Below are 55,026 nucleotides of genomic sequence, written 5' to 3' on the forward strand. Positions count from 1 at the left end.
TCCTTCTGCTCCCCTACGACCGTCGCTAGGCCAGAAAAGAATCGCGGCGCGACCCCCCCCCCCCCCCCCCCCCCCCCCCCCCCCCCCCCCCCCCCCCCCCCCCCCCCGGCGCACTCACCGGTCGGCCCGGCGGACGCGCACGGCCGCCCGCCGGCCTTCGCCGGACCCTACCCGGCCGGTGCCGGGCCGCCGCTCAGCTGCACCAGCCCGGTCCCTTGCCCCACCAGTCACCGGAGTTGTAGTCCCGGCCGCCGTAGTAGATGCACTGTCCGGGGGCGGACAGGTAGGCCGCGGCGTAGTAGCTGTAGTTCCCCAGGTCCTGCTGCCTGCCGCTGCCGTCGCCGAAGGTCAGGTAGGCGCCGGTCAGCGTCGGGGTTCCGGTCCTGGTGTTCTTGATGGTGGCGACGCAGTTCTTGCCGGTCGTCCTGCTGTAGGTCAGGTAGACGGTCGAGGTGCCGCCCGGCAGGTTGAAGGAATCGATCGTGGCGTAGCTGGACCCGCAGGCCGTCTGCGGGGTGTAGGCGGTGGTGGTCGCGTCGGCGGTGGCGGGCACCGCGAGCAGAATCGAGCCGGCCATCACGGCGAGGGCCGTCGTACGAGCGGAATTCCTGCGGAACATCCTGGCTCCTTCATGCGACTCGCACTCCTGGCGATTGACGTGCCGGACAAGGACACACGAACGCCCGGCAACGGTGGGGTGTCGTCCGTAACGGTTGTCCGGATCGGCGCCAGGACGGTCCGATTCCGCGCCGGGACGGTCCGATCCCGTGCCGGGGGCGCACGGTCGGGGCCGAGGGCGCAACCGTTCGGCCCCGGCCGGTCAGTAGTCGGAGCTGGGGGCCGCCGTGACCGGGCCGAGGTCCGGTTCGTCGCGCAACTCCACCGCGGTGCCGTGCCGTTCGAGTTCCAGCACGACCAGGTCATTGGTGCCGGCCCGCCACAGGGGGGCGGGGGCGTAGAGGGTGCGCTGGGGGCCGGCGGCGCAGTGGCGGCCGAGGAGGAAGCCGTTGAGCCACAGCAGGCCGCGGCCCCAGTCCGGCAGGGCGACGAACGCGTCGGCGGGGGAGGGGAGTTCGGCGGTGAAGTGGTGGAAGGCCGGCTCCCCGTCGCCTGCCTCCCCGGCCTGGGTGCCGTCGGCGCCGTCGGTGAAACCCAGTGCGGACAGGTCGGTCAGTGGCAGCGGGCGGATCTCCCAGCTGAAGAGCCGTTGGTGGCCGTGCGAGACGCCGCGGGTGATGCCCTTGCGGTCGTCCATCTGCGGGCCGTAGTTCACCCGGCCCAGCGCCTCGACCAGGATGTCCAGCACGACCCCGTCGGGCCCGGTGGCCAGCGGCAGCGTCGCGCCGGGGGAGTTGCGCTCCAGCACCCCGAGCGGGCGGCCGTCCGCGAAGACCTGCGCCCGGTCGGCCAACCCGTCGATGCGCAACGGCAGTTCGGGGCGCGGACCGGGCACCCGGGTGCGGTAGTGGATCAGGCCGCGGTCCTGCCCGACCTGCTCCATCGGCAGCGGCGCCGCATGCCGCCGCGGCCGCGACAGCGCGTCCAGGGCCCGCGCCAGGACCGCCCGCCCCCGCGCGCGCTCCAGCCGCTGCGGCGCCACCCGGGCTACGGGGCCGGGCAGTTCGCCGTCCGGCAGGGGAAGGTAGCGGCCGATGACCTCGCGCAGGGCGTGGAACTTCTCGGTCAGCTCGCCGGCCTCGCCGATCGGCGCGTCGTAGTCGTAGCTGGTGACGGTCGGCTCGTAGCCGGCGTCCAGCGGGTGGGCGCCGGAGTGGTTGGCGCCCGCCCACAGGCCGAAGCTGGTGCCGCCGTGCGCCATGTAGAGGCTGACGGAGGCGCCGGTGGCGAGCAGTTCGTCCAGCGAGGCGGCGGTCTCCTTCGGGTCGCGGACGTGGTGCGGCAGACCCCACTGGTCGAACCAGCCGATCCAGAACTCCATGGCGGTCAGCGGCCCTTCGCCCTGGTGGCGGCGCAGCACCGCCAGCCGTTCGGGGGCGCGCGAGCCGAACGTGGCCGTGGCGAGGTGGCCGGGGATGGCGCCGCCCTGCTGCATGGTGTCGTGGGCGCCGTCGGCGGTGAACAGCAGGCAGTCCACGCCGCGCCGCACCAGGCCGTCGCGCAGATGGGCGAGATAGGCGGCGTCGTCGCCGTAACTGCCGTACTCGTTCTCCACCTGCACCGCCACCACCGGCCCGCCCCGGCTCGCCAGCAGCGGCAGCAACTCGGGCACCAGCGCGTCGAACCAGCCGTCGACCTCGGCCAGGTACGCCGGGTCCGCGCAGCGCAGCCGCAGCCCGTCCACCGCCAGCAGCCGGGCCGGCAGCCCGCCGAACTCCCACTCCGCGCAGATGTACGGGCCCGGGCGCAGGATCACGTCCAGCCCGAGGCCGCCGGCCAGCCGCACGAAGTGCGCCACGTCCCGCCAGCCGGTGAAGTCCACCGTGCCGCCGGGCAGTTCGTGGAAGTTCCACGGGACGTAGGTGTCCACCGTGTTCACCCCCAGCGCCCGCACCCGCCGCAGCCGGTCCTCCCACAACTGCGGGTGCACCCGGAAGTAGTGCACCGCCCCGGCCACCACCCGGTGCGGTGCCCCGTCCCGGACGAACCCGTCCGCGTCGTACCCGAGCACGCGCGCACCCGCCTTCCCACAGGAGACCCCGGAGGCCCCGGAGGCCCCGGCACCGCCGAGCCTAGCGAGGAACGGGCCGCGCGCCCCGCTTGTACTCAGGTGTCGCAGCAGCCGTCCCACGGGGCGCAGAAGCCCAGACCGCCAGGATGGAACTCCATCCACACACCGTCCCCCTCGTCCTCGCCCCCCTCCGGGACCAAGCCGAACAGGGCACCCCCGAACCGCACCTCGAACGGCGCGACGGCGATGTCCTGGTAGTGCCGGCCGCCCCGGCAGGGCGTCCAGCCACTCCTCCGGCAGCAGCCGCGCCGCGGCGACCGCCCGCTCCTCGCCGTCCGCCGTCGTGCCGGTGGACCGCATGCGCGAGCCCAGGTGCCTGCCGGCCTCGTCGAACCGGTGCAGCACGGCGCACCAGCGCTTCCGCGGCTGCCAGTCGTCGCCGCTCCAATCCTCGGGGAAGGCAGCCACGACCCACGCGAAGAACCGGCCGCCATCGCACCGCCCGATGGTGCGGCTGTCGTGGTCGGGATCGTGTCGGATCGGGATGGCCTCGGGAACGTTCACGGGCGAACCCTGGGCCCCACCTGCGACAACGCGCCGCGGCCGCCCCGGGTCAGCCCGTCGGCCGCACCACCGGAGGGAGCGTGATGACCGGGCCGATCGACCGGCAGCCGTCGTAGGTCATGGCCTGCAGCGGCGGGCAGTGGGCATTGGTCGGAACCGACGCGGGCGGGGCCGGCAGCTCCGGCCGCGGCGGGATCGTCCAGTACGGGGACGCCTTGGCGGCCGGCGCCTGCGAGCGGCCCGGCGCCTGCGCCCCGGCCGACTGCGCCCCGCTCGTCCCGGCGGCCGGGGCGGTGGGCGCGGCCTGGGACCGGGGGCGGGAGGTCGCCGGCCGGGCGGACGGCTCGCCGGCCTCGGCGCCCTCGGCGTCCTGCGTCGCCGCGACCGCCGCCTCGGGCGGGACGGCAGCGGGGTCGGGCGTGGGGTCGGTGTTCGCCGGAGCCGTCGCCTCCGGGGCGGCCGCAGGCGCGGCCTGCACCGGGGCGCCGGGCGAGGGGTCGGCCGAAGGGCTCGCCGACGCGGCCGGGCTCGCTGCGCCGCCCGGCCCGGCCGAGGCGCCGCCCGGGGAGGAGGCCAGGAGCGCCGCGCCGATCCCGGCCGCCCCGAGGACGCACACCCCCGCCGCGACGCCGAGGGACCGTCGCCGACGGCGTGTCACCTCGCCGTCCTGCGCCGCCGCGTCCTGCGCCGCCGCAACGCCATGAGCCGCCGTGTCCTGCGTCGCCGCAACGCCATGAGCCGCCGCTGCGCGGTGCGGCTGCTCGCCGGTTCCGTCCTGCATCCGGACCCCCCTGCTATTCCCGTGATCATGCCGCTGAACTGCGCGGATGCTAGCAGGCACCGCGATGCGCGGACACCGGCGGGGCGCGGGCACAGGGGTTCGGCCCGGTGGCCGGAGAAGGGCGGGCCGGAGAAGGATGGGCCGGAGAAGGGCGGGCCGGAGAAGGATGGGCCGGAGAAGGGCGGGCCGGAGAAGGGGGGCCGCAGGGGCACTACTGCGGCGGCAGGCCGAGGGTGGGGAGGTGGTCGGCCATCAGCAGGGCGACGAGTTCGCGGCGGCTGCCCACACCGGTCTTGTGGAGGATCGCGGTGACGTGCTGCTGGACGGTGGGCACGGTCAGGTGCAGGAGGGCCGCGATGTCCTTGGTGCTGGCGCCGCGCACCGCGTGCAGGGCGACCTGCTGTTCGCGCGGGGACAGGCCGTGGGCGAGGATCGCCAGCGGCAGGCGCTGGACGGGGGAGGCCGGGGAGGCGACGACGGCGATGCCGCCGCGGCGGCCGTCCAGCGGGGAGGCGTGCAGGGTCAGCCACTGGCCGTCGGGGGTGCACACCCGCATCTCGGTGGGCCCGCCGCGGCGGGCGGCCAGGCGGGCGACGGTGAGGAAGCCGCTGGGCACCCCGCCGGTGTGGGCGGTGGGTTCGGCCATCTGCCCGATCAGTTCGCGGGCCGCCGCGTCCGCCGAGCGCAGCCGCCCGTACCCGTCCAGGATCGCGACGGCCGGGGTGTGCGGGGGCTGCGGCGGGCCGGCGCTACGCAGGGCGGCGAGGTGGGTGTCGCGCAGGGCGGCGCCGATGGGCGCGGCGACGCGTTCGGCCAGGCGCAGGTGGGGCAGGTCGTAGCGGCCGCGGGCGCGTTCGCGCATGAACGCCGCGGAGGCCCAGCGGCCGCCGCCGAGGTCGAAGTTGATCCGCAGTTCGTCGCCGTAGCCGCAGGGGTGGAGCAACTCCCGGTAGCGGACGCTGCGTTCGGGGCGGCCGTCGGTGGCCCGGTCGATGGTCTGCACCCGGTGGCCGGCGGTGCGGATCGCGGTGAAGGTGGTGGTGTCCTGGCCCTGGAGCTCCAGTTGCACGGCCTGCTCGAACTGGGCGAAATCGAGGCCGTCGGCGACGGTGGAGGTGGGGAACCCGGTGACCGGGTCGTTGCCGTGCCAGCAGCCGCCGTCGAAGCCGAGCGGTTCCAGGAGCAGGGTGTGCAGCTCGCGGAACAGCTCGGCGGCCGGTAACCCGGATGACGCCAACTCGCCGATGGATGCCAGGACTTCCCGCTCAACGTCACGTCGTTTGGCCACGGACGGAATACTACGGAAGCCGGGGCCCGGCGTCCGGTGAACGGACGAGGAGGAAGGTACGGACAAGAGGGACGGGTACGGACGAGGAAGGGGCGGGGGCGGACCGCGGACGCGGACCTACGGCCGCTCGCGCCACCAGGCGACCGTCGCCCGCACCTGCTCCTCCAACGGCGTCGCCCGCACCGCGAACGCCGCCTCGTACGCGGAGCTGTCCACCACGAACGGCCGGTCGAACTGGTAGCGCACCTCCCACAGTTCGCGCAGCAGCGGGGAGACCAGCCCCGCCGCGGCCAGCACCGCCGCCGGCAGGCGGCGCACCGCGACCGGCCCGACACCCGCCTCGGCGGCCAGCCGGTCGACCATCGCCCGCACCGGCAGGGCGGGGACGGTGGGCACGTGCCAGGCCCGGCCCCAGGCCCGCTCCTCGCCGGCGAGTTCGACCATCGCCCGGGCCACGTCCGGCAGGTAGGTCCAGCTGTGCGCGGCGTCCGGGGCGCCGACGACGCCGAGCGGGCGGCCCTTCAGCAGATTGGGCATCACCCGCGCGGCCAGGTGGCCGCCGTCGGTGACGCCGGGGCCGAAGAAGTCCGAGGCCCGCACCTCCACCGCCCGGATCCGCCCGGCCTCGTGCAGTGCCCGCGCGCGCTCCCAGGCCGCCGCCCGCACCCGCCCCTTGCGGCCGGTCGCGGCGAGCGGCAGGTCCTCGGTCATCGGGGCGGCCACCGGCCCGTAGCCGTACAGGTTGCCGAGCATGACCAGCACCGCGCCGCTCTCCTCGGCCGCCGCGCACAGCGAGTCGGCCAGCGCCGGCCACAGCCGCGTCCACTGTGGCAGCGGCGGCGCGGCGCAGCCGTGGAGGGCGACGGCGCCGCGGGCGGCCTTCGCCAGCCGTACGGGGTCGCTCGCGTCCAGGGCGAGGTGCTCGACGCCGGGGACGGCCGGCCCGGCGGGGGCCCCGGTGCGGGTGACGACCCGCACCTCGTGGCCCTGTTCGGCGAGCAGGCGGGCGGTGGCGGCCCCGGCGGGCCCGTGTCCGACGACCAGGTGGAAGCTCATCCGCCACACCCTAGCGGCGCCCCCGGACAGGGCCGTGACACTAATCGGTATGGCGATCGGAAAAGTGGATCTATGCTGTCGGGCGTTCATAAGCCTTTCACACGAAGCAGGTTTGCCCTCGATGAAGCTGCCCCGGGTGTCCGCCGTCGTCGCGGCCGCCGTCCTGGCCCCCGCCGTCCTCTTCCCCACCGCGGCCTCGGCCTCCGACGCCCCCAAGCCGACCGGCATCTCCGGCCCCGACACCGGCTCGGACTCCGCCAAGGACACCGCACCCGAGCAGGGCGACCCGCAGGAGCAGCGCGACCGCGCCGAGGTCGAGCGCATCCTCGCCGAGTCGCCGGCGGAATCCTGGAGCAGGGTGCACGAGGGCGCCGAGAAGGCCCTCAAGGGCGGCGCCGCCGAACTGCGCCACTTCCTGGAGGTCGAGCTCGACGATCTGCGGAAGTCGGACAACCGCCTCCTGACCGCCCGGATTCACAGCGTCGGCGGCCCGGCCGTCAAGGCGGCCGCCCGTGCCGCCCTCAACGGCGGCGACGACGCCATCGCCGAGTTCCTGAAGACCGGCCAGTACACCGCCCGCGCCGAGGACGAGGACCGCGCCCGGGTCGAGGCCATCCTCGCCGACCCGAAGACCGGCCCCGGCGTGCGCGTGGGCGCTGAGAAGGCCCTCAAGGGCGGCGCCGCCGAGCTGCGCCACTTCCTGACCGCCGAGCTGCCCAAGCTGCGCGGCGACGACAACCGGGTCAAGCTCTCGCAGCTCATGGCCACCGGCGGCCGGGCCGTGCGTGAGGCGGCGGGCAGGGCGCTGGACGCCGGTACGGACGAGGCCGTCGAGGCGTTCCTCAACGAGGGCTTCGCCAAGGCCCAGTTCGAGGACGACCGGGTCGACATCCTGCGCGTCATCGCCGACAAGGAGAGCAGCTCGTACACCGTCGAGGCCGCCCAGAAGGCCATGGACGGCAACGCCGAGGCCGCGCGGCACTTCATGACCGTCGAGCTGCCGCGCCTGCGCGCCGACGACAACCGGGTGAAGCTCTCCCGGCTCATGGACGCAGGCGGCCCGGCGGTGCGCGCGGCGGCCAGCAAGGCGCTGGACGCCGGTACGAACGAGGCCGTCGAGGCCTTCCTCAAGGAGGGCTGGGCCAAGGCCCGCGCCGAGGACGAGGCCGCAGCCGCGGCCGCCAAGCCCGGCAACGGAACCGGCACCGGCAGTGGTACGGGCACCGGCACGGGCACGGGCGCCGACGGTTCCGGGCAGCAGCCGCAGGCTGTCCAGCCCGCCGGCCTCACCGAGACCACCACGGGCACCGGCACCGGCACCGCCGCCCGTACGGGCACCACCGGTACGGGCACCGGCACCGGCACGCTCGCCGCCACCGGCACCGACGGGCTCGGCTGGGAGGCCGGCGGCGCCGCCGCCGCCCTCGCCGCGGGCGCGGCGATGGTCGTGGCCGCCCGCCGCCGCTCCACCGGCTCCACCGAGAGCTGACCCTCCCTCGCGTCCCCGGCCGCCGCCGACCACCACCCCGGCGGCCGGGGACGCGCCACGTCCGGCGCCGCCGAGGCCCGGCGGCTCAGCCGCCGTCCCCGTCGCCCCCGCCGCCGCCCACCCGGCGGGACCGGTTGCGCTGGTAGCCGCGCACCGCCCGCCCGGCGCCGAGGGTGAGCGCCGCGACCACCCGGGCCCAGCGCGGCCCGCCCCGGTCGGCCCACACCACGCAGCCGCACCCCGCGACGACCAGGGCCAGCACCCCCCACCAGAACCGCGCCGACCACCACGACCACCTGCTCTCTCCCGCGAAGCCCTTCGTACGTGTGACGGGCGGATCGTCCCACCCGGTTCGGACGCGCGGGCGCACGCTGTGCCAGGATGCGGTAGCCGAACGGCCCAGGTCACCGCATCGGCCGTCCGCCGCAACGCCCGTACTGCCCCGCACCGCCCGTACCAGCCGCACCCGAGGAGTCACCCGTGGCCACTGCCCGGTTCGCCACCCTGCACACCACGGCGGGCCCGATCCGCCTGGAGCTGTTCCCGTTCCACGCGCCGAAGACGGTCCGCAACTTCACCGAACTCGCCGAGGGCACCCGGGAGTACACCGACCCGCGCACCGGCGAGCCGGGCCAGGGCCCGTACTACGACGGCACGCTCTTCCACCGGGTGATCGCGGGCTTCATGATCCAGGGCGGCGACCCGACCGGCACCGGCACCGGCGGCCCCGGCTACTCCTTCGCGGACGAGTTCCACCCGGAGCTGTTCTTCACCAAGCCCTACCTGCTCGCGATGGCCAACGCCGGCCCGGGCACCAACGGCTCCCAGTTCTTCATCACGGTCGGTACCCCCACCCACCTCAACCGCCGCCACACCATCTTCGGCCAGGTCGCCGACGCCGCCTCCAAGGCCGTCGTCGACGCGATCGCCACCACCCCCACCGCGGACGAGCGCCCGCTCGAGGACGTGGTGATCACCTCGGTCGAGATCGAGCACTCCTGACCCCGGTGGCCCCCGCCCGGCCCTTCTTCCCGCCCCGCCCGGTCCGCGGCGTACGGGCCCGCTACGTCCGCCAGGCCGGCTGCCCGGGCGACGTCGCGATCGTCACCGTGGACTTCGAGCCCTGGGAGGAGGGCCTGCACCTGGAGTCCGCCCCGGACGCCACCGTCGACGGCGGCCCGGACCCCGAGGACCTGGAGCGCTTCCACGCCGCTCTGGCCGAGGGCGTGAGCGCCGAGCTGGCCGAGCAACTGCCCGGCGTCCCCCTGGCGTTGGCGCTGGTGCTGCACCACACCGTCGTCCACCTAGTGGACTCGCGCGAGCACTCCTTCCGCACCGCCGGACGCCTGGCGGTGCGGGAGGCGCTGGCCCGCCTGGACGGCGGAGCCGCACGGGACGCACGGTCCGCGCACGGTCCGGGCATGGCCGTCGGCCGGTGACACGGACACACCCCGCCGCACCCGCCCCCGGCTGGGCCGCGCTGGCCTCGGTCGGCGAAGTCGACGAGGAGACAGGCACCGCCTGGCTGACCGGACTCGGCTTCAATCGCGCCGCGCCCACCGACCTGCTCCTACGGCTCCTGGACGCCGGTCGGCCCTGGTTCCTGTACCGCGAGGACCTGCCCGAAGCCGTCCTGGACGCCGCCGTCGTCCACCCGGACCGGCAGGTCCGCCTCACCGTCGCCGAGGCCGGCCACCTGTCACCGGCCCAGTGGGAGCGCCTCATCGCCGCCAAGCCCGGGGCGCCCCGGTGCGGGCTGTTCGCGGAGCTCGCCGAGCAGCACCTGAACGCCCGCACGCGCCCGGGCGGCGGCCGCGGCATCGCCCGCGCCCCGCACCCCGACGCCGTGCCGCCCGCCACCCCCGAGGAGATCGAGGCGATGGCCGCCGAGGTCCCCGACATCGAGCCCGACGGATTCTCCTCGGCCCTGTGGTGGGTCGGCGCCCTGCACCAGGACGCCGCGGCCATGCGCCGCCTCGCCGCCTCCCCGAAACCCCTGATCCGCCGCAGCGTCGCCAGGGCACCGCACCTGCCCGCCGACGTGGCGGCCCTGCTCGCCCGGGACGAGGACCGCGTGGTGCGGCTCTTCCTGGCCGAGTCCTGCGACGACGCCCCGCCCGCGATGCTGCTGGAGGTGGCGGCCTGGTGGGACGGAAGCCTCTCCTTCCCCGGCCGCCCCCGCAACCACCCCAACTTCCCCCGCGACGGCCTGCTGCGCCTCGCGGCGGACCCGAACCCGCGCCTGCGGGTGCTCGCGCTCGACGACCCGGCCTCCACCGCAGCCCACGTCGACCGGCTCGCCCGGGACCCCGACCCGGGCGTGCGCCGCGGCGCCGCCGGCGACCCGCGGATCGCCCCCGAGGCCCTGGTCCGGCTGGCCGCCGACCCCGACCGGGGCGTGCGGCGGCACGCGCTGGCCAACCCGGTGCTGCCGGCGGCCGAGCTGGCGACGCGCCTGCTCGACCCGTGCAGCGCCGAAGCCGCCGCCCGCAACCCCGGCGTCCCCGCCGAGGTCATGCACCGCATGGTCACCCTCGCGACCGCGTGCCCGGGAGACCCGTCGGCCCAGGGGAGCGGCTGAACTCCCCTGGGCCGACAGGCTGTGTCGTCGGGCTACTCGAGCGGTCGGGTCACTTCGGCGGGAGCGGGCAGGCGATCCAGTTCACGCCGATGCCGTTGTCGCTGGCGAAGTCCGGTGCCAGCGCGGCCTGGTCGCTGCGGCGGACGCCGGCCTTGAAGCCGGTACGGTCGGCGCCGTAGATCCCGGGGGCGCACAGCTCGGCGGCCTTGAACCCGCCCACGACGGTGGCGACGAACGCGGGGCTGTCCGGCAGGTCCGACCGCTGCGTGTCGGCGCGGGCGAACAGGATCCTCGCGTCGCCGCCCTGGTACCAGGCCTCGGAGGCGGTGTGGCCGCTCGCGAGGGTCGTGGTGTTCTCGGGGCAGGCGATCCAGTTGATCCGCAGTCCTCTGCTCTTCGCCGTTCCCGGGCTGAGGTCGCTCTGGTTGCTGAGGCGGACGCCGACGGTGAAGCGGTCGCGGAGCGGGTCGATGACCGAGACCGTGCTGAGGTCGGCCGTCAGCTGGTCGCCCACGACGGAGGCGACGATCACGGGCGTGGTGGTGAAGTTTTTGTGGCTGATGTCCACGTCGACCAGGATGGTCCGGGGCTCGTCCTTCTCCTGCCGCCAGGCGTCGGGGCTGGTCTGGCCGCAGGCGACGCCTTCGGCGTCCTGGGGGCAGGCGATCCAGTCCAGCCGGAAGCCGTCCTTCTCCGCTTCCGCGACGTCCAGGTCGGACTGGTCGACCCAGCGCAGTCCGACCTCGAACCCGTCCTTGGACACCTTGTGGATGCCGGGGGCGCCGAGGTTCGCCACGTACTGGTGGCCGGCGACGGAGACGACGTGGACGGGGGTCTGCTCGTACTTCGCCTGGCTGGTGTCCACCGTGACGATCAGGGTGTTCGGGTCGTCGCCCTGGGCCCAGCCGGTCTGGCCCTGGTGGGCGACGACCTGGCCGCCGACCGGGACGGGTACGGCCGGCACCTGGGTGTCCACCGCGCCGGAGGAGTGGATGGAGGTGTTCGCGCGGGTCGGCGAGGCGATCTTGGCGGTGGCCTTGAGGGTGCTGTTCGCGGCGGCGTGGGTGACGGTGCCGGTGACGGTGATCTTCGCGCTGCCGCCCTTGGGGAGGGTCACCGGCTGGCGCAGCCCGTTCCCGGTGGAACCGATCCCGCACACGGCCGCGCCGTGCGGTTCGCACGCCACGGAGACGTCGGACAGGCCGGCGGGGATCGTGCCGGTGACCTCCGCGTCGGGGGCGTCGTTCGGGCCGTTGTTCTCCACCGTGATCGTGTAGGAGACCTTCTCGCCGACCTTGGCCTTCGCCGGGCCCGTCATGGTGAGCGGCAGGTCGGCGGGCAGCGCGACGTACAGGTGCCTGATCGAGTGGGCCGCCCTGGCCCCGCCGGTGCCGGCCGAGAGGCCGAGCTTGAAGGTGGCGGGCATGGAGACCTGCCCCGGGGCCGTGGTGAGGTCGTAGTCGTCGATGAGGGTCTTGGTGTCGGAGTCCTTGGTGTGACGTACCGTCAACTTTCCCTCGATGATGCTGATCCGGATGCGGGCGTGATTCTGCCAGTTCGCCCGGAAGCCGCCGGGCACCTTCACGCCGGTGAGCCAGCGGAAGTTGTCCCGGAGGTTGCCGGAGCCGCGCAGGCCGAGCATGTCGGGCGTGCGCCCCGGTGCGTTGGGGCCGGCCAGGGAGGAGGCGTAGTTCCCGTAGTTGTCGAAGCCGATGCCGACGTATCCGGCGGTGACCCCGGGCTTCGCGGTGGCGGTGGTCTCGCCCATGCGGGAGTACCCGAGCGCGGCGCCGTAGGCGCCGGTGTCCGTGGTCTTGCTCCCGTCGATCAGGTAGAGGCAGAAGCCGTCGCCGAAGTCCTCGCCGGTGGCGGTGCCCTCGCAGGCGTAGTCGAACTCGATGCTGACGCCGAGCCGGGAGGAGAACGGCTGGTCGAGGTAGGCGGTGCCGGCCTGGTTCTTTTCGTCGGGGGTCAGTTGCAGACTGCCGTTGTTGTTCGGTTCCGTGGTCAGTGTCGCGTTGCCGTGCAGGACCCAGTGCTGGTTCGCCGTCTTTCCGGACATGAACGATTCGTCGATCGGGAACGTGGCCTCGGTGCCGGTCGGGGCGGGGCGTACGGGGGCGGCCATGGGAACTCCCGGGGGATCGCGGTGATGGGGGTGTCGGTGATGCGGGGGTGCGGGGGATGCGGGGGTGCGGGGGATGCCGAGGGGGCGTTCACGCACACGGCCCTACCCGACCGGGGGTCGGGCAGGGCCGCGGGGTGGGCCGACGTGCCATGGGGCGGGCGCTCGTCCAGGGATCAGCGCCCCGGGGGCACCGCGGCCCAGTGCTGGGCGAAGGTCGAGGTGTGGGTCCTGACGGTGACCTCGGTGCCGATGGTCGCGCCCCCGGTGAGGTAGAGGGCGGGGCGGGCCGTGAGCGAGACCGTGAACCTGCCCTCCGACCAGTAGCGCACGTTCCACTGCTGGTTCACGTTGTTCTTGTCGCAGGTCTGGAGCGTGACGGGGCTCCCGGCGCCGCTGGTCGGCGCGGTCAGGCACGTGCCCGTCGCCCTGTTCTCGATGAGCTGCTTGCCGGTGGAGCCGCTCATGCTCCAGAACTGGCGGTTGTTGTTCGGCTCGCGGTCGGCCATGACGACCGTGCCGCTGCGGTTGACCTCCATCGTCTTCACGACGCTGGGCTGGGTCGGTGGCAGGACTTCGAGCCGGAACCGGGCCCCGGTCTGCAGGGTCGGCGGGGCGGTCGGTGGGGTGGCTGCCGCGGCCAGGCCGGGCGTGCCGGCCAGCAGGGCCGCGGCGATGGCCGTGGTCGCGATGCGCTTGGCAGGAGACATGGTTGTCACTCTCATGTGGGTTGTCCCTTGTGGGGTGTCCGAGAGGTGTACGGGCTCCTCGGCGGATGGTGTCGCGAGCCCTGTGGGCCACGGGGCCGCGCCGGGGTTCGCCTGAGGGGGCCGGATCGCTCACCGCCCCGGCTGCCGGGCCTCCGGGGCCCGGGGGCGCGGCGGTGCTTCGTGCCCGCCCGACCGGGCCGGCCAGATGTCCGGCGGCCCGCAGATCGGCGGGAAAGCGCAGGTCACGGGCATGCCGTGGGCGTCGAATGGGTTTGCCGGGGGCGGGGGACCGTTACTTCACGGAGCGGATGAACCACTGCTGGTCGTCCTCCGCCACGTAGGGCCGCAGGACGGCCTTGCTGCCGGCTTGCGCGCTCCCGGTGAGAGCGAGAGCGAGGTGGTCCCGGGGCGAGATCTCGACCTGACCGGACGTCACATGGTGTACGTCCCATCGCTGGTGCGGGTTGTTCCTGTCGCAGGCCTGGAGGGTGACGGGGTCCTGCGTGTCACTCGGCGCGGTCAGGCATGTGCCCGTCGCCCGGTTCTTGACGAGCGGCAGCCCGCCGGTGGCGCTCAGGCTCCACTGCTGGCGTTCGCTCTCGGGGTTGGGAACGGCCACGACGGCCCTGCCGCCGCTGTCGACGTCCAGGTGCCTGGCCGGGGTACCGGACTGCGGGTAGATCCTGAACTGGTACCAGGTCGTGGTCTGCCGGGGCGCCGGGGCGGTCGGCGGGGTGGCTGCCGCGGCCAGGCCGGGCGTGCCGGCCAGCAGCACGGCGGTGACGACCGCGGTCGCGACGCGCTTGGCGGGAGACAGGGTGATCGCTCTCATGTGGGTTGTCCCTTGTGGGGTGTCCGAGAGGTCGGCGGGCTCGTCCGCGGATGGCGTCGGAAGCCCTGGCGGATCACGGGGCGGTTTACCACACGTGCCCGAAGGGGGGCGGATCGCTCACCGCCCAGCTGTCGGGCCTCCACAGGCCCAGCGGGCACGACGATGCCTCGTACCCACCCGATGACCAGGCTAGCCAGATGCCCGGCCGTCCGCAGCTCAGCGGGAAAGCACAGGTCACGGGCGTACGGGCGGGAGGGGCCGCAGGCAGCGGGCCGTCAGCAGGTGGGGCAGCCGGGAACGGCCGGAATCTCCGGGGCGGTGTCGTCGCCGCGGAGCCAGTCGGTGAGCCACTGCGCGAGGGTGAGGTCCTGCGGTGCCAGCCAGTGGCGGTCGCAGGCGTTCTCGTCCCCGCCCCACATGCGGCCTTCTTGGGTGCTGAGGTCGATGCACCACCAGATGACGCCGCCGAGGGTCGCCAGTGGCAGCACGTTGCGTGGATGGAACTCGTCCTCCCCGGACGGCTGGGAGAGCCACTTCCGGTAGAGGGTCATCAGGGACGTCTCGTTGCTGAACCGCTGCTTGGTGTCGGTCAGCGACACCACGCCGCACGGGACGCTGCCGCGACGGCGCAGGGCGCCGCCGTAGGGGCCGAAGCCCCCGTCGGCCGCCTCGCAGTAGACCCTCCGCAGCAGCGGCTGCATCGGAAACCCGGTGAGCGCCTCGAACTCGTCCGCGGCCTGTACCGGTGCGGGGCGGGGGAGGCCGCGGGCCTCGGCGAAGTCGCGGATCCTCGCGACGATCTCGTCGTCGGTCCAGGCAGGTGAGGTCACGGAGGAACCGTAGCGGCAGCCGTCTTGCACCGCTGACGGCGCCGGCGACCGCGACCACACGTCGGGGCTCCGGCCGGCCGGAGCCCCGACGCTCATGCGACGCCCCGGCTCAGGTCAGCACTCGTACACGCTGCCGCCGTCCGGGAGCAGGGCGTCCTTCACCCAGCCCTCCAGCGAAGTGCCGCTCTTGCGCAGGTGCGTCCACGTCCCCTCGCTCTGCGTCGTCGTGTAGCAGTGGTAGAAGACCTGGTCGCCCGGGTTGAGGACGCCCACGACGCCGCACTGCGTACCGGCCGCCGCGTGCGGGCCCGAGCGGATGTTCACGCCGCTGCGCGTGATGGTCTTCGGGTTGCTGCCGTCGGGATCCAGGTTCGACCACGCGTGAGAACAGCTGAGGAGACCGGCCTCCCCGGGGGTCCCGGCCGTGGCCACCGTCGGGGCCAGCCCCAATGCCGTGCCGGCGACCAGGGCGGCGGCCAGCAGGGCCGCGCTCTTCCTCATCGACATGTGCTCCCTCTCTCTCGCTCTCGGAACCGTGGCCGTCTGCGGTGCGTGGACGGCCACGGCTCGCGGTGGGGGCGGACGCGGGGCCGTCAGGTGCGCTGCGAACCCCCGGCGCCCGGCATCCGTGTTCAGGCTGCACGCCGGCGCGGCCGCTCCCCAACGCGATTCGGTCTGGCCCGAACACCGGTTGGCCCGAACACCGGTGGTCCGAACACCGGTGGTCCGGGCGACCGCGCGGTCCGTGGCAGCGCGGACGTGCGGAACCTGCGGAGTGCTCGGCGGCGGCCCGGGAGCGTCGACGGGCGCTGTTGCGGGACCGGGGCCGGTCAGGGTCGTGCGGAGGGCGCGTTGAGCAGCGCGATGCCGGTGGGGGTGGCGACATGGGCGGTCGACTGGCGGTCCCGGTGGGTGTCGATCAGGCCCGCGTTGCGCAGTGTCGTGGCGTGCTCGCTGGCGCTGGCCTTGGCGATGCCGACGAGCGCGGCGAGTTGCTGGGTAGAGCAGCCCGGGTGACGGGCGATGGTGCCGAGCACCGCGGCCCGGGTGTGGCCCAGCACGGACCCGACGGCGTCGACCGCCGGCGCCGCCCGGCCGTCGCCGGACGGGAGGGCCGCGAACAGCGGTGTGGCAGCGCCCTCCTGGAGCTGGGCCACCGGATAGCTGAGGACGGGTTGCGGCACCGCGTCGAAGTCGACGACCGGCGCCTCGACGCCGAACACCGACGGCTGGAGCAGCAACCCCTGTCCGCCCAGCTGCACGTCGGCGTCCAGACCGGAGGCCATCGCGATCTCCAGTACGGGGGCCCGCCAGCGGATCCGTCGCGGGTTGATGCGCGCGAGGACGGCTTCGACGCCGCCGCCGAGCAACTGGCGGGAACGCACCGCGGCGTCGGCCGCGGCCATGGCCTGGACCTCCTGCCAGTGGGGGAGGAGGGCGTGGTCGGCCACGTGTTCCACGCTGTCGCACAACTGCCGCAGCAGCAGCGGGTCGTCGGGCAGCCGGTGGGCCCAGGAGGGCAGGGGCTGGTGCTGGGCGGTGTTCTCCAGGCTGGTCCGCAGGCGGCTGCGGGGAGTGGAACGGATCTGTTCGATCAGTTCGGCGGGTGTCGCGGCGTTCGTGCCGCTCAGGAAGTCGGTGATCCGCCCGCGCGGGGGCATCAGCGCGAAGGCCATGCGCGAGGCGGGATGCAGGGCGGACAGCGTGCGGTGGCGCCAGGCCCCGAGCCGTACCGGGTGGGTGCGTTCCTGGAGTTGCCGTGCCGCGGTGCCCAGTTCGATGCAGGGGGCCGGTCTGTCGGCGATGCGGGTGCGCGCGAGGTCCTCCACGGTGAAGTGCATGCGTAACGGCACGTCGTCGCCCTCTCCCGCTCGCTCGAAGCCTGGCCGGTCCCTGCCGGGGTGCTGCCCGCGCTGCTGCTCCTGACGGCCATCCTCGCCGAGAGCGGGCACGCGGGCCAGAGGGGGGACGGGGCGGTGGCGGGTCGTTCAGCGGGCGTCAGTTGGCCCAGGTGATGCGGATTTCGCGTTCGCCGAGGGGGAGGGTGAGGACGGGGGTGTCGTCGAGGTCGCGGATGATGTCGCGCTGGGCGCAGGGGCCGGTGAGGCGGCGCTCCAGGAGGTAGTGCTGGAAGCGGGACATCGGCAGGCGGTGGAGGGAGTTCCAGATCCGTTCGAGGCCGTCGGCGTTGCAGGTGTGGACGGTGGGCGGGCGCAGGCCCGGGATCTCCACGCGGATGTCGTGGTCGCCCCTCACGCGGCGGTCACCTCGGACCAGACGATTTTGCCGATCGGCCGGCGCGGGGAACAACCGGTCTCCTTGGAGAGGGACTTGACGAGGTGCAGGCCGCGTCCGGCCTCGCCGTCGAGGGTGAGGGCGCGCAGGACGGGCTCGCGGTCCCGGCGGGCGTCGTGGACTTCGATGCGCAGGCAGGTGGGGGCGGGGTCGAAGTCCGGGTCGTAGTCGAGGGAGAGGGAGAGGTGGATGCGGTGGCCCGGCGGGGTGCCGTGGAGGAGGGCGTTGGTGACGAGCTCCGAGACGATCACGAGCCCCGGGTCGAGGAACTGGTCGCCGTTCGGGGCGGAGTCGAGGAGCGAGGCGAGGAGGGCGCGCCCCTCGCCGGGGGCGCGCCGGCTGCGCGGCAGCCAGATGGCGGAGCAGGGGGCGGGGCTGGAGGACATGGCGAAGGCACCTTCCAGGGACGGAGTTTGAAGCCATGTGGGGGCCGGGCGGAAGCATGGGAATGCCCGGCGGTAGGCGGTCATGGTCACTCAGGCGACCCGAAGGACTACTGCCTGTAGCGTGCTCCGCGATAGCTTCGTTTTGCAAGCGCACTCCCGCGCAATTGCGCGACATCGCAAGATTCTTGTGACCACCGAGGAGGTGGCAGACTGTGACCCGACGTCAACCAAGAGGGAGCGACGAGCGTGGACAGTCCAACCGTGCTGCGCCGTAGGCTCGGCTCCGAGCTGCGACGACTGCGCGAACGGACCGGGCGTCAGGCCAAGTCCGTCGCGGACCAGCTCGGCTTCAGCGCAACCAAGGTGTCGCGGATCGAGTCGGGCCAGACGACCCTGAAGGAATCCGACATCCGTGCGATGCTCGAACTGTACGGCGTCAGCGACGAGGCCGAGTTGCGGCAGTTCATCTCGCTGACCCGCCGCAGCACGCAGCGCGGCTGGTGGCACGACTATGCGGACACGCTGCCGGACTGGTTCCAGACGTACGTGGGTCTGGAGGCCGACGCCGCGCGGATTCGCTCGTACGAGACGGAGTTGATTCCGGGGCTCTTTCAGATCCCCGGATACTCGCGCGCGGTCTTCCGGGCCTCCCTGGTGGGGCAGGGTGGCGACATAGAGGGCACTATCGATCGACGGTCGCAACTCAGAACGCAACGGCAGGAAGTCCTCCGACGAACTGACCCGCCTGTCATCCACGCGGTTCTCAACGAAGCGGCGCTGAGCCGGCCCATCGGCGGCACCAGGGTGATGCGTGAGCAGATCCTGCATCTCCTGAAGCTCGTCGAGCGCCCGAATCTCTCCGTCCGGGTGCTGCCGCTCAGCGCTGGCGCGCACGCCGCGATGAGCATGCCGTTCCATATCCTCTCGTTCTCGGACGTGCCCGGTCAGCTCGTCTACGTCGAAGCGCTGACCAGCAGCCTCTATCTGGAGAGGGAAGCTGATATCGCGCGGCACGAATTCGTCTTCGACCGGCTGACCGAGATGGCGATGAGCCCGCAGGAGTCCGCTACCTGGATGACTCGGCTACTGAAGGAGAACTATCGCAATGACAACTGACCTGGAATGGCGCAAGAGCAGTTACAGCGGCGGCGAGGGCGGCAACTGCATCGAGGTCGCCAGTGGGCTTCTGGACTCCATCCCCGTCCGCGACAGCAAGGACCCTCACGGCCCGGCCCTCGCTTTCGCCCCTGAGGCGTGGCGGTCCTTCGTTACGGGCGTTCGGGCGGGCGATTTCCCGGCCGGTTCCTGAAGCGTTTCCTTCCGGGCGGCCCCGCGGAGCACGCGGGGCCGCCCGGCCCGTGCTGGTCGGTCCAGCCAGGGGAAGGCACCCCCTGGTTGGGGAACGTCGCAGAGGAGTAGGGAACATGAGAGATCGATCCCGCGAGACCGTCTGGCGCAAGAGCACCTACAGCAACGGCCAAGGCGACTGCATCGAGGTTTCCTCGGAACTCCACATCGCCTGGCGTAAGTCGAGCGCCAGCAACGGCGACGGCGACTGCGTCGAAGTCGCCGAGGGCATCGTCGGCTTCGTTCCGGTTCGGGACAGTAAAGATCCTGACGGCCCGGTCCTCCACTTCGCCCCTGCGGCGTGGCGGTCCTTCGTCGCGGGTGTTCGGGTGGGTGACTTCCCGGTCGGTTCCTGATTACGTCGAAGCGCTGACGGGCCTTGGCGAACTCGTGCTGAGCGACCCCAGGCACTTCTTCCGGTCCTACACCACAACCGCATTGGAAGACCTGATGAGTACCCGCCGGCCCGCCACGCACGACTCCCAGGCCAAGCGCCCCCGCACCATGCCGATCTACCGGCAGTACTTCGACCTGATCGCCAAGGGCGAGAAGACCGTCGAGGTCCGCGTCGCCTACGAGTCCATGAAGCGGATCAGGGTCGGAGACCTGGTCAACTTCACCTGCCGCGACTCGAGTTGCCTGACCAGGGTCACACGGATCGGGAAGTACCGCACCTTCAGGGAGATGTTCGGCACCGAGCGGGTGGAAGCCGTCAACCCCCACGCCACCGAGGCCGAACAGCTCGAGGCGATCCACGCCATTTTCCCGCCCCACAAGGAGGCGCTGGGCGTACTCACCTTCGAGATCGAACGGGTGGAACCCCGGTGAGTTCCCCGCGCCGCCGCAACGTCCTGGTGATCTGCAAGGGCAACCACTGCCGGTCCCCGATCGCCGCGCTGGTCATCGCCCAGCAGGCCGGTGGCACCCTCCACGTGCGCTCGGCCGGCACCAGGGACTGGCATATCGGCAAGCCCGCCCATCCGCTGATGATCCAGGCCGCCGCCGGGTTCGGCTACGACCTGACCGCGCACCGCGGCGTCCTCCTCGACCGGCAGCAGCTCGACTGGGCGGACGACCTGCTCGCCGTGGACGACGAGACCGCCGACACCGTCCGGGCCCTCGCCGGACCCGACCGGCCCGTGCGCGTCCTCGGCACCGGCATCACCGACCCGTGGGGCGGCGAACTGGAGGACTACGTCCGGGCCGTCGCGGAGATCCACGACGCGGCCCGGCTGTTCCACACCGCCTGATCGGCACGACACGTCCTTCCTGCCGGGCGGGCCCGCGGGGCGCGCGGGGCCGCCCGGCCGCTGCTCGGTGTGCTCGGCTCGGACTTGTTCGTCCAGGGTCCTTCCGTCTGGGGGAGTATGGCGGCTGGGCGCTTCCAACTCGGCTGAACCGACGCTGACTTGACCTCTTCTCGCCTACCATCGAGGCGTGCTGACGCGATGGGGGAGCCGGGTGCGCCGGAACCCGGTGCTGGGGGCGGTCGGGGTTGCGGTCCTCTGGCAGGCGACGATCGTGGTGGTGGCGAAGTCGCTGCCGCCGATGGAGCCCGGATGGTTCCCGCAGTTGGGGCCGACCGTGGTCAACCTGGCGGGTGCGGTGGTGGTGCTGGTGCTGCTCCGAGCCTGGGGGATGTCGGCAGCCGGCGGGGTGACGAGCCTTGGCGTCATGGCGCGTTGGCCGGCTCTGCTGCCGGTGGCGGTGCTGGCGGGCCTGGCGGCGCTGCCCGGGATCGAGGGCAGTACGGCGACCCTGGTGGGCGGGGTGGTGCTGATGCTCAGCATCGGGGTCAGCGAGGAACTGGGCAGCCGGGCACTGGTGCTGGAGGTCGCGCGGCCACTCGGCCCGGTGCGTGCGGCGGGGCTGACGGCGGTGCTGTTCGGGGTCGGGCACCTCGACAACTGGCTGTTCTTCGACGCCCCCCTGGGCAACACGCTGTGGCAGGTGGTGGAGGCCGGTGCGTTCGGCTTCTGCCTGTGCGGCGCGCGCCTGTACATCGGGAGCATCTGGCCGCTGGTCCTGGTGCACGGGCTGTCCGACTACCTGCAGATCCACTCGCCCGGGAAGACGCCCGACTGGCTGCAGGCACTGGGCGTCGTCGTCGACCTGGCGCTGGGACTGGTACTGCTGCTCCGAGCTCCGACGGTTCCGGTTCCTGGCCCTCCGGGAGCAGTGCGCCCCCCGGCCCAATCCTGAAGTGCTCCCTCGGGCGGCCCCGCGGAGTGCTCGGCGCCGCCCGAGAGCGCGAGCGAATCGTTCAAGACTCCGCCCCAACCACCCGCCCACACTGGCCGGATGACCACGACCGACACCTTCACCCCCGCCGCCGGGCGCCTCGCCCTCGGGCTGTACGACCCGATCGTCTCGCTCACCCGCGAACGCCTCTGGCGCAGCCTGCTCGCCATGCACGCCGCCCCCCGGCCCGGCGACCTGATCGTCGACGTCGGCTGCGGCACCGGCTCCCTCGCGCTCCTGCTGAACCGGGCCGAACCCCAGGCCACCGTCATCGGCGTCGACCCCGATCCCGCCGTGCTGCGCCTGGCCCGCCGCAAGGCCGCCGCGGCGGGCGGCACCGCCGACTTCCGCCACGGCATGGGCGACGCGGTGGACGGCCTGGTCGGCCCCGAGACGGCCGACACCGTCGTCTCCAGCCTCGTCCTGCACCAGTGCCCGCTCCCCATGAAGCAGGCGATCCTCACCGCCATGCACCGAACCCTGCGCCCCGGCGGCAAGTTGGTGATCGCCGACTACGGCAAGCAGCGCACACCGGCGATGCGCCTGGCCTTCCGGATCGTCCAACTCGTCGACGGGAAGCAGGACACCCAGCCCAACGCCGACGGCATCCTGCCCCGGCTGATCGCCGAGGCGGGCTTCGAGAACGTGCGCGAGGTGGAGACCGTCGCGACGGTGACCGGGTCGATGTCCTTCTACACCGCGCGGCGGGCCGGCGGCTGAACGCCCGCGCACCCGACCTCCGCCCCGCGCAGGGCGGGTAGCACCTGCGCGGGTGTCAATCCGGTCAACTCCCGCATCCAGCGGGTGAAATGGGCCTGGTCGGCGAACCCGCCCGCGGCCGCCGCCTGCGCCGGCGAGCACCCGTCGCCGAGGGCCAGCGCCGCCCGGGACAGCCGCTGCCAGCTGCGCCAGCGTGCCAGCGGCACCCCCAACTGCCGCTGCGCCAGGGCCCGCAGGCGCTGCGGGGACAGCCCCACCCGCGCGGCGAGACCCTCCAGCGGCACCTGGTCGTCGGCCAGCGCCGCCATCGCCGTGCGCAGCCTCGGGTCCAGCCCGGTGGCGGGCCGCCCGCCACCGGGCCGGACCTCCCGCTCGGTCAGGCCGTGCCACTGCGGGGCCACGGTGACGCCCTCGCCGCAGTCCTGGCGCAGCCGGTCGGCGAAGGCGCAGTGCGGGTCGACGAAGAAGACCAGCACCTCCCGGACCGGGCGCATCCGGTGGCGCACCATCGGCGGCACCACGATCGCGGGGCCGCGGTGGCGCTGTCCGGCCGCGTCGTCGATCGCCACCCGTGCGGCACGCTCGCCGGCGGCCCCGCCCGCCTGCCCGCCCGCGACGGCGACCTGGAAGGCGGCGTGCCGGTGGAAGGCGCTGTCCGCCAGCGGCCCCCGGTACAGCGCGTACCCGGGGCCGACGGCGAACCGCGGCCCGGCCCCGGGGGCCGCCGCCCTCACAGGCCCGCCTCCCGGGCCCGCCCGGCCAGGCGGACGGCGAAGTACGGCGCGGCGGCCAGCCCGAGCAGGGCCGGCACGCTCCAGAACGGGACCCCCAGCGGGCTCGGCCGGCCGGTGACCATCCGCCCGCCGTCCTCCAGCCGGACCCGGGTCTCGTGGCCGTCCGGGTACGGCTCGTCGACCGGGCGCTCCTCGTCGAACTGCTGTCCGTCCACGCTCCAACGGTAGGTGCAGCCGTACGTCCTGGCGCCCAGGCCGCCGCCCTCCACCGGCAGTCGGCCCGTCACCCGGCAGTGCGTCACCACCGCCGGCACGCTGCGCGGCTCGTGCGCCCGCACCCGGACGGTGTGGACGGCCTGGGCCGCCGCGAACGCCGTACCCCAGACAGCGGTCAGCAGCAGCACCGCCCACAGGCAGATCGCCGTGTACGCGCCGCGGCCGGCCCGGCGGCGCAGCGGGACCGACGCGGCCACGCCCACCGCCAGTGCGGCGGCGCACAGCCACGCCGGCCGCCCGTCCACCGGTTCGTCCTGCGACCACGCCCACACCGCCGGCACCCCGGCGGCGGCCGACACCGCGAGCGCCGCCGCGGCCGTCCGCGCCCACCGGCGGTCGCGTTCCTTGCCCGCCACGGCTCGTCCCCCTTCCTCCCCGGTTCCCCTGCCCGTTTCCGACGCCGTGGCGGCCCGGTGAGCGGGTCCTCGTGCCGAGCGGTGACGGGACCGCGACATCGTCACGGGCCGGGGCGGGAGAGCCGGTGTTCGAATCGATGTGTCGACTCTGTGTCATCACCGCAGGACAGCGGCCCATTGCGGTTCGATCACGGTGTGTCCGATTCGTCGAACATTGGGGGAAAGTGTGGTGGTTGATTTTGTTGGCAGTGGTGTCGGCGGCCTCTCATAATTCCTGCCGACACGTGTGACGGAAGCCCCGGAGAACCCCGATGGGGAGTGGGGCCCGCGCGTGCGATTCCGCATTCTTCCTGGGGGGATCCCTTTGCCCGAGCCCGAGAACGAGGGCGCCGCCGCCGGGCCACCGGCACCGGCCGAACCGGCTGTCGCCGACACCGCTGCCGAGGCCGCTGTTGCAAGTGCCGCCGCCGACGGCGCTGCTGCTGACGCCACCGACGCCGCTGCCGACGCCGTCGCGCCCGCGCCGGAGCAGGTGCCCGTACCGCAGCCCGCCCCGCGCCGGCTGCCGCGCGCCGTGGGCATCGCGCTGGCCACCGCCGGCCTGCTCGCCGTCACCGCGGCCAGCGCCGCCGTGACGGTCGCCGTCGGTAAGCCCGACAAGCCCGACGCCCGTCCGGCCGTGGCCGCCTCCGCCCCGCCGAAGGCGGCGAGTGCGAGTGCGAGTGCGAGTGCGAGTGCCGGCGCGAGTGCGACGCCCTCGGCCGAGCCCGTCCCGGTGCCCACCGCCGTCCCGGCCGAGCCCGCCCCGGCCAGCACCGTCAAGGGCACGGTCAAGAACGGCCAGCACGAGGGCGACCTGCGCTACTTCCTGCTCCCCATCCCGGCCGGCGGCGAGTCCTACGGCCCCGCGGACGGGATGACGCTGACCAACGACGACGTCTCCGCGCTCTTCGGCAAGCAGGACGGCATCATGGACATCCTCGGCTCGTACGGCTACAAGGGCGGCGCGACCCGGATGTACCGGACCGCCGACGGCAAGGCCGAAGTCACCGTCACCGTCCTGCAGTTCGGCTCCACCGCGATGGCGCGCGACTTCGTCAAGGGCTACAAGATCAAGTCGCTGGAGCCGTTCGACATCGACGGCGACCCGGGCGGCCACGGCTACCTGCAGACCCCCAAGCACGAGTCGTACACCGGCTCGATGAGCGGCATCTCCAGCCAGGGCGACGTCCAGTACACGATCGACGTCGACGTGAAGGGGACACCCGACAAGGCGCTGCTGAACGAGCTGATGAAGCGCCAGCGCGAGTGGCTCACCACCGGCGGCTGAGCCCGGCTCCCGTCCGCCCGCCCTTTCCCTTCCTTCCTCTGGAGCCACTCTCGTGACCACCGAACCCGCGGAGCCGTCGCCCGCCGTTCCGCCGCCTCCCGCGGCCCCGCCCGCGGCCCCGCCCATCGCACCGCCCCTCGCCGTGGGCAGCGGCGAACCCGCCTTCCCCGACGGGCAGTTGACGGCAGAGGCCGCCCCCGCCCCGCGCGCCCCGCGCCGCCCCCGGCCCGTGCTGCTGAGCGCCTGCGCCCTGGTGCTCGGCACCCTGGTCGGCGGCGGCGTCGGCTACGCCGTGCAGGCCCAGCGGCCGCCCACGCCGCTGCCGCCGCTCCAGGTCGCCCGCCCGTCCTACCCGGCCGACACCGTCGACCCGGCCGCCCTCGCCGCCGAGCAGCCCAAGCCGCTCGCCATCGACGGCGACCTGACCAAGCTGCTGATCAGCGCCCCCGAGGGCAGCACCCCCTGGGGTGACTTCCCGGACAAGCCGGCCTGGATCTCGATCGGCGAACTCGCCGAGGAGAGCGGCACCGAGGCCAAGGTGTTCAAGGAGCTCGCCTCCAGCGGCTTCCGGCGCGCGGCCGAGGTGGCCTGGAAGAAGGACGACGTCCGCTACCGCGTCACGCTGATCCAGTACACCGCCGACCACGCTGACATGGCCAAGTCCCTCACCTGGCCGGCCTTCGCGGACGGCGCCAGCGGCGGCTACAAGGTGGACGGCATCCGCCACCCGTGGGCGGACAGCAACGACTCGTACTACCTCGGCGAGGCCTACGCCAAGCGCGGCCCGCTGCAGATGAAGGTCGAGGTCTTCGGCGCCCAGCCGGTGAACCCCGACATCCTCAAGGACATCGCCAAGCGGCAGTGGGAGCGGTTGGTATGAACGACGACACCGTGACCGCCGCACCCGTTCCGGGCGCGCCCGAGCCGGCGCCCGGCGCCGTGACCGCCGACCCGACGACGCCGGTCGAACCCACGTTGCCGGTCGACCCCGCCGCGCTCGCTGACCCCGCCGCGCTCGCCGGGCCCGCCGGGCCGGGCCCCGCGTCCCGCCGGCTGCTGCGCGCGGGTGCCGCGACCGCCGCGGCCGCGCTGGTCGGCGTGGCCATCGGCATCGGCATCATCAAGACCCAGTACGACGACCCCGCGCAGGCCACCGCCGCCCCGTCCACCGCTCCCACCCCCACCGCGACCGCCACGCCGTACGGCGCCAAGTCCAACGGCAGCCACTTCGGCTCGCTGCGGGACCTGCTGCTGCCCGTCCCGGCCGGCTACGAACTCGGCCCGGACGACGGCGGCTACGGCAACGACACCGAGCTGAACGGCGAGCAGCTGTCCGCCGAGCTGGAGTCCGACCTCCAGCAACTCCCCAAGGAGAAGCGCGACAAGATGCGCTCCTACTGGGAGAGCATGCACGTCAAGGCCACCGGTGTGCGCACCTACCGGGCCGCCGGGGACGACCTGGTGGTGGGTCTGCGGCTGCGCCAGTTCAACCAGCAGGAAGTGCAGCGGATCAACGAGTACACCGCGGTCTTCACCGGCGACACCGGCCTGTTCCGGATCGGCCCGGCCGTCCCCGGCCACCCCGAGGCGCACTGCTACCTGATGCCCGCGCCGCCGTCCGCGCCGATCGACTACCTGGAGTGCTCGGCCGCCGAGGGCGACCTCCTGGTGATCATGAGCGCCGAGGGCGTGGCGCCGCTGCCCAAGGACAAGATCGTCGCCCTCTTCACCCTCCAGCTCGACCGCCTCGCCCGCCCGGGAGCGTCCGTATGACCGACCACGCCACCCCGCCGCCCGCGCCCGAGAGCGTGCCCGCGCCCGGGAGCGCTCCCGAGGCGGATCCGGTCCTGGCGGCGCTCGCCGAGTCCGTCGCCGCCCCCGAAGCCCCCGAGGCCCCTGAGGCCCCCGCGGACCCCGTGGACCCTGTGGACCCCGCCGTCCTCGCGGAGCAGGCGGCCCGCCGCACCCGCCGCCGCAAGGCCGCGGTGCGCTGGAGCTGCGCAGCCCTGGTGTTCGCCCTCGCCGGCACCGGCACCGCCCTGGCCGTCACCGCGCCCGATCGCACCGACCTGCCGGGCCTGGCCACCGCGAGCGACGGCCGCTACACCTTCGCGCCGCTGACCCTGCCGCCCCTGCCCGCCGGGAAGAACGCCCCGGACGGCCGGGGCACGTCCCTGCACCACGCGGACCTGCGCCACCTGCTGCTGCCCGCCCCCAAGGAGGCCGGCGGCTCCCTGACCCCGCCCGTCTTCCCGGCCCCCAACCCGGCGCCCACCGCCTCGGGTTCGCCCACCGTCTCCCCGGCGCCGACGCCCTCGGCCTCCGCCGCCGCGCCCTCCGCCACGCCCGCTCCCGGCTCCGAGGTCGGCCCGTGGGTGCCCTGCGACGCGCTCGCCGACGAGCAGCAGGACCCGGTCAAGACCCGGATCCTGCTGCTGGAGGACGCCTGCCGCGCGGCCACCGTCCGGGAGTGGACCGCCTCCGACGGCACCCGCACCCAGATCCGGCTGCTGCGCTTCGGCTCCTCCAAGGAGTCCTGGGACGCCTTCGCCGACCTGCGCGGCAAGGGCCGCCCCAAGGCCGCGGCCGACACCAAGAGCACCCCCCACGACGACTGGGACACCCTCGACGGCGTCAGCCTCACCACCGTGGAGTCCACCGCGGCCGGCACCAAGGGCACCCCGAGCGCCCGGGTCGCCTACCTCTCCGCCTCCGACCTCCTGGCCGTCATCACCATGACCAACCCCGCCGGCGTCCCGGTCGCGCCGTTCCGGCAGGTCGTCACCCTCCAGTCGGACCTCCTGGCCTGACCCTGCTTCGGCCACCGGGCCGGTTCCCCTCGGGGGAGCCGGCCCTGCCGCGTTCCCCGCCGTGCTTCCCCGGGCTGCTCGTCCCCGCCTTCTGGAACAAGATCGTCACGCCGCGCCCGCGGCGGCCCGGCTGCGGCTGGTCGCCCGACCGGGGCCGGCCGGCGAGGTCCACCGCTACGCCGACAGCCGTGCCGCCACCGGGCGGTGGTCGCTGGGCGTGGCGGGGAGCGTCCAGGTGGCGGTGGCGGCCAGGCCCCGGGTGAGAACGTGGTCGATGCGGACCAGGGGGAGGGCGGCCGGCCAGCTGAAGCCGAAACCGAAGCCCACACCGGACCCGGAGTCGCCACGGGCCACGGTGAGGTGGCTGGTGAGCGGGGCGAGCGCCCGGTCGTCCGCGGCGGTGTTGAGGTCGCCCAACAGCAGGACCCGGCGCAGCGGTTCGGCGTCCAGCGCCCGGGCGAGGGCGGCGATGTCACGGTCGCGGTGGGCGGTGGCGAAGCCGGTGACGCCGGCCCGCACCGAGGCGAGGTGGGCGACGTACACGGCCAACGGCCCACCGGGGGCGCTGACTTCGGCCCGCAGGGAACGGTTCCAGCCCGGGTCGATGACCAGCCGCCGGGACTCCGTCACCGGGTAGCGGCTCCACAGCGCGACGGTGCCGGTGCGGGCGTGGTGGGGCAGCGCCCGCTCCAGCACGTCCCGGTAGGCGGGCAGGGCCGCGTCGGTGACCTCCTCCAGCGCGACCAGGTCCGGCCCGGCGGCCAGCAGGGCCCGGGCGGTGCCGGCCGGGTCCGGGTTGGCGGCGTTCACGTTGTGGGTGACCACCGTCAGCCCCGGCCCGCCGGCCCCGCCCCCCGTCGGCGCCGGACCGCCGGACAGCAGCACCGGCCCGAACACCACCGCCCACACCACGGCCAGCACCCCGCCCGCGCAGGCCGCCACCGGCGCCCGGCGCAGCGCCGCGCACAGCAGCGCCGCCACCGCCACCAGGCCGCTCCACGGCAGGGCGCTCTCCCACAGGCTGCCCAGGCCCAGGCCGAGGCCCGGTACCAGGCGGTGGCCGCCCAGGGCGAGGGCGGTCAGCAGCCCGAGCGCGGCGGGCACGCGCCCGCGCCGCCACATCGGTACGGCCCGCCACCGGGGCGCGGCGCGCCGGGGTGCGGTAGGCCGGGCGGGCGCGGTACGGCAGGCGGGTGCGGCGCGCCAGGCGGGTGCGGGCCGGCGCCGGGGCGGCCGGGAGTCCTCGGCAGGGGTGTCGGTCACGGTGCGCCCCCTCACCCTGCGGCGTCCGGCAGCGGAGCCGGGCAGGTCCCGCCCGGCCGGGTGAGCAGCTCGAAGTGCCAGATCTCGTTGTTGTACACCTGGCACAGCCCGTACCGGGCGCCGTGCTGGATCAGCCAGTAGTCCGCGTTGGTCGGCCCGACGTCCACCGCCTTGCCGGAGACGTGCGCGGACTTCTCCGGCGTGTTGACGAACCTGCGGGCCTGCTCCACGCTCCCGTACTTGCTCACCGCCTTGTCCAGCAGCCGCTGCTGGTAGGCCTTGTTGCGCCAGCCGGAGGTGACGGTCATCTCGATGCCCTGGGCCCGGGCGTCGTCGGCCGCCCGTCGCAGGGCCTCCAGCAGCGGCCCGTCCAGGTTGCGCACGGCCGGGGCCTCGGTGTCGAAGGGGCTCAGCGTCCGGCCGTCGGGTATCTCCCCGTCCGCCTCGCCGCCGGTCGCGGTGGGCTGGGCGGTGACGGTGGCCGCCAGGGAGCGCAGGACGGCTCCGGTGCGCGGCGGGTCGGCGGCGCACGCCCCCGCCAGGGCCAGCACCGCCGCCGCGCAGGCGCCCGCGGCCAGCCGCCGTCGTTTGACCTGAGCCGCCGTCTGGCCCGCCTGGCCCGTCCTGTCCGCCAGGTCCGCCAGGTCCGTCTGGTCCGTCTGGTCCGTCTGGTCCGTCGTCTGAGTCGTCCGTGTCGGGTTCATTCCCGCCTCCCGGTGTGTTCGTCCGTTGCCGGACCATTGGAGGAGGCGCGGTGTTGCGAGGACGTCTGCGCAGGTCGATACGTTTTCGATACACCCCATGGGGTCCAATAAGGTGCGAACGGCGACGACGGGAGAACAGCACGTGCGGGTCCTGGTGGTGGAGGACGAGATCTACCTCGCGGAGGCGGTCCAGGCCGGCCTGCGGCTGGAGGCGATCGCCTGCGACATCGTCACCGACGGCGACGCGGCGCTGGAGCGCCTGGCCGTCCACAGCTACGACGTCGTCGTCCTCGACCGCGACATCCCCGGCACCCACGGCGACGACGTCTGCCGCAGCATCGTCGAGCGCGCCCTGGGCTGCCGGGTGCTGATGCTCACCGCCGCCGCCCGCCTGAACGAGAAGGTCGCCGGCTTCGAACTCGGCGCCGACGACTACCTCACCAAGCCCTTCGACCTCGCCGAACTCGTCGTACGGCTGCGCTCGTTGGCCCGCCGCCCCGCCCAGGCCGCCCCGCCCGTCCTGGAGTACGCCGGGCTGCGCCTGGACCCCTTCCGCCGCGAGGTCTACCGGGACGGCCGCTACGTGGGCCTGTCCCGCAAGCAGTTCGCCGTCCTGGAGGTCCTGATGACGGCGCGCGGCGGCGTCATCAGCGCCGAGGACCTGCTGGAACGCGCCTGGGACGAGAACGCCGACCCCTTCACCAACGCCGTCCGCATCACCATCTCCGGCCTGCGCAAACGCCTCGGCGACCCGTGGGTGATCCACACCGTGCCGGGGGTCGGCTACCGCCTCGCCGACCCCTTCGTCGACCCCGGTACCGCCCCCGGCGCCGATACCACCCCCGGTGAGGGCACCCGGTGACAGCGCGCAAACGGCCCCACCGCCTCACCGCCCGGATGCGGCTGACCCTCAGCTACACCCTCTTCGCCGTCACCGCCGGGCTCCTCTCCCTCGCCGTCGTCTACGTCGGCATGCGCTACGTCCCCAACTACCCCCTCACCTCCTCCAACCCCCGCTACCGCTCCGACGCCCCCTCCCGCCAGGAGATCCTGCACTCCCTGCTCACCGCCAGCGGCTACGCGTTGGCCCTGCTGACCGCCGTCGGCCTGGTCGGCGGCTGGCTGATCGCCGGCCGGGTGCTGCGCCCGCTGCAGGACATCACCCGCGCCGCCCAGCGCGCCGCGAGCGGGGCGCTGGAACACCGCATCGCCCTCGCCGGGCCGCGCGACGAGTTCACCGACCTCTCCGACGCCTTCGACGAGATGCTGGCGCGCCTCCAGCGCTCCTTCGAGGCCCAGCAGCGCTTCGCCGCCAACGCCTCCCACGAACTGCGCACCCCGCTGGCGATCACCCACACCCTGCTCCAGGTCGCCGCCGCCGACCCGGCCGGCCAGGACTGGCGCCTGCTCGTCACCCGCCTCCAGGACACCAACCGGCGCGCCATCGAGATCAGCGAGGCCCTGCTCCAGCTCGCCGACCTCGGCAACGCCCCGCCCGACCTCGCCCCCACCGACCTCGCCACCGCCACGGGCGAGGCGCTGGCCGCCGTCCGCGACGAAGCCGAGGACCTCGGCATCACCCTCACCGCCGACCTGCGCCCCGCCCCGACCACCGGCAACGCGGTGCTGCTGCGCCAGACGGCCGTCAACCTGCTGCACAACGCGCTGCGGCACAACCTGCCGGCCGGCGCCGGCGGGCGGGTCACCGTCGCCACCGGGGCCGACCCCGAGCGGCCCGGGCGGGTGCACCTCACCGTCGCCAACACCGGCCGGCAGCTGACGGCGGAGGCCGTGGCCACCTTCACCGAACCGTTCCTGCGCGGGCGCGGCCGCACCGCCGAGACCGACCCGTCCCGCCGCGGCCACGGCCTGGGCCTGGCCATCGTCGCCGCCGTCGCGGAGGCCCACCGCGGGGAACTCCACCTGACCCCCGAACCGTCCGGCGGCCTGCGGGTGACGCTCAGCCTGCCCGGCCTGGTCGAGGAGTAGGGGCTCTCCCGACGGACCGCCGCCGCCTGGGCCTGCCCGGCCCTCCCACCCGCCTGACCCTGGCACGGCGCAGGCGCCGGACCTCGGCGCGGGCCTCGGCGAGTCGGAGGTGGACGTCGGGCGGCGGGGGAGGGGCGCCGACGGTACGGCGCAGGGCCGCGACCCACTCGGCCTCCTCCACCGGGCCCACCCCGCAGGCTCGGACGAACTCGACGAGGACCCGTTCGGTGCAGTCCCGCTCACCCGCCAGCACCCCGTGCAGAGTGCTGCGCGGCAGGTGGCTCACCGCTCCCCGCACCGCGCGCGTCTCCAGCTCACGCAGGGACGGGCTCCCCGCGCGCACCCGCAACCGCCGCATGGCGACGAGCAGTTCGAAGCGCTGCGTGACGTACGGCAGGGCCCGAACCGCGCCGGCCGCGGCGGGTGCGACCGGCACGGCCTTGGCCCCGCTCCCGCGCCGCCCGGGCCGGGCGGCGTCGGCGCGCAGCCACAGCCGCTCGGCGGTGCGCAGCGAGCCGCCGCAGGCCCGGACGTAGGCCTCGGTGACCGGCCAGGTCGGCACCGTACGGCCCTCGTCCGCGCGGGAGAGGGTGGCGAGGGAGACGGGCCGGGCGAATCCGGCGGTCTTGCGCGCCATCTGGCTGTAGGTGAGGCCGGAACGCTCGCGCAGGGCACGCAGCCACTGCGCGAACGTCCGGATGTCCGTGTCCCCTTCAACCAGGGCGCTGTTCAGGCGCCCCACCGGCCGCCTCCTAGCGGGCCCGGCGGGCGGTGAGCGCCTCGGCCAGGCGGCGCACCAGCTCTATGCCGAGCAGCCCGGCACCGGCCAGGGTGGCGACGGCGGTACGGGCGGGGGTGCCGAAGGCGGTCAGGGCGGTGGTGAGGAGAAGGACGACGACCACGAGCACGGTGGCCGGGACGGGCACCGGGACACCGGGCGCCGTCCGGACCTCGACGCACGCCGCGTGCGCGGCCGGGGTGTACTGCTGTTCCATGCGGTCTCCGCTTCGCTGGGTTGCGGTTGTTGCCACTCGACCGGGGTCCTCGCGCGCCCGTCCGGCCTTCCAGAGCCGGGCGGGCTGGACACCCACGCACAGGGTCGCCGTGGCCTGCGGGGGCGGTCCAACGCTTTACGCCCCCGTTTCTCGCTTTGTCCCACTCGAAGTTGAGAACTCGTCGGGATGAATCCGCAGCTCACGGCCGCCGGCCCGGCCACGCCCCGGGGCCCGGGTACCCGCCGTGTCCGACCCTGCGGGCCCCTTCGGGCTTGCCACAAGGAATGCGAAACGCCATCCTCTGTGGATATCGGCGGGGTGAGCGCCCCGCACAGGCCCCGCCCAGGGCCAGGGCCCGGGGGGCGCCCGGCTCCCATGCCCCCACGTCTCACGTACGCGGTCTCCCCGGCCGTTGCCACTCGACACCACTCAGGGGATCCGGCTTGCCCTGTTCCAGCAGGGCGGGCCAGGTGCGGCGCCGCCGTCGCACCAGAGCACATGCACCACCGGGCCGCTCGGCCGGCCGCCGACAGCCGGCCAGCCCAGTCAGCCGGTCAGCCGGTCAGTCGGCCGGGCGGTCCGCCGTGACCGGCAGGAGGCCGCACTCGCCGAACACCTTCTTGGCGACGAAGGTGGCGTTCAGGGCCTTCGGGAAGCCGCAGTAGGCGGCGGAGTGCAGCAGCGCCTCGACGATCTCCTGCGGCGTCAGCCCGACGTTCAGCGAGGCGTTGACGTGGACCTCCAACTGTGGCTCGCACCCGCCCAGCGCCGTCAGCATGCCCAGGGTGACCAACTGCCGCTCACGCGGCGCCAGCCCCGGACGGCTGTAGATCTCCCCGAACCCCCACGCGACCACCTGGTGCCCGAGCTCGGGACTGACGTCACCCAGCGCCTCCACCACCCGCCGACCGGCCTCCCCGTCGACCCGGTCGAGCACCTCCAACCCGTGCGCGAAACGCTCCCGCCGAACCTCGGCCTCCTCCACGGACCCACTCATCCGCGCTGCTCCTCTCCCGTCGCCCCGGCCGCCGACCACCGGCGGCGGCGACCACGGCAGAAACCGTAGAACTTGGAGCACACTCCAACTCAAACCCGACACGCTGACCCGCCTTCACAGGAAAATTTGCGGCCGGACCCCTCTGAAATGGCATCACTGCGCCCTACGGGAGCCGAAAGATTTCCTGTGACCCCCATCCGAAGGGGTGGCACCAACACGCCACAACCCTTCGCCCGAAGCCCACCGGGGCAGAGCCGCCGGCCACAGCCTGGCCTTCCGCGCCGTGCTGTGCCGGCCGGCTTCATTGCGGGTGGAGTGGGAAGTCGGCGGGCCCGACTTCCTGTGCGGGGTCGGGTGGTTGGTGAGGCTGCGCCCCGTGCGGGGAGGGCCGGTTCCCGCGCGCGGTGGAGTGGGAAGTCGGCGGGCCCGACTTTCTGTGCGGGGTGGGGCGGTTGGTGTGGCCCCGGGGAGCAGGAAGCCGAGGTGGTCGGCCTCCTGCTCCGGGGGCTTGCGGGGGTCAGGCGAGGTGGTACGGGGCGGGGGTGGGGACCTTGGTGTCGAGGGTGGTGGCGGCGTGGCGGGCCCAGTAGGGGTTGCGGAGCAGTTCGCGGCCGATCAGGACGGCGTCGGCGCGGCCTTCGGTGAGGATGGCCTGGGCCTGGGCGGGGCCGGTGATCAGGCCGACGGTGGCGACCGGCAGGTCGGTCGCGCGGCGCACGGCCTCGGCGAAGGGCACCTGATAGCCGGGCCCGGCCTCGACCTTGGCGTCGGGGACGATGCCGCCGGTGGAGACGTCGAGCAGGTCGACGCCGTGGGCCTGGAGCTCCTTGGCGAGGCGGACGGTGTCCTGCGAGGTCCATCCCTCCCGGCCGTCCTGCGGGTTCTCGGTGATCCAGTCGGTCGCGGAGACGCGGAAGAAGACCGGCAGGTCCTCGGGCCACACCGAGCGGACGGCGTCGACGACCTCCAGCGCGAAGCGGATGCGCCCCTCGAAGGAGCCGCCGTAGCCGTCGGTGCGGTGGTTGGCCGCGGGGGAGAGGAACTGGTGCACCAGGTAGCCGTGGGCGCCGTGGACCTCGGCGACCTGGAAGCCCGCGTCGAGCGCGCGCCGGGCGGCGTCGGCGAACTGCCGGACGGTCGCGCCGATCTGTTCCTCGGTCAGCTCGTCCGGCGTGGTGTGGGCGGGGGAGAAGGCCTCGGCGCTGGGGCCGACCGGGGTCCAGCCGTGCTCCTCGCCCGGGGTGACGGGACGCCCGCGGTCGACCCAGGTGCGCTCGGTGGATCCCTTGCGGCCGGCGTGGGCGAGCTGGATCGCCGGGACGGTGCCCTGGCTCTTCAGGAAGGAGGTGATCCGGCGGAAGGCCGCGACCTGCTCGTCGTTCCAGATGCCGAGGTCGTACGGGGTGATGCGCCCCTCGGGGCTGACCGCGGTGGCCTCGGTGATGATCAGCCCGGTGCCGCCGGCGGCGCGGGCCGCGAGGTGGGCGAAGTGCCAGTCGGTCGGGACACCGGCCGCGTCCCCGTCCGGGACGGCGCTGTACTGGCACATCGCCGGCATCCAGATCCGGTTGGGGACGGTCAGGGACCGCAGGGTGAACGGGGCGAAGAGGGAGGTGCTCATGTCGGACTCCCGATGGGGTCGGCGCCAGTGCGAAGGGGAGTGCATGCAACTTTTGCAGCTGCACTTACATTCGCAGACAATAATTGCGCGCGCAGAGATCTGCAAGGGTGCTCCGTCGGCACCACCTCCCACCTGCGAGAATCAATCCCATGATCGACTCCGCAGCCACCAGCACCCCGGACGCCCCGACCGCCCCGCTCACCGTCGCCGCCGCCGCGATCATCCAGGAAGGCCGGCTCCTGGTCGTCAGCAAGCAGGCCGCCCCCGAGGTCTTCTACCTGCCCGGCGGCAAGCCCGACCCCGGCGAGGACGCCCTCCAGGCACTGGCCCGCGAACTGGGCGAGGAACTCGGCGCGGCCCCGGTCGACCCCCGCCACCTCACCGACATCCGCGCCACCGCCGCCCTCGAAGGCGTGCCCATGCTGATGACCGTCTTCACCGCCACCCTGGACCGCGAGCCCGTCCCCGCCGCCGAACTCGCCGACCTGCGCTGGACCGACGGCCGCGACGACACCCTGCGCCTGGCCCCCGCCGTCCGCGACCACCTCCTGCCACTGCTGCGCGAACGCGGCGACCTGGCCTGACAGGGCGAGGCGGCGGGGCCCGGGGCCGACGGAAAACCCGTTGGCCCCGGCCCGCCGGGCCCGCGATACTCGCCCACCGGCGCCGCCCCAACCGCCCCCGGCGCCGGGACAGGGGAGTGCATGGAGGTCTTCGAGTGCGGGCGGTGCGGACACGCGCTGACCGCGCCGCTGTCGCGGGTCCCGTACCCCGTCTACGCGGGCTTCTCCTACGGCAACGGCCATCCCATGCCCGTCCTGATGGAATCGGGCACCTACGCCGTCGACGAGCATCCCGCCAGGCCCGCCCGCCCGCTCGATCGTCATCGCCCCCGGGGACGCCTACGGCACCGTCCTCGTCCAGCGGAGCGAACCCGGCGCCTGCTGCGGCATCGACAGCCGCAACGGCCCGAACGCCACCTGCGCCGGCTGCGGCGCAAAGGTGGCGACCCGGCTCGACGCCTGCTCCCTGTGGCAGGCCACCTGGCTGGAGCCGGACGCGGTACGCCCCGTCCCCGCGGGCCCCGCCCGTCCGGCCGCCGACTGGGCCGCGCTCACCCAGTGGTGGTGCGCCACCGAGCCGGCGGACCCGACGGGGCGCTGGGACCCGCGCTGGGAGATGGAATCGGCCGTGACGCTCGCCCACCTGGTCGCCGCCGCGGACGGCTCGCCTGTCATCCTCCCCGACGGCCCCCTCGCGGACGCCATCCGCGGCCCCCTCGCCGCCGCCCGCCGAGCCCCGTACGACCGGCTGCTCCCGCCGGGGCGATCGGCCGAGCGCGCGGCCGAGCGGCCGGTGAAGCGGGCGGCCCTGGCCGGACCGGGCCTGCTCCTGCCCGACCCCCTCCCGGACATCGCGGTGGTGCCGCGGCACCCGCAGACCGGCGAGCCCTGGCCCATACCCGCGGGCGTGGCCGTCGCGCCGCTCGCCGTCGGCTTCTGGACGCACCTCGCCCACCACGGCAGACGCCTGGTCACCCCCGTCACCGGCCGACTGCCCGCCGGCGTCGAGCGCGACGACCCCCTCACGCCCCACCCCTGCGGCTCGGGCATCGAGTGGGGGGCCTACCGCGCCACCCTGGAACGTTTGCGGGGAGCATGAGTTGGCGCGCGCCCGGTGGGGTCGGGTGGTGGTGCGGGTGCTTGCTGCCCGAGGTGTGTGGGGTGGCGGGAGGTGGGTGGTGGGTTCGGTGGCCGGGTGCGGGAGTTGGCGCGCCTGTGGGGTCGGGTGGTGGCCGGGCGTTTGCTGCCCGAGGTGTGTGGGGTGGCGGGAGGTGGGTGGTGGATTCGGCGTCCGGGTGCGGGAGTTGGCGCGCCGGTGGGGTCGGGTGGCGCTGCCGTTGGCGCGCTCTCCGGAGGGGGCCCGGGGTGGGGCGGGAGTCGGCGCCCCGGGACGCCGGACGGCGCCGCCCGGGGAACCGGGCGGCGCCGTCGATGCCGTACGAGCAGTCAGCCGGCCGTCAGCGCGCCGTCTGCGGGACGCGCTGGCTCGGGACGGCGCCCCGGGCGGCGCGCGGCGCACCCGCGGCACCCGCGGCCGCGCCGGCGGGGGAGGCGCCGAGGGCGGTGCCCCGGGTCTCCTCGGCCCACATGACGCAGACCAGCAGTCCGACCGCCGTGGTCCCGGCCGCGATCAGCATGGTCGGGCCGGTGCCCAGCCCGGTCAGCGACAGCGGCAGCAGGTAGGTGCCGACGGCCGCGCCGATCCGGCTGACCGAGGTGGCGACGCCCACCGCGGTGGCCCGGATCTCGGTCGGGAACAGCTCGTTGGGGTACGTCCAGTCGAGCACGTTCGGCCCGCCGCACAGGAAGGCGTACGCGCACAGCGCCAGCAGCGCGACGGCGGCCGGGGCGGTGGGCCACACGCCCAGCAGCGCCAGCGGGACGGTCATCAGCGCGAAGGACCAGATGATGACGGGCCGGCGCCCGCGGGTGTCGATCAGGCGCAGCGCCGGGTAGCAGCCGAGCAGGAAGACCATGCTGATCAGGCCGGTGCCGAGGGTCTCCATCACGGTGCCGCCGGGCATGCCGAAGGAGGAGAGGATCTGCGGGCCGAAGGTGAGCATCGCGAACAGCGGGCCGACCTGGCACAGGAAGAACAGGCCGCAGAACAGGGTGCGGCGCCGGTAGGGCTGGGTCATCAGCAGGCGCAGTCCGGCGGGGCGGCCGCGCTCGGCCGGGTCGGGCATCAGTTCCCGGCCGTCCACGCGCACGCCCAGGTGCTTCTCGACCACGCGCACCGCGTCGCCGACCCGTCCGTTGGCGGCCAGCCAGCGCGGCGACTCCGGGGAGCCGCGCCGGATCACCAGGAACACCACGCACAGCACCGTGGAGCTCGCCAGCATCCACCGCCAGCTGCCCGGCCCGGCCAGCTCCAGGAAGAGGTAGCCCACCACGTAGGCGAGCACGGAGCCGGCGTACCAGGCGATGATCTGCTTGCCGAGCAGCCGGCCGCGGTGCTTGGTGGGCAGCCACTCGGCGAGCAGCGAGGTGGCGATGGGGTAGTCGGCGGCCACGGCCAGGCCGAGCACGAAGCGCAGCACGGCGATCGCCCACACCGCGTCCACCCAGAAGGAGAGCACCGAGCAGGCGACCATCACGAGCAGGTCGGCGGTGTACATCACCTCCCGGCCGATCTTGTCGGTCAGCACGCCGAAGAGCGCGCCGCCGACGAACATTCCGACCAGGGCGGCGGCGCCGATCAGGCTGACCTCGGCGGTGGACAGTCCGAGGTCCGGGCGCATCCCGATCAGGGCGACGCCGACGATGCTCAGGATGTAGCCGTCGAGCAGGGGTCCGCCTGAGCAGGCGAGGGCCAGCCTGCGGTGGAACGCGGTATACGGGGCGTTGTCGATGGTCTGGGACATGTGCTTGGGGTCCTCCGGAGCGTACGGCGCGCGACCGCGCACCGTGCGCCGGGTAGACGGCAGGGGAAGACGCCGCCCACGTCGGACGGCGCCATCGCCCGGTCACAACGGGCGACCGTCCACGGTTGCCCGGCCCCCGCGGTGCCGCCACCGGGCCGAAGGTCGAGGGGATTCACGACCAAGGTCCCGAAGCGGACAGGCCCTTCGCCCGTGCCGGATCGCCGCCCGCCCAGTCCTGCCGGGACGAGGCGCCGCCGCGGGCCTCGAACGCGCGCCGGGCGTGACCCTGGTCACTCGAAGCCCCAAGAGGCCCGGGAATGTGGCCCATTGCACATCCGGGCGGTGTCCGTCCGTATGGAGACGACCCCGCTGCGTCACCTCCGGAGCGCTCGCACGCGCCCCGCCGTCAGCTCCCGGTCAGCTTCCCGTCAGGACGTGATCCCGAGCCGGGCGAGGCCCGAGTCCAGCGCCGCCTCCAGGTGGTCGGTGGAGCCGGTGGTCATCAGGATCAGCACCCCGCCCTGGATCCCGGCCAGCAGCGCCGCCGCCTCCCGTTCGGCGTCCAGCCCGGCGGCGGCCACCCTGCCGGCCTGCAGGTGCCTGATGCCCGCGGCGAGCCGGCGCTGCCACTGCCCCAGCAGTTCGGCGGCCACCGTGCGGCCCGCGCCGGTGGCGGTGCCCAACTGGGACAGGGCCACGTGCAGCGGGCAGCCGACGCCCTGGGCGCGGTAGCGGGCGAGGACCTTGTCGCGCCACTGCCGCCAGGCCTCCGGGGAGGTGAGGGAGCCCAGTTCCGGCTGCTGGTCGTCGAGGACCCGGGCCGCCTCGAAGCGGGCCACGGCCAGCAGCAGCTCGTCCTTCCCGCCGGGGAAGTAGTGGAACAGCTGGCTCTTGCTGGTGGCGGTGCGGGCCATCACGTCCTCCAGGCGCAGCGCGAACACGCCCTCCGCGCGGATCTCCCGCGCGGCGCCCTCGATGATGCGCTGCCTGGTCGCGGCGCCCTTGCGGGTCGGCGGAACGTGCTCCTTCACCGTGCTCGCGAGGGCGCTCACGGCAGCAGGACCAGCTTGCCGGTGGTGCGCCGGGACTCCAGGTCCGCGTGCGCCCGGGCGGCCTCGGCCAGCGGGTAGCGGCCGGTGACCTGCGCGGTGAGCCCGCCCGCCAGGACGAGGTCGAACAGCTCGCCGGCGCGCCGTACCAGCGCCTCGCGGGTGGGGACGTGGTGGTGCACCACCGGGTACGTCAGCAGGATGCTGTTCGGCAGGTCGGTGGGCCGCAGCTCGGGCACGCCCATGAACGGGCCGTAGTAGGCGTGCACCCCGTGCGGGCGCAGGGCCAGCTGGGAGGAGCGGAAGGTGTCGCCGCCGCCGCCGTCGTAGACGACGTCGGCCCCGCGCCCGCCGGTCAGCTCCCTGATCCGGTCCTCGAAGCCGCCGCCGGAGTGGACCAGCACGTGGTCGGCGCCGGCCTCCTTCGCGACGGCGGCCTTCTCCTCGCGGGAGACCAGGCCGATGACGTCGCCGCCGCGGGCCTTGACCAGCTGGGTGAGCAGCCGCCCGACGCCGCCCGCCGCCGCGTGCACCACCGCGGTGTCGCCCGGGGCGATCGGGTAGGTCTCGGTGCTCAGGTGGCTCGCGGTCAGGCCCTGCATCAGCAGGCCGCCCGCGACCTCGTCCGGCACCCCGTCGGGCACCTTGACCAGCGAGGCGGCCGGGACGGCGAGCAACTCGGCGTAGCTGCCCGGGTGGTAGAACCAGGCCACCCGGTCGCCGACGGCCAGGCCGCCCACCCCCGCGCCGAGGGCGGTGACGTAGCCCATGCCCTCGGCGCCGAGCACGGCCGGCGCCGCCCAGCCCGGGCCGCCCTCGGCGCGGGCGCCGACGTCCATGTAGTTGACGCCGGCCGCGCCCAGGCGCACCAGCGCCTCGCCGGGGCCGGGGACCGGGTCCGGCAGCTCGGTCCAGCGCATGACCTCGGGGCCGCCGTGCTCCTCGATCCGGATCGCGTGCATGGGCCGACACCTTTCTGTACGGGGCTCGTTCGGGAGGGGGTGCACGGCACGGTAGGCAGCCGAAAATGGACCCACAAGTCCAGAAATCCGTACGGTGGTCGGGTGTCTACCGGCCCGCCAGCGGCACGGCGACGTCCGCGACGTGCTCCTCCGGCCCGGCACTCGCCCAGTTCGGGTAGTACACCTCCCGGTTCGGCCCGCCCCGCCGGTACCCGCGGGCGGCGACCCAGGCGCCCACCGCGTCGTGGGCGGCGGCCATCGCGGCGAAGCCCCGCCGGGGCAGGGCGGTGTACGCCTCGCGGTGCGCGGGCTCGATGCGCACCCCGAACGGGCCGTGCGGGCCGACGGCGTTCGGGGTGGGGGCGCAGACCTCGACCAGGGCGTCGCAGTCCTCGCCCACCAGGCCGTGGAACACCGCGAACAGCGGCCCGGACAGGCACGCGTCCACCTCCCGCAGCCGCCCGAGCAGCGACTCGCCGGCCTCGGCGAGGAAGCCGGGCAGCGCGGCGGCGTCCACGTGCCGCCGGACGAACAGGACGTGCTGCTCGGGCACGTCGCGCTCGGCGATCTCGAACATGGTGGTGCTCCTTCCGGTCAGGACCTCTCGGGCGTAGCCCACCGCCTCCCGGCGGGCCGCGTGCTCGGCCTCCCGCTCCCGCCAGTACGCCAGCAGCACCCGCTCGGCCGCGCCCGCCTGCTCGGCCGCGCCCGCGCCGTCGCCCGGGCCCTCGTCGGCGTCGCCGTCGGCGTCCAGTACCGCCGGGATCCGCGCCAGCGGCAGCCCGGCGGCGCGCAGCAGCGCGATGCGCCGGGCCCGCTCGACCTGCGCCGGGCCGTAGCGGCGCACCCCGGTGCGCGGGTCGACCAGGGCGGGCGGCAACAGCCCCCGCGCGCCGTAGAGCCGCAGGGCCTTGAGGCTGAGCCTGGTTCTGGCGGCGAGTTCGCCGATGGTGATCATGTCCTCCTGCACGCCCGCCACTGTGCCCCCTGCCCCAGGGGCAGGGGCAAACGGGCAGGGGCAAACGGGCAGGCCGCAAACGGGCAGGGGCGAACTGCCGCCCGCTCTGTGGCGGTACGTCAGCTTTACCGCCGGATCCGGCAGCCTGTTCGCGGCGCCGAGCGGGACGGTTCACCAGGCCGTGGACCGGAGGTCGTCCGTGCACGGTTGACTGCCCGCGGCCCGGGAGGACCCGCCCCCGGGCCGCACCGTCCGCGGGCGAACGACGACACCCGGCGCCCCGCACGCCGCCGGAAGCGCCCAGCCCGCCGCCGTACGAGGAGAACGCCGTATGCCACCCCCACCCGCCCACACCGACGTCCGCACCGACGCCTGCACCCGTGGCCGCCGCGCCCTGGGCGCGCTCGCCCTGACCACCGCCCTGGCCGCCGGCCTGTCCGGCCTCGCCACCCCCGCCCGGGCCGCCCCCGCCCCCGCCCCGGCTCCCACGACGGCCGGCACGACGGCCCCCACCGCGGCCGGCACCCGGCCCCACGCCACCGACCCCGGCCCGGTCCTGGACCGCCCCGGGGAGTCCGTGGTCACCTGCCGCGAGGTCACCCCCATCGCCCCCGGCCTGACCATGACCGCCTTCGACCGCCTCGCCGCCGCCGGCTGGATCCGCGGCAAGGTCCTCGTCGCTGACCTGGACACCGAGGGCCTGAGCGTCGACTACCTGTCCTCCGGAAAGGTGACCACCCGCCGGACCGTCACCGACATGGCCCGCGGCGCCGGAGCCGTCGCCGCGATCAACGGCGACTATTTCGACTTGACATCCCCTGCCCTGGTGGGCACGGGTTCCCCTCAGCCTCGCGGATGAGCCGCTGCGCGTGAGCGCTGCGGTGGGACGACTTCCTGCTTCACTGACGACCGCCCGCCCGGATTGTTCCGTTGAGGTCTTACACCGTCTCCACAGGCTGCAACCGCCAGCCCGGCGGCCAGGATGTTTCTCGCTGCGTTGACATCCCGATCATGGGTCGCACCGCAGCCACACGTCCACTCACGAACGTTCAGCGGCATCCTGCCCTGCAGGACGCCGCAGGCCGAGCAGAGCCCGGACGAGGGGAACCAGCGGTCCACAACGACCAAGTCCCTGCCGTACCAGTCGGCTTTGTACCTCAGCATGGACCGCAGTTCGGCCCAGCCCGCGTCTGCGATGGCGCGGGCAAGTGTCCGGTTCTTGAGCATGTTCCGGACGGTCAGGTCCTCGATCACGATCGTTTGGTTCTCACGAACGAGTCGAGTGGTGAGCTTGTGCAGGACGTCCCTGCGCCGGTCGGCGATCCTTGCGTGGATCCTGGCCACCTTGATGCGGGCCTTGGCCCGGTTCGCCCCGTTGCCCTTGGCCTTACGGGATAGATTCCGTTGGGCCCTGGCGAGGCGTTCGCGGTCCCTGCGTTCGTGCCTTGGGTTGGAGACCTTCTCTCCGCTGGAAAGCGTCACCACGGAGATCAGCCCGGCATCAATGCCCACCGCTCTGTTGATCGGCTCGGGCATCACGGGCCGGTCGTCACACAGCAGGGCGACGAACCAGCGTCCAGCGCGGTCCTGTGACACGGTCACTGTGGACGGTTGTGCGCCCTGGGGTAACGGCCTGGACCACACGATAGCCAGCGGCTGGCTCATTTTTGCCAGTGTGAGCTGCCCGTCTCGGAACCGAAACGCCGAGCTGGTGTACTCGGCGGAATTGCGGGACTTCTTCCGGGATTTGAACGTCGGGTACTTGGCCTGCTTCTGCCAGAAGTTGACGAAAGCTCCCTGCAAGTGCCTGAGCGCTTGCTGTAGTGGGACGCTGGACACCTCGCACAGGTAAGCCAATTCCTCGGTCTTCTTCCACGCAGTCAGCATCGCCGAGGTGACGTTGTAGTCGACCCGTTCCCGGTGCAGCGTCCAGGCTTCCGTGCGGGCCTGCAACGCCATGTTGTAGACCTTCCGCACGCACCCGAACGTGCGCGACAGCTCGACTGCCTGTGTATCGGTCGGATAGAAGCGAAACTTGAATGCCCGCTTCACGTGGGTGGCCGTCACAATCACAGATTAGCGCCCATGCATGTGACCATGCGGCCGGTGACCCTGCCAAGAAGTCATATTGTCTCGGCGGCTATCTGCCCACCCGCAGGCCCGGTAGGCGGGATATCCGTTTCTCTCTCCAGGCCAAGCCAGGGGTGACCGCGGAGCTTCCCATGACGCCTCCGGGGCCCAGAAGGCGCCATCCCGAGCACCTGCCGTCCTGCTCAGCCGCGGGCCGGTGCCCGCGCGCTGTGGACCTCAAGCCTGCGACCGGGGCCACTGTTCCCGGCCAGCCCTGCGCCGTCGCCCCCGACGTCGAACTGCCCGCCCGGCCACGCGTCACCGACCCCGTCGTGCTCACCCACGGCACCGTCGACCACCGCCCGCTGCGCGTCGCCGTCATGTCCGACGCCCAGTTCGTCGCCCGCGACCCCGACAGCGACATCGTCCAGGCCGCCCGCCGCACCCTGCGCGACATCGCCGCCGCCCAACCCGAACTGCTCGTCATCGACGGCGACTTCGTCGACGAGGCCGCCCCGCCGACTTCGCCCTCGCCCGCACCCTCCTCGACGAGTTCGACCAGCTCACCGGCCACACCGTCCCCTGGCACTACGTGCCCGGCAACCACGAGGTCATGGGCCCCGGCACCATCGACAACTTCAAGGCCGCCTTCGGCGACACCACCCGGGTCTTCGACGTCAAGGGCACCCGCTTCATCACCCTCGACAGCTCCCTCGGCACCCTGCGCGCCGGCGGCTTCGACCAGATCGCCACCCTGCGCTCCGCCCTCGACGGCGCCGCCCAGGACCCGTCCGTCACCGGCCTGCTGCTCTTCGAACACCACCCCACCCGCGACCCCCTGCCCGACCAGGGCAGCCGACTCGGCGACCGCAAGGAAGCCGCCCTCGTCGAACAGTGGCTCGCCGACCTCCGCACCCGCGGCAAGTCCGCCGCCATGGTCACCGGCCACGTCGGCGCCTTCCACGCCCAGAGCATCGACGGCGTCCCGCACCTGATCAACGGCAACTCCGGCAAGGGCCCCGCCGCCGAACCCGACCGCGGCGGCTTCACCGGCTGGACGATGCTCGGCATCGACCCCGCCGCCGGCCGCGTCACCGACCCCTACGCCCCCGCCGACGACACCACCGCCTGGCTGCGCGCCGAAGTCCACGCCCGCGCCGACACCGTCGACCTCAAGGCCCCCACCGCACTCGGCCTGCTCGAAACCGCCCCCGTCCACGCCACCTTCACCCAGGACGGCGGACGCACCGTACCCGTCGCCTGGCCCGTCACCGCCCAGTGGGGCGGCGCCGACGTCCACATCGGCACCGCCGCGAGCGCCCCGCGCACCGCCGTCGCCGCCTACGACCCCGCCACCGCCACCCTGACCGGGCTGCGCCCCGGCACCGGGACGCTGAGCGTCACCGTCGGCGGGGTGAAGGCCGAACAGCCGCTCACCGTCGGCCCGGAGACCGCCTGCACCACCACCGTGCGCGGCAAGCACTCCTCGCTCGCCGTCACCTCGGGCGTCACCTGCCTCCAGGGCGCCGGCATCGACGGCCCGGTCCTGGTCCGGCCCGGCGCGTCCCTGGTGGCCGTCGACTCCACCGTGGGCGGCCCGCTCTCCGCCCGCGGCGCGGGCACCGTGCTGCTGAGCGACACCACGGTCGGGGGCCCGGTCGCCGTCAGCGGCACCACCGGCAGCACGGCACTCCTGCGCACCACGGTCGCCGGCCCGCTGCACCTCGCCCTCAACCGGGGCGCCACCCTGCTGGCCGGCACCACCGTGCGCGGCCCGCTGGACTGCTCCGGCAACACCCCGGCCCCGGTCGACGGCGGCCTCGCCAACACCGTCGGCGGCCCGAAGGGCGGCCAGTGCGCCAAACTGTGACGAACCATCGGCAATGACCGCAGGCCCGGACCGTCCACGGTCCGGGCCTGCGGGCCGCTGATGGCCGGAGTTGAGCGTGATTCCTATGATGGTCAGTCAGTAATTCGTTATGCCAGTGCCATGATCCTCGGAGTGTGCCACGGGCCCAGGGCGCGCCCGGGGGACGGGGCCCGCACCCGGATCCGCTCCGGCCCTCGGCATCGGTTCCTCGGTTCATCGATTCAGGGAGAAGCATGCGCGGCACCGTGCTCGCCGACCGCTACCGGCTGGTGGACTGGCTGGGCGGCGGGTCGATGGGCGACGTGTGGCTCGCCGAGGACGAGGTCCTCGGCCGCCGGGTGGCGATCAAGGTGGTGAAGCCCGCGCTGCTGGACGAACCCGGCTTCGCCGAGCGCTTCCACGCCGAGGCCCGCGTCATGGCGCAGCTGCGGCACCCGGGCATCGTCGGCGTGTACGACTACGGGCACGACGGCGGGCAGGACGGCGGGCACGGCGAGGGGTACTCGGGCACGGCCGGGCGGCGCCCGGTCGGCTACCTGGTCATGGAACTGATCGACGGCCAGCCGTTGAGCGCCGTCCTGGAACACCGCGGCGCCCTGCCGGCGGCGCAGGCCCTGCGGATGGCCCTGCAGGTGCTGGAGGCGCTGGAGGCCGCGCACGAGTCCGGGGTGGTCCACCGGGACATCAAACCGGCCAACCTGATGGTCCGCGGCGACCGGACGGTGATCGCGGACTTCGGCATCGCCCGGCCCGCCTGCGACGCCCGGCTCACCGTCCCGGGGATGGTGCTGGGCACCGCCGCCTACCAGGCGCCGGAACAGGCCTCCACCGGGACGGTCACCGCCTCCGCCGACCTCTACGCGCTCGGCGTGGTCCTCTACGAGTGCCTGGCCGGCCACCTCCCGTACGAGGGGGAGACCGCCCTCGAAGTGATCCTCAAGCACCTGACGGAGCCCGTGCCGCCGCTGCCCGGGGACGTGCCCGCGCCGGTGTGGGCGCTGGTCGAGCGGGCGATGGCCAAGGAGCCGGGCGAGCGCTGGCCGGACGCGGCGACGATGGCCACGGCGGTGCGGCGCGCCCTCGCGGCGATCGAGGGGGCGGTCGAGGGGACGCCCTCGCCCGCGCCGGTTCCGGACCGGACCCAGGCCCGGACCCGGCCTGCCGTCGTACGCGCGCCGCGGGCCGGACGCCGCCTGCGGACGCTGGCCGGGCTGACGGCGCTGACCCTGCTGTGCGTGGCCGGGGCCGCCGGGGCCACGGTGGTGCGGCCCGGCCGGGCGCCGCACGTCGCCGTCGCCCAGCCCCCGGTGCCGGAGCCGGTCGCGCTGGTGGAGGCGGCCCGCCCGAGCGCCCAGCAGGCGGCCCCCGCACCGTCGGCCGGAGAGGGCCAGAGCCCCGCACCCGCCGCCGGGCCCGAAACGCCCACCGGGTCGCCCCTCGCCGCCCCGCCCACCGTCCCGCTCGCCGCCCTGCCCGCCGCCCCGGCTCCCGCCGTACCCGGCCGGAGCCCCGTCCCGCCCCCGGCCGCACCCGCCGCCGGTCAGAACCCCGTTCCGCCCGCGCCGAGCCCCTCCGCCCCGGACCGGCCCGCGACCGGCGAACCGGCCCCGCCCACCGCGACCGCGACCGCGACCGGGACGCCGCCGCCGTCCGTGCCGCCCACGGCGCAGCCGAGGCCGCAGCTGCCCGCCGTGGCGCAGATCGCCGGTGCCAACGGCGCGTTGGACAACTACCAGTCCGCGGACGTGGACGGCAACATGGTCGGCACCTACGTCGTCAACGGCACCTCGGCGCAGCTGTGGCGGCTGGACAAGATCGCCGAGGGGATGTACTACCTGCGCAACGCCTCCAGCAACTTCACCAAGGTGCTGGACCAGGACCGCACGAGCAGGCAGGTGCAGATCTGGTCGAGCCCGCCGGCCGTCTGGAACCAGGTCTGGGACATCGAGCCGGTCCCGGGCGGCTACCGGATCTACAACGTCGGCACCCGGCTGTGCCTGACGTCCGAGGGCATCGGCGTGGGCACCCACGGGGCGGACTGCACCGGCGCTCAGAACCAGCTGTGGACGATCAGCTGAGCCGCCGCTGAGCCGCCGCCGACCGCCGACCGCCGACCGCCGCTGAGCCCGCTGCCGGCCGCCGACCGCCGGCCGGGCCGGCGGCGGGTCACGCCGGGAGCCAGGACGGCCACTGCCGGCGCGGCCGCACGACGGGCCCGCCGGGGCTGATCAGGGCGCGCAGCCGGTTGGCCTCGGGGGAGCCGATGGAGGCCAGAATGTCGTAGGCCTCCGACCGGCGCGCCAGGGCCTCGTCCGGTGCGGTGCCGCTCTCGGCGAGCGCGTCGCCGAGCGCCGCCAGCGCCAGCCCCCGCCCCCGGCGGTCGCCGTCGAGGGTCAGCACCTCCACCGCCCGCCCGGCCGCCGCCACCGCCTCCTCGCCGCGGCCCACGGCGCGCAGCGACTCGGTGAGCCGCAGCAGGGTACGGCCCGTACGGCGCCGGTCGTCCGGCCGCAGCAGGGACAGGGCGTTGCGGTGGTGGCGCAGGGCCTGCTCGAACTCGCCGCGGTCGTGGGCGATCGTCCCCAGCGAGTCCAGGGCGAGCGCCTGCAGCTCGTAGTCGGCGAGCCGGTGGCAGATCAGCAGGGACTGGTCGACCACGCGCACCGCCGCGTCGTACCGGCCGAGTTCGGTGAACGCGCCTGCCAGGTTGAGTAGTTCGGCCGCCACCGAGCGCTGGTCGCCGAGCCGCTCCCAGACCGAGATCGCCGCCGTGAAGCCGCCGAGCGCGTCGCCCGGCCGGCCGACCTGGACGAACAGGGCGCCCAGCGCGGCGTGGGCCAGGGCGAGCAGCGGCCCCGGCAGGCCGTCGGCGGTGCACAGGTCGCGGGTCCTGAGCAGCTCGGCGAGGGCGGCGGGCTCGGAGCCGACCTCGGTCAGCAGCCGTCCGAGTACCAGCCTGGCCCTGACCTCGGCCGTCCGGTCGCCCGCCCGGACGGCGGCCTGGAGCAGGACCTTGGCCGCGTGCCCGAGCGGCCGGGTGGCCTGCCCGGTCTCGCACAACAGGCTGCAGCCGAGCAGCAGTTCGGCCGCCAGGTCGAGCCGGGGCGGGTCGGGGAGCCCGGCGTACTGGCCGACCAGCGCGCCGACGCCCTGGTAGTCGACGCCGCCGGGCGGTGCCACCGCGCGGGGGCCGGCGCCGGCCCCGGCCTCGGGCAGGGCGGCGCGGGCCGCGGACGGGCCGAGCGCCGCGACGGTCTCCGCGTGCTGACGGGCCACCAGGCGGGTGAGCACGGCCGCCGGGCGGTCCTCCTCGCCCCGCGCCTGCCCGTTCGCCTCCGCCTCCGGGGCGAGCCGCTGGGCGAAGGAGCGCAGCAGGTCGTGGTACCGGTAGCGGTCCGGCGGCGCCGTCTCCAGCATCGAGCAGTCGACCAGCGACTCGGCCAGCTCCTCGGCCTCGTGCTCGGGCACGCCGAGCACCGCCGCGACCGCGCCCGGCGACAGGTCGGGCACCTCCGGCACCGCCAACAGCCGGAAGGCACGGGCCTGTTCGGGCGTCAGCTGGTCGTAGCCGAAGCGGAACGCCGGCTCGACGGCGAGGTCCCCGGCGCGCAGCACGTCCAGCCGGCGGAGGTTCCCGGACAGCTTGTCGAGCAGCCGCTCCATGGCCCAGCCGGGCCGGCAGGCCAGGCGCGCGGCGAGGATGCGCACGGCCAGCGGGAGGTGGCCGCAGAGCCGGACGAGTTCCGCCGCCGTGTCCTGCTCGGCCCGCAGCCGCTGCTCGCCGATCACCTGGCCGAGCAGGCCGAGGGCCTCCCGAGGGGCGAACGCGGTCAGCTCGACGACCTGCGCGTTGGGCAGCGAACCGAGCCGGGCCCGGCTGGTGACGAGGACGGCGCAGCCGGGCCGCCCGGGCATCAGCGGCCTGATCTGCTCGGCGTCCCGGGCGTTGTCGAGGACGACGAGCACGCGCCGCTCGGAGAGCAGCGAGCGGAACTGGGCGGAGCGTTCGGCGAGCCCGGAGGCCAGCCCGTCGGCCGGCACGCCGAGGGAGCGCAGGAAGACGCCCAGCACCTCCTCGGGCCGGGTCGGGCGGCCGTCGGCCCCGTGCAGGTCGAGGTAGAGCTGGCCGTCGGGGAAGTCGGCGGCCAGCCCGTGCGCGACGTGCACGGCCAGCGCCGTCTTGCCCACGCCGCCCAGACCCGCCACGACCGCCACGGGCACGGTGCGGGGGGCGAGCAGGACGGCCCGCAGCGCCTCGGTCTGCGCCTCGCGGCCGGTGAAGTCGGCGAGGTCGGCGGGGACCTGGGTCGGCCGCACGGGCGCCCGGTACGGCGGGCGGGGCGCGGTGGCGGCACCGGTGGCGGTCGCGGTCGCCGCGGTGGCGGTGCCGGTGGTGGCGGCGGGCCGGGGCGGCGCGGGCGCCAGGAGGGCGGCGTCGGCCGCCAGGATCCGGCGCTGCAGCTCGCGCAGACCGGGCCCGGCGCTGACGCCGAGCTGCTCGCGCAGCCGCCGGTCCGTGGCACGGTACGCGCCCAGGGCCTCGGCCTGCCGACCGGTGCGGTAGAGGGCGAGCATCAGCAGTTCGCAGAACCGTTCCCGCAGCGGGTGTTCGGCCGTGACCGCGGTCAGTTCGGCGACGACCTCGCCGGACGGCCCGGCCTCGACCTCGGCCTCCAGGCACGACTCCAGGACGGTCACCCGGCGTTCGGCCCACTCCCCGCGCTGCCGCTCCGCGTACGGGCCGGGCAGCGCGGCCATCGGCTCGCCCTGCCACAGGGCCAGCGCCGAGCGGAGCGTGGCGGCGGCGCCGGCGTGCTCCCCGGCGGCGCGCAGCGCCTTCGCCTCGCCGACGAGCTCCTCGAGGCGGTGGGTGTCCAGCGCCCCGGCGTCCACCGTGAGCAGGTAGCCGCCGCTGAGCGTGCTCGGCGCGTCGGGCCCCAGGACGCGGCGCAGGCGGTGGACGTAGGTGCGGATCACGGCGGACGGCTTGGCGGGCGGCTCCTCGCCCCACAGGTCGTCGACGAGCTGGCCGGCCGACACGGGGTGGTTGGCCCTCAGCAGCAGCGCGAGCAGCAGGCTCCGCTGCTGCGGTGAGCCGAGCGCCAGCTCACCGCCGTCCCGCCACCCCCGCAGCGGCCCCAGCACCGCGAACCGTAAACCACCCACCGGCCGTCCCCCTCCACCCGCGAAAAATCCCCCGGGGCATTTTACCGGCCGCATCGCCCCTGGTCAGGGCGGCTCATCCGGGCCCCACCGGCCGCTTGTCCATCACCTGTCAACAGACTGTCGACCATCTGTCGACGGGAGCGTCCGAGGCTTCGAGCAGGAGACCGCACCGACGCGGTCCCAGAGCGAGAGGAACACCCGATGGCACAGCGGAAGTCCCTGGTCCGAGCGACCCTGGCCGCGGCCGGCGTCGCCGCCGCGCTGTTCACGGCGGCCGCCCCGGCCGGCGCGGCCACCGCTCAGCAGCAGCCCGCCCAGGAGCAGACGCAGCTGCTGAGCGCGGCGCGCAGCACGGAGGTCCTGGTGGTCAACTGGACGGGCTGCGAACTGCGCCTGCAGAGCAACTGGCTGGACCACGGCATCTGGACGACGGCTCCGGACCCCATCATCAGCGACGGAAAGACCGGACGCTGGCAGTCCGAGAGCAACGGCTTCATGACCGGGACCGAGGGCCACGTCATCTACGACGCGGCCAACTGCGGGAACCCGGGGCTCAACGGCAAGCGCGTCCAGCTCCACTGGAACAACCCGTACGTCGGCAGCAACGGCTACGACACCGCGGGTTCCGACCCGATGTTCGGGTTCGCGCAGAGCGGGGGCAGCGGCAACAACGCCGCCGTGTACTGGACGATCAGGGGCCTCTGAGCGCCCTGACCCCTGACTGACGGGCCTGACCGACGGGCCTGACCGACGGGCGCCCGGCCGGGACTTCCTCCCCCCGGCCGGGCGCCCGCGCGTGTTCGGCAGCGCCGTCAGGTCAAGCGCCGTCAGGTCAAGCACACCGTCAGGTAGAAGCGCCGCCCGGTCAAGCGCCGCCAGGTCATCCGGCGGGCAGCAGCGCGGCGACCTCCGCCAGGACGCGGGCCGCCGGCGCCGGGTCGACCAGCCACTTCAGGTGGCTGCCGGTGAGCGTGCGGACGTCGTACCGGTTCTCCGGCGTCAGTTCGTCGCCCTCGCGGATCATCCGGTCCTGCATGGCGAGCGGTATGCCGGCGTCCTCGGTCAGCCGCACGTACGTCCGGGGGATCCGCCCCCAGGTGCCGGCCTGCGCCCGGTCCTCGGGCGTGCCGGCGTCGAGGTTCTCGTCGGGCTGGAAGGTGTTGAGGAGGACCAGGAACTCGTCGTCCGTCCCGTCGGCGAGGAAGGCCGCCTTGAACGCCGCGAGGACGGAGGGGTCGGCGGTGCGGAAGTTGGAGCGCAGCAGCCCCAGTTCGGCAGGGTTCCCGACCATCGCCGCCGCCATCCCCGCGGCGTCGACCGAGGCCATCTCGGGCTCGGCGTAGTAGGCGCCGACGTCGAGGGCGACGGGGGCCCAGGCGGACACGTAGACGATGCGGTCGATCAGGTCGGGCCGCCGGTTGGCCGCGACGGTGGCCGTCAGGCCGCCGCGGCTGTGGGAGACCAGGACGACGGGCCCGTTGCGCTTGGCCCGCTCCAGTATCCCGACCAGGTGCGCGACGTTGTCGCCGAGCGTCACGCCCTTGATGGCCCCCGGCGCGGCGGCGAGCCCCTCGAGGTCCTGCGGCGCCTGGTAGGCGCGCGGGTACGTCGCGGCGAACCCGTGCCCGGGCAGGTCGACGGCGACGGAACGGTGCCCCAAGAGGCCGAGTTCGGCCTGGAGCGGCGCGAAGGAGAAGGAGTTCGCGAAAGCTCCGTGGACCAGTACGAACGTCGGTTGCATGTCTGTGCTCACTTTCTGACCCGTGTTCAACGAAAGATCATCGCACTGTCCGCAGGGGCCCGTCTCGGCCATTCGTGTCGCCGGTGGATACAACCGATCACGAACCCGGCATGCTGACCGCAACGTTGTCCGAGACACGACGAAGGAGAAGGCCATGCGACGGATTGCGGCTCTGGGGACCGGTGCGGCACTGCTGGTGGCAGCCGGGGTGATGGCGGCTCCGGGGGCGTCGGCGACCTCGTACTGCAGCACCACCCAGGGCACGAACTGGGGATCGGTGAGCTGTCAGACCACCGCCACGAAGAACCACTGGCAGCTGGTGCTGGTCTGCAACAACGACAACGTCAAGGGCAACCAGACGACGGTCATCGGGTCCTGGCACATGGGCAACGGCAGCGACACCCTGTACTGCCCGACCGGCTACAGCGCGGCGTACACCAAGGTCAACAACGACAACTGACCTGCCGCGCAAGGAAATCGGCCCCCACCGCCCGGCGGGGGCCGATTTCCGTACGTGCCGCGCATTCACTCTTCCGGCCTATTGGGCAAGGTGGTTCGAGCCCGATACATTTCCTGTACCGGGACGTTTCCCCACGAACCCGCACCAGGTGGCGATTCGCCTTCGCTGCGCCGTCACCCGCGACCTCCGGAACGGGCGCACCCCGCCGTCCCGACCCGACAGGACCGACCCACCGACACCTCCGGCGGCCACGGACACCGGCCGCCGACGAGGACAGCCCGCCCGTCCGACGGCGCGTGAGCCGACGCACGGCGTACGGCGTACGGCCTCCGACGCACCCGGCCTCCGACGCACGGCCTCCGACGCACCCGGCCTCCGGCGTACGGCGCTCGGCCCGAAGACCCGCGTCCGGCGGGACCACCGCCGAAGAACCCGCACCCGGGCCCGTCCCGCCGTCCGGCACCCACCGTTCACACGGGGAGGAACCATGAACGCCGCCGCCAACTGGAACGACATCCTGGTCCGGGACAACTTCCAGGACACGGGACAGACCCCCACGTCCGACCCCGTCTGGGAATCCCCGGACATCATCCCGTTCGGCAGCGACATCCTCGACTTCGGCCTGCTGGAGTCCAGCTACGGCGGCCCCGACCTCGGCATCAGCCACCCCATCGTGCAGGGGCGGCTCAACCGCATCTACGTCCGCGGGAAGAACCTCAGGACCGGATGCCCCACCTCCGGTGACGTCAGGCTCTACTACGCCCCCGGCGGACTGCTCCTGGACCCGCGGGCGTGGACCCCGCTCAACGCCGAGGGCGGCGGCACCACCGTGCCGTTCACCGTCCGCGGCGGCAGCAGGGAGATCCCTCCCGGGCAGATCTGCGTCAGCAGGTCCGCCTTCCTCTGGCCGAGCCAGAACCCGCCCGGCCACTACTGCACGATCACCACCGTCGACACCCCCGCCCATCCCATGCCCGCGACGCTGCCCACCTTCAGCTCGCTCGTCGACTACCTGAACTGGGTCAGGTACAACCCCAACGTCGGCTGGCGCAACATCGACGTCATCCCCTGCCGGCAGACCAACTACGTCCTCTCCAACCTCGCCATCTGCAACCTCAACAACACCCCGACGCGATTCGTCTTCGGGATCTCCGGCACCGACCTGCCCGCCGGCACCGCGACCTTCTCCAACACCGACCAGCAGGCCCCGTTCAGCCTGACGGCGCAGATCTACCCGCCCGGCGACGACGAGGGGTACACGCGCTCGATCCTGCTGCCCGCCAACTACTCCGGCACGGTCACCGTCGTGGTGCGGTTCGACACGCCCCTCCCGTGCGACGCCCGGATCGTGCTGCGCGCCTACAACCCGGTGACCCGCAACGCCGGACCGCTCGAACGGCGACTCGCCGTCCCGCTCACCGGCGTGCCCGGGCTCCACGACGCCCTGTTCCTCGAACTCGGCGCGTACACCTTCGTCGCGGCCGAGAGCGGTTCGTGACCGGCCCGGAGTTCCTGACCGGCCCGGAATCCGGGCAGGACGACACACCGTAGGGGCGACCGGGGGGAGTGGCCGCCACCCGGTTGGTCACTCTGCGTCAACATCCTCGCTCGGACGGCGGGTTGCCGCAGGTGGGCCGCATGCGACCGCGCCCGTTCGGCTGGCCCCGGGGTGATACGCCCGGTGCGGTGTTTCACCCGCGAAGGGCAAGGGGCCCCGGCCTCGCCCGGTCCGGCGGCACCGGCGGCGTCCAGGATGTTCGTGGACGTCCCAGGAATCGCCTGCGACCGATCGAGTGAAAGAGAAGACGACATGACGAAGACCGGCAAGATCGCACTGGCCGTCGCCGCGGCGGGCCTGTTCGCCGGCGCCCTCACCGCCACCGCGCCCGCGGCCTCCGCCCAGCCCACGGAGTTCAACGCGCTGGTGTCGTCGGAGAAGTACGGGAACTTCCTGCACCCGGGCCCCGGCGACAACGTGACCCTCGGCGACTCCATCGAGTGGATCTTCCGGGAGGTGGACCCCGGTACGTACGAGATCAGGGCGGCCAACCGGCCGGGCTTCCCGTGCGTCACCTCCTTCGGCGAAGGGGACGCCGTGAAGCTGGTCGACTGCGGCTCCGCGTTCGGCAACCAGACCTGGAAGCTGCAGCCCGCGAAGCCGGGCCAGACCGAGCCCGTCCTCATCGAGTCCGCGGACCGCCCCGGCGAGGTCCTCGAACCGCACGGCCTCGGCGAGAAGGTCACCCTGGAACACCTGAGCGGCGACATCGCCCAGCAGTGGAAGGTCTACGGCCGGTAAGGGAAGCGGCCCGCCCGCGGTGAACGAGCCTGCACACCCGGCGGGCTCGTTCCCGTTTCCGGCGACGGCCGGGGC

At 74.1% G+C, this 55,026-nt stretch carries 55 protein-coding genes; 26 read left to right on the forward strand and 29 right to left on the reverse strand.

Annotation, left to right across the window (positions count from 1 at the left end):
• Nucleotides 1-193 precede the first annotated feature (193 nt).
• From ACZ5OX_RS27845 to ACZ5OX_RS27865, 5 genes are all read right to left on the reverse strand, one after another.
• Nucleotides 194-619, reverse strand: coding sequence for a spore-associated protein A (locus tag ACZ5OX_RS27845; protein WP_449793094.1), 426 nt, complete (start codon nucleotides 617-619; stop codon nucleotides 194-196).
• Nucleotides 620-820: 201 nt separating this feature from the next.
• Nucleotides 821-2,629, reverse strand: a complete 1,809-nt coding sequence (locus ACZ5OX_RS27850) for a glycoside hydrolase family 35 protein (RefSeq protein WP_465633852.1) — start codon at nucleotides 2,627-2,629, stop codon at nucleotides 821-823.
• Between the two features lie 613 nt (nucleotides 2,630-3,242).
• A complete protein-coding gene (locus ACZ5OX_RS27855) occupies nucleotides 3,243-3,851 on the reverse strand; it encodes a hypothetical protein (RefSeq protein WP_465633853.1) in 609 nt (202 codons plus the stop codon).
• Nucleotides 3,852-4,185: 334 nt separating this feature from the next.
• On the reverse strand, nucleotides 4,186-5,262 hold the full coding sequence (locus ACZ5OX_RS27860; RefSeq protein WP_465633854.1) for a helix-turn-helix transcriptional regulator: 1,077 nt from the start codon (nucleotides 5,260-5,262) through the stop codon (nucleotides 4,186-4,188).
• Nucleotides 5,263-5,379: 117 nt separating this feature from the next.
• On the reverse strand, nucleotides 5,380-6,318 hold the full coding sequence (locus ACZ5OX_RS27865; RefSeq protein WP_449793089.1) for an NAD-dependent epimerase/dehydratase family protein: 939 nt from the start codon (nucleotides 6,316-6,318) through the stop codon (nucleotides 5,380-5,382).
• A gap of 121 nt (nucleotides 6,319-6,439) precedes the next feature.
• Here ACZ5OX_RS27865 and ACZ5OX_RS27870 point away from each other — a divergent pair, with 121 nt between their 5' ends.
• Nucleotides 6,440-7,807 (forward strand): ALF repeat-containing protein, encoded by a 1,368-nt coding sequence (locus ACZ5OX_RS27870; protein WP_465633855.1) that lies wholly within the window; start codon nucleotides 6,440-6,442, stop codon nucleotides 7,805-7,807.
• Nucleotides 7,808-7,892: 85 nt separating this feature from the next.
• Here the strand turns inward: ACZ5OX_RS27870 and ACZ5OX_RS27875 are convergent, their stop codons facing one another.
• On the reverse strand, nucleotides 7,893-8,177 hold the full coding sequence (locus ACZ5OX_RS27875) for a hypothetical protein (protein WP_465633857.1): 285 nt from the start codon (nucleotides 8,175-8,177) through the stop codon (nucleotides 7,893-7,895).
• A 110-nt stretch (nucleotides 8,178-8,287) separates the two neighbouring features.
• Between ACZ5OX_RS27875 and ACZ5OX_RS27880 the strand changes: the two genes are divergently transcribed.
• The 3 genes from ACZ5OX_RS27880 to ACZ5OX_RS27890 are packed head-to-tail and all read left to right on the forward strand — an operon-like array spanning nucleotide 8,288 to nucleotide 10,388.
• Nucleotides 8,288-8,809, forward strand: coding sequence for a peptidylprolyl isomerase (locus ACZ5OX_RS27880; protein WP_449793086.1), 522 nt, complete (start codon nucleotides 8,288-8,290; stop codon nucleotides 8,807-8,809).
• Between the two features lie 5 nt (nucleotides 8,810-8,814).
• Nucleotides 8,815-9,246, forward strand: a complete 432-nt coding sequence (locus ACZ5OX_RS27885; protein WP_465633858.1) for a hypothetical protein — start codon at nucleotides 8,815-8,817, stop codon at nucleotides 9,244-9,246.
• Entirely contained in the window at nucleotides 9,243-10,388 is a 1,146-nt protein-coding gene (locus ACZ5OX_RS27890) for a HEAT repeat domain-containing protein (protein WP_465633860.1), read from the forward strand. Before ACZ5OX_RS27885 ends, ACZ5OX_RS27890 begins: the two co-directional genes overlap by 4 nt.
• Nucleotides 10,389-10,437: 49 nt before the next feature.
• Here the strand turns inward: ACZ5OX_RS27890 and ACZ5OX_RS27895 are convergent, their stop codons facing one another.
• The 8 genes from ACZ5OX_RS27895 to ACZ5OX_RS27930 form a co-directional block, all read right to left on the reverse strand.
• The gene (locus tag ACZ5OX_RS27895; protein WP_465633862.1) at nucleotides 10,438-12,516 is read right to left on the reverse strand and encodes a hypothetical protein; all 2,079 of its coding nucleotides are present in this window, start codon (nucleotides 12,514-12,516) and stop codon (nucleotides 10,438-10,440) included.
• Between the two features lie 173 nt (nucleotides 12,517-12,689).
• Entirely contained in the window at nucleotides 12,690-13,223 is a 534-nt protein-coding gene (locus ACZ5OX_RS27900; RefSeq protein WP_465633863.1) for a ricin-type beta-trefoil lectin domain protein, read from the reverse strand.
• Between the two features lie 292 nt (nucleotides 13,224-13,515).
• Nucleotides 13,516-14,055: an RICIN domain-containing protein gene (locus ACZ5OX_RS27905; RefSeq protein ID WP_465633865.1), complete on the reverse strand. Its 540-nt coding sequence runs from the start codon at nucleotides 14,053-14,055 to the stop codon at nucleotides 13,516-13,518.
• A gap of 275 nt (nucleotides 14,056-14,330) precedes the next feature.
• Complete coding sequence (locus ACZ5OX_RS27910) at nucleotides 14,331-14,885, reverse strand: hypothetical protein (RefSeq protein WP_465633867.1); 555 nt, start codon at nucleotides 14,883-14,885, stop codon at nucleotides 14,331-14,333.
• A gap of 114 nt (nucleotides 14,886-14,999) precedes the next feature.
• Nucleotides 15,000-15,386: an SH3 domain-containing protein gene (locus tag ACZ5OX_RS27915; RefSeq protein ID WP_465633869.1), complete on the reverse strand. Its 387-nt coding sequence runs from the start codon at nucleotides 15,384-15,386 to the stop codon at nucleotides 15,000-15,002.
• A 329-nt stretch (nucleotides 15,387-15,715) separates the two neighbouring features.
• Nucleotides 15,716-16,738: an ArsR/SmtB family transcription factor gene (locus ACZ5OX_RS27920; RefSeq protein ID WP_465633870.1), complete on the reverse strand. Its 1,023-nt coding sequence runs from the start codon at nucleotides 16,736-16,738 to the stop codon at nucleotides 15,716-15,718.
• Between the two features lie 145 nt (nucleotides 16,739-16,883).
• Nucleotides 16,884-17,141 (reverse strand): hypothetical protein, encoded by a 258-nt coding sequence (locus ACZ5OX_RS27925; protein WP_465633872.1) that lies wholly within the window; start codon nucleotides 17,139-17,141, stop codon nucleotides 16,884-16,886.
• Nucleotides 17,138-17,566, reverse strand: a complete 429-nt coding sequence (locus tag ACZ5OX_RS27930) for an ATP-binding protein (RefSeq protein ID WP_465633874.1) — start codon at nucleotides 17,564-17,566, stop codon at nucleotides 17,138-17,140. The genes ACZ5OX_RS27925 and ACZ5OX_RS27930 overlap by 4 nt, the downstream gene beginning before the upstream one ends.
• A gap of 246 nt (nucleotides 17,567-17,812) precedes the next feature.
• On the opposite strand from ACZ5OX_RS27930, the gene ACZ5OX_RS27935 reads away from it, so the two are divergent.
• From ACZ5OX_RS27935 to ACZ5OX_RS27965, 7 genes are all read left to right on the forward strand, one after another.
• A complete protein-coding gene (locus ACZ5OX_RS27935) occupies nucleotides 17,813-18,682 on the forward strand; it encodes a helix-turn-helix domain-containing protein (RefSeq protein WP_465633876.1) in 870 nt (289 codons plus the stop codon).
• Nucleotides 18,672-18,875, forward strand: coding sequence for a DUF397 domain-containing protein (locus tag ACZ5OX_RS27940; RefSeq protein WP_465633878.1), 204 nt, complete (start codon nucleotides 18,672-18,674; stop codon nucleotides 18,873-18,875). Before ACZ5OX_RS27935 ends, ACZ5OX_RS27940 begins: the two co-directional genes overlap by 11 nt.
• 115 nt (nucleotides 18,876-18,990) lie before the next feature.
• Nucleotides 18,991-19,269 carry a DUF397 domain-containing protein gene (locus tag ACZ5OX_RS27945; protein ID WP_465633880.1) on the forward strand — a complete coding sequence of 93 codons (279 nt, stop codon included), beginning with the start codon at nucleotides 18,991-18,993 and terminating at the stop codon, nucleotides 19,267-19,269.
• 94 nt (nucleotides 19,270-19,363) lie between these two features.
• On the forward strand, nucleotides 19,364-19,741 hold the full coding sequence (locus ACZ5OX_RS27950) for an ASCH domain-containing protein (protein ID WP_465633881.1): 378 nt from the start codon (nucleotides 19,364-19,366) through the stop codon (nucleotides 19,739-19,741).
• A complete protein-coding gene (locus tag ACZ5OX_RS27955) occupies nucleotides 19,738-20,163 on the forward strand; it encodes an arsenate reductase/protein-tyrosine-phosphatase family protein (RefSeq protein WP_465633883.1) in 426 nt (141 codons plus the stop codon). Before ACZ5OX_RS27950 ends, ACZ5OX_RS27955 begins: the two co-directional genes overlap by 4 nt.
• A 187-nt stretch (nucleotides 20,164-20,350) precedes the next feature.
• Nucleotides 20,351-21,115 carry a lysostaphin resistance A-like protein gene (locus ACZ5OX_RS27960; protein ID WP_465633884.1) on the forward strand — a complete coding sequence of 255 codons (765 nt, stop codon included), beginning with the start codon at nucleotides 20,351-20,353 and terminating at the stop codon, nucleotides 21,113-21,115.
• Between the two features lie 99 nt (nucleotides 21,116-21,214).
• Nucleotides 21,215-21,874 carry a class I SAM-dependent methyltransferase gene (locus ACZ5OX_RS27965; RefSeq protein ID WP_465633885.1) on the forward strand — a complete coding sequence of 220 codons (660 nt, stop codon included), beginning with the start codon at nucleotides 21,215-21,217 and terminating at the stop codon, nucleotides 21,872-21,874.
• Here the strand turns inward: ACZ5OX_RS27965 and ACZ5OX_RS27970 are convergent.
• Together ACZ5OX_RS27970 and ACZ5OX_RS27975 are read right to left on the reverse strand one after the other, a co-directional pair.
• Entirely contained in the window at nucleotides 21,847-22,608 is a 762-nt protein-coding gene (locus ACZ5OX_RS27970; protein ID WP_465633886.1) for a helix-turn-helix domain-containing protein, read from the reverse strand. The genes ACZ5OX_RS27965 and ACZ5OX_RS27970 overlap by 28 nt on opposite strands.
• Nucleotides 22,605-23,240 carry a hypothetical protein gene (locus ACZ5OX_RS27975; RefSeq protein WP_465633888.1) on the reverse strand — a complete coding sequence of 212 codons (636 nt, stop codon included), beginning with the start codon at nucleotides 23,238-23,240 and terminating at the stop codon, nucleotides 22,605-22,607. Before ACZ5OX_RS27975 ends, ACZ5OX_RS27970 begins: the two co-directional genes overlap by 4 nt.
• Before the next feature lie 364 nt (nucleotides 23,241-23,604).
• Here ACZ5OX_RS27975 and ACZ5OX_RS27980 point away from each other — a divergent pair, with 364 nt between their 5' ends.
• Genes ACZ5OX_RS27980 through ACZ5OX_RS27995 form a run of 4 tightly spaced genes read left to right on the forward strand, consistent with a single transcriptional unit; the run spans nucleotide 23,605 to nucleotide 27,380 of the window.
• The gene (locus tag ACZ5OX_RS27980; protein ID WP_465633890.1) at nucleotides 23,605-24,570 is read left to right on the forward strand and encodes a hypothetical protein; all 966 of its coding nucleotides are present in this window, start codon (nucleotides 23,605-23,607) and stop codon (nucleotides 24,568-24,570) included.
• Between the two features lie 52 nt (nucleotides 24,571-24,622).
• Complete coding sequence (locus tag ACZ5OX_RS27985) at nucleotides 24,623-25,450, forward strand: hypothetical protein (RefSeq protein WP_465633892.1); 828 nt, start codon at nucleotides 24,623-24,625, stop codon at nucleotides 25,448-25,450.
• Nucleotides 25,447-26,343, forward strand: coding sequence for a hypothetical protein (locus ACZ5OX_RS27990; protein ID WP_465633893.1), 897 nt, complete (start codon nucleotides 25,447-25,449; stop codon nucleotides 26,341-26,343). Before ACZ5OX_RS27985 ends, ACZ5OX_RS27990 begins: the two co-directional genes overlap by 4 nt.
• Nucleotides 26,340-27,380, forward strand: coding sequence for a hypothetical protein (locus ACZ5OX_RS27995; RefSeq protein WP_465633894.1), 1,041 nt, complete (start codon nucleotides 26,340-26,342; stop codon nucleotides 27,378-27,380). Before ACZ5OX_RS27990 ends, ACZ5OX_RS27995 begins: the two co-directional genes overlap by 4 nt.
• A 174-nt stretch (nucleotides 27,381-27,554) precedes the next feature.
• Here ACZ5OX_RS27995 and ACZ5OX_RS28000 read toward each other — a convergent pair whose 3' ends face one another.
• Together ACZ5OX_RS28000 and ACZ5OX_RS28005 are read right to left on the reverse strand one after the other, a co-directional pair.
• Complete coding sequence (locus ACZ5OX_RS28000; RefSeq protein WP_465633896.1) at nucleotides 27,555-28,643, reverse strand: endonuclease/exonuclease/phosphatase family protein; 1,089 nt, start codon at nucleotides 28,641-28,643, stop codon at nucleotides 27,555-27,557.
• An 11-nt stretch (nucleotides 28,644-28,654) separates the two neighbouring features.
• Nucleotides 28,655-29,347 (reverse strand): M15 family metallopeptidase, encoded by a 693-nt coding sequence (locus ACZ5OX_RS28005; RefSeq protein ID WP_465633898.1) that lies wholly within the window; start codon nucleotides 29,345-29,347, stop codon nucleotides 28,655-28,657.
• Between the two features lie 142 nt (nucleotides 29,348-29,489).
• On the opposite strand from ACZ5OX_RS28005, the gene ACZ5OX_RS28010 reads away from it, so the two are divergent.
• On the forward strand, nucleotides 29,490-30,209 hold the full coding sequence (locus ACZ5OX_RS28010; protein ID WP_465634188.1) for a response regulator transcription factor: 720 nt from the start codon (nucleotides 29,490-29,492) through the stop codon (nucleotides 30,207-30,209).
• Entirely contained in the window at nucleotides 30,206-31,336 is a 1,131-nt protein-coding gene (locus ACZ5OX_RS28015; RefSeq protein WP_465633899.1) for a sensor histidine kinase, read from the forward strand. Before ACZ5OX_RS28010 ends, ACZ5OX_RS28015 begins: the two co-directional genes overlap by 4 nt.
• Here ACZ5OX_RS28015 and ACZ5OX_RS28020 read toward each other — a convergent pair.
• The 4 genes from ACZ5OX_RS28020 to ACZ5OX_RS28035 all read right to left on the reverse strand — a co-directional run bounded on the left by ACZ5OX_RS28020 (nucleotide 31,308) and on the right by ACZ5OX_RS28035 (nucleotide 34,949).
• Entirely contained in the window at nucleotides 31,308-32,078 is a 771-nt protein-coding gene (locus tag ACZ5OX_RS28020) for a helix-turn-helix domain-containing protein (protein ID WP_465633901.1), read from the reverse strand. The genes ACZ5OX_RS28015 and ACZ5OX_RS28020 overlap by 29 nt on opposite strands.
• Before the next feature lie 10 nt (nucleotides 32,079-32,088).
• Nucleotides 32,089-32,331 carry a hypothetical protein gene (locus tag ACZ5OX_RS28025; protein WP_465633903.1) on the reverse strand — a complete coding sequence of 81 codons (243 nt, stop codon included), beginning with the start codon at nucleotides 32,329-32,331 and terminating at the stop codon, nucleotides 32,089-32,091.
• Nucleotides 32,332-32,893: 562 nt separating this feature from the next.
• Nucleotides 32,894-33,328, reverse strand: coding sequence for a carboxymuconolactone decarboxylase family protein (locus tag ACZ5OX_RS28030; RefSeq protein ID WP_465633905.1), 435 nt, complete (start codon nucleotides 33,326-33,328; stop codon nucleotides 32,894-32,896).
• A 517-nt stretch (nucleotides 33,329-33,845) separates the two neighbouring features.
• Nucleotides 33,846-34,949 carry an NADH:flavin oxidoreductase/NADH oxidase gene (locus tag ACZ5OX_RS28035; protein ID WP_465633906.1) on the reverse strand — a complete coding sequence of 368 codons (1,104 nt, stop codon included), beginning with the start codon at nucleotides 34,947-34,949 and terminating at the stop codon, nucleotides 33,846-33,848.
• 149 nt (nucleotides 34,950-35,098) lie between these two features.
• On the opposite strand from ACZ5OX_RS28035, the gene ACZ5OX_RS28040 reads away from it, so the two are divergent.
• Both ACZ5OX_RS28040 and ACZ5OX_RS28045 read left to right on the forward strand, forming a co-directional pair.
• Nucleotides 35,099-35,533, forward strand: coding sequence for an NUDIX hydrolase (locus ACZ5OX_RS28040; protein WP_465633907.1), 435 nt, complete (start codon nucleotides 35,099-35,101; stop codon nucleotides 35,531-35,533).
• Nucleotides 35,534-35,951: 418 nt separating this feature from the next.
• The gene (locus tag ACZ5OX_RS28045; protein WP_465633909.1) at nucleotides 35,952-36,611 is read left to right on the forward strand and encodes a hypothetical protein; all 660 of its coding nucleotides are present in this window, start codon (nucleotides 35,952-35,954) and stop codon (nucleotides 36,609-36,611) included.
• Nucleotides 36,612-36,969: 358 nt separating this feature from the next.
• On the opposite strand, the gene ACZ5OX_RS28050 is transcribed toward ACZ5OX_RS28045, so the two are convergent.
• The 4 genes from ACZ5OX_RS28050 to ACZ5OX_RS28065 all read right to left on the reverse strand — a co-directional run bounded on the left by ACZ5OX_RS28050 (nucleotide 36,970) and on the right by ACZ5OX_RS28065 (nucleotide 41,357).
• Complete coding sequence (locus tag ACZ5OX_RS28050; protein WP_465633911.1) at nucleotides 36,970-38,376, reverse strand: MFS transporter; 1,407 nt, start codon at nucleotides 38,374-38,376, stop codon at nucleotides 36,970-36,972.
• 428 nt (nucleotides 38,377-38,804) lie between these two features.
• Nucleotides 38,805-39,428 carry a TetR/AcrR family transcriptional regulator gene (locus ACZ5OX_RS28055; protein ID WP_465633913.1) on the reverse strand — a complete coding sequence of 208 codons (624 nt, stop codon included), beginning with the start codon at nucleotides 39,426-39,428 and terminating at the stop codon, nucleotides 38,805-38,807.
• Entirely contained in the window at nucleotides 39,425-40,387 is a 963-nt protein-coding gene (locus ACZ5OX_RS28060; RefSeq protein ID WP_465633914.1) for a quinone oxidoreductase family protein, read from the reverse strand. The genes ACZ5OX_RS28055 and ACZ5OX_RS28060 overlap by 4 nt, the downstream gene beginning before the upstream one ends.
• 106 nt (nucleotides 40,388-40,493) lie before the next feature.
• A complete protein-coding gene (locus tag ACZ5OX_RS28065) occupies nucleotides 40,494-41,357 on the reverse strand; it encodes a MerR family transcriptional regulator (protein WP_465633915.1) in 864 nt (287 codons plus the stop codon).
• A 319-nt stretch (nucleotides 41,358-41,676) separates the two neighbouring features.
• On the opposite strand from ACZ5OX_RS28065, the gene ACZ5OX_RS28070 reads away from it, so the two are divergent.
• Nucleotides 41,677-42,204, forward strand: a complete 528-nt coding sequence (locus ACZ5OX_RS28070) for a hypothetical protein (RefSeq protein WP_465633916.1) — start codon at nucleotides 41,677-41,679, stop codon at nucleotides 42,202-42,204.
• Here the strand turns inward: ACZ5OX_RS28070 and ACZ5OX_RS28075 are convergent.
• Nucleotides 42,189-43,412, reverse strand: a complete 1,224-nt coding sequence (locus ACZ5OX_RS28075; protein ID WP_465633918.1) for an RNA-guided endonuclease InsQ/TnpB family protein — start codon at nucleotides 43,410-43,412, stop codon at nucleotides 42,189-42,191. The genes ACZ5OX_RS28070 and ACZ5OX_RS28075 overlap by 16 nt on opposite strands.
• A gap of 595 nt (nucleotides 43,413-44,007) precedes the next feature.
• Between ACZ5OX_RS28075 and ACZ5OX_RS28080 the strand changes: the two genes are divergently transcribed.
• Together ACZ5OX_RS28080 and ACZ5OX_RS28085 are read left to right on the forward strand one after the other, a co-directional pair.
• The gene (locus ACZ5OX_RS28080) at nucleotides 44,008-45,285 is read left to right on the forward strand and encodes a metallophosphoesterase family protein (protein ID WP_465633919.1); all 1,278 of its coding nucleotides are present in this window, start codon (nucleotides 44,008-44,010) and stop codon (nucleotides 45,283-45,285) included.
• A 233-nt stretch (nucleotides 45,286-45,518) separates the two neighbouring features.
• Nucleotides 45,519-47,363, forward strand: a complete 1,845-nt coding sequence (locus ACZ5OX_RS28085) for a serine/threonine protein kinase (RefSeq protein ID WP_465633921.1) — start codon at nucleotides 45,519-45,521, stop codon at nucleotides 47,361-47,363.
• Between the two features lie 88 nt (nucleotides 47,364-47,451).
• On the opposite strand, the gene ACZ5OX_RS28090 is transcribed toward ACZ5OX_RS28085, so the two are convergent.
• Nucleotides 47,452-50,451: an AfsR/SARP family transcriptional regulator gene (locus tag ACZ5OX_RS28090; protein ID WP_465633922.1), complete on the reverse strand. Its 3,000-nt coding sequence runs from the start codon at nucleotides 50,449-50,451 to the stop codon at nucleotides 47,452-47,454.
• Between the two features lie 201 nt (nucleotides 50,452-50,652).
• Here ACZ5OX_RS28090 and ACZ5OX_RS28095 point away from each other — a divergent pair, with 201 nt between their 5' ends.
• Complete coding sequence (locus ACZ5OX_RS28095) at nucleotides 50,653-51,156, forward strand: hypothetical protein (RefSeq protein WP_465633924.1); 504 nt, start codon at nucleotides 50,653-50,655, stop codon at nucleotides 51,154-51,156.
• Between the two features lie 175 nt (nucleotides 51,157-51,331).
• On the opposite strand, the gene ACZ5OX_RS28100 is transcribed toward ACZ5OX_RS28095, so the two are convergent.
• Entirely contained in the window at nucleotides 51,332-52,192 is an 861-nt protein-coding gene (locus tag ACZ5OX_RS28100; protein WP_465633926.1) for an alpha/beta fold hydrolase, read from the reverse strand.
• A gap of 154 nt (nucleotides 52,193-52,346) precedes the next feature.
• Here ACZ5OX_RS28100 and ACZ5OX_RS28105 point away from each other — a divergent pair, with 154 nt between their 5' ends.
• The 3 genes from ACZ5OX_RS28105 to ACZ5OX_RS28115 all read left to right on the forward strand — a co-directional run bounded on the left by ACZ5OX_RS28105 (nucleotide 52,347) and on the right by ACZ5OX_RS28115 (nucleotide 54,951).
• Entirely contained in the window at nucleotides 52,347-52,652 is a 306-nt protein-coding gene (locus ACZ5OX_RS28105; protein ID WP_402404128.1) for a hypothetical protein, read from the forward strand.
• Between the two features lie 487 nt (nucleotides 52,653-53,139).
• Nucleotides 53,140-54,150, forward strand: a complete 1,011-nt coding sequence (locus ACZ5OX_RS28110) for a hypothetical protein (RefSeq protein WP_465633928.1) — start codon at nucleotides 53,140-53,142, stop codon at nucleotides 54,148-54,150.
• 312 nt (nucleotides 54,151-54,462) lie between these two features.
• Nucleotides 54,463-54,951, forward strand: coding sequence for an RICIN domain-containing protein (locus ACZ5OX_RS28115; protein ID WP_465633930.1), 489 nt, complete (start codon nucleotides 54,463-54,465; stop codon nucleotides 54,949-54,951).
• Nucleotides 54,952-55,026 lie beyond the last annotated feature (75 nt).

Source organism: Kitasatospora sp. NPDC032121 (assembly GCF_055580145.1).

Coding starts and splice junctions, on each gene's coding strand:
- ACZ5OX_RS28035 (WP_465633906.1), bottom strand. CDS start 34,949: ATGAGCACCTCCCTCTTCGCCCCGTTCACCCTGCGGTCCCTGACCGTC.
- ACZ5OX_RS28110 (WP_465633928.1), top strand. CDS start 53,140: ATGAACGCCGCCGCCAACTGGAACGACATCCTGGTCCGGGACAACTTC.
- ACZ5OX_RS27870 (WP_465633855.1), top strand. CDS start 6,440: ATGAAGCTGCCCCGGGTGTCCGCCGTCGTCGCGGCCGCCGTCCTGGCC.
- ACZ5OX_RS27900 (WP_465633863.1), bottom strand. CDS start 13,223: ATGTCTCCTGCCAAGCGCATCGCGACCACGGCCATCGCCGCGGCCCTG.
- ACZ5OX_RS28085 (WP_465633921.1), top strand. CDS start 45,519: ATGCGCGGCACCGTGCTCGCCGACCGCTACCGGCTGGTGGACTGGCTG.
- ACZ5OX_RS27845 (WP_449793094.1), bottom strand. CDS start 619: ATGTTCCGCAGGAATTCCGCTCGTACGACGGCCCTCGCCGTGATGGCC.
- ACZ5OX_RS27940 (WP_465633878.1), top strand. CDS start 18,672: ATGACAACTGACCTGGAATGGCGCAAGAGCAGTTACAGCGGCGGCGAG.
- ACZ5OX_RS27950 (WP_465633881.1), top strand. CDS start 19,364: ATGAGTACCCGCCGGCCCGCCACGCACGACTCCCAGGCCAAGCGCCCC.
- ACZ5OX_RS27895 (WP_465633862.1), bottom strand. CDS start 12,516: ATGGCCGCCCCCGTACGCCCCGCCCCGACCGGCACCGAGGCCACGTTC.
- ACZ5OX_RS28030 (WP_465633905.1), bottom strand. CDS start 33,328: ATGAGTGGGTCCGTGGAGGAGGCCGAGGTTCGGCGGGAGCGTTTCGCG.
- ACZ5OX_RS28105 (WP_402404128.1), top strand. CDS start 52,347: ATGCGACGGATTGCGGCTCTGGGGACCGGTGCGGCACTGCTGGTGGCA.
- ACZ5OX_RS27965 (WP_465633885.1), top strand. CDS start 21,215: ATGACCACGACCGACACCTTCACCCCCGCCGCCGGGCGCCTCGCCCTC.
- ACZ5OX_RS27905 (WP_465633865.1), bottom strand. CDS start 14,055: ATGAGAGCGATCACCCTGTCTCCCGCCAAGCGCGTCGCGACCGCGGTC.
- ACZ5OX_RS28060 (WP_465633914.1), bottom strand. CDS start 40,387: ATGCACGCGATCCGGATCGAGGAGCACGGCGGCCCCGAGGTCATGCGC.
- ACZ5OX_RS27945 (WP_465633880.1), top strand. CDS start 18,991: ATGAGAGATCGATCCCGCGAGACCGTCTGGCGCAAGAGCACCTACAGC.
- ACZ5OX_RS28005 (WP_465633898.1), bottom strand. CDS start 29,347: ATGAACCCGACACGGACGACTCAGACGACGGACCAGACGGACCAGACG.
- ACZ5OX_RS28050 (WP_465633911.1), bottom strand. CDS start 38,376: ATGTCCCAGACCATCGACAACGCCCCGTATACCGCGTTCCACCGCAGG.
- ACZ5OX_RS28100 (WP_465633926.1), bottom strand. CDS start 52,192: ATGCAACCGACGTTCGTACTGGTCCACGGAGCTTTCGCGAACTCCTTC.
- ACZ5OX_RS28115 (WP_465633930.1), top strand. CDS start 54,463: ATGACGAAGACCGGCAAGATCGCACTGGCCGTCGCCGCGGCGGGCCTG.
- ACZ5OX_RS27995 (WP_465633894.1), top strand. CDS start 26,340: ATGACCGACCACGCCACCCCGCCGCCCGCGCCCGAGAGCGTGCCCGCG.
- ACZ5OX_RS27865 (WP_449793089.1), bottom strand. CDS start 6,318: ATGAGCTTCCACCTGGTCGTCGGACACGGGCCCGCCGGGGCCGCCACC.
- ACZ5OX_RS28025 (WP_465633903.1), bottom strand. CDS start 32,331: ATGGAACAGCAGTACACCCCGGCCGCGCACGCGGCGTGCGTCGAGGTC.
- ACZ5OX_RS28040 (WP_465633907.1), top strand. CDS start 35,099: ATGATCGACTCCGCAGCCACCAGCACCCCGGACGCCCCGACCGCCCCG.
- ACZ5OX_RS28095 (WP_465633924.1), top strand. CDS start 50,653: ATGGCACAGCGGAAGTCCCTGGTCCGAGCGACCCTGGCCGCGGCCGGC.
- ACZ5OX_RS27990 (WP_465633893.1), top strand. CDS start 25,447: ATGAACGACGACACCGTGACCGCCGCACCCGTTCCGGGCGCGCCCGAG.
- ACZ5OX_RS27930 (WP_465633874.1), bottom strand. CDS start 17,566: ATGTCCTCCAGCCCCGCCCCCTGCTCCGCCATCTGGCTGCCGCGCAGC.
- ACZ5OX_RS28070 (WP_465633916.1), top strand. CDS start 41,677: ATGCCACCCCCACCCGCCCACACCGACGTCCGCACCGACGCCTGCACC.
- ACZ5OX_RS27915 (WP_465633869.1), bottom strand. CDS start 15,386: ATGAGGAAGAGCGCGGCCCTGCTGGCCGCCGCCCTGGTCGCCGGCACG.